Below are 55,237 nucleotides of genomic sequence, written 5' to 3'. Positions count from 1 at the left end.
TTATAAAATTGTAACCTGTGGATAACTGTTTACGATGCGGCTTGACATCCAGCTCCAGCGCCCAGCGACTAGCAAACTTTCAGCTTCTTCCTACGATAAGTCAACATCCATTCGCTTTCCAAGCTCATGATGTTTCCTTTATCTCGTCAGAAGCTTAAAAAGTTTGTACGTCGCTAAACGGGCGCTTGCGCTTTTGTTCTCAATCCAACTTTTCACCATTTAAAACATCTGTCCTTGCTAAATAGTCTCGTAATGATGCATATTCGGGACTTTGCCAAAAGTCATCCTGTTCCAATAATGTAACCGTATCGTTGCGAGCTGCTTCTAAAGCGCGGTAATCATGAACCATATCCGCAATTTTGAACTCAGGTAACCCACTTTGTTTCTTTCCAAAAAAATCGCCTGGACCACGCAACTCTAAATCTCTCTCGCTTAATACAAACCCATCTGTAGTTTCAGTCATGATTCTCATCCGTTCTTTTCCGTTATCTGACTTAGGATCTGCTAATAGGATACAGTATGATTGCTCGCTCCCTCTACCTACTCTGCCGCGAAGCTGATGCAGCTGGGAAAGGCCAAAACGTTCAGCATCATAAATCACCATTAACGACGCATTAGGAACATTGACTCCAACTTCTACTACCGTTGTCGAAACGAGTAATTGGATTTGATTTTCACTAAAGGATCGCATCACGGCATCTTTTTCTTTTGCTGGTAATTTCCCATGCATGAGTCCGACATGGTATTTCCCCTGAAAATACTGCGACAGCACCTCATATACATCAATAGCATTTTGAACATCAAGCTTGTCTGATTCTTCAATAAGAGGGCAAATCATATAAGCTTGCCTTCCCTTCACTAATTCTTTATCAATAAATTCAAAAACACGATCAATACTATTATGTTTCACCCAGTAGGTTTCAACTTGTTTTCTCCCTGATGGCATTTCATTGATAACTGAAACATCCATTTCTCCAAAGACAGTGATGGCTAAGGTTCGAGGAATGGGTGTTGCTGTCATGAATAATACATCAGGTGTTTCGCCTTTTTCACGTAAAATTCTCCGTTGCTCAACCCCAAAACGATGTTGTTCATCTGTAATGACTAAGCCTAATTTCGCGAAAACGACATCCTGCTGAATAAGTGCATGTGTTCCAATCAGAATATCAATCTCGCCGTTAGCCAATTTGCCCAGGATCTCTTCCCGCCTTTTACCTTTTACTGAGCTGGTTAATAATTCGATCGTTACGTCCGTTTGTTCGAATAGTTTTGCTAAGGAGGTAAAATGTTGCTCTGCTAAAATTTCTGTTGGCACCATCAATGCACATTGATAACCAGCTGTTACACTAGCATAAAGTCCTATAGCTGCTACAACAGTTTTACCTGAACCGACATCCCCTTGTAATAAACGATTCATCCGGTATGATGATTTTAAATCCCTGCAAATTTCATTGACTACCTTTTTTTGGGCATTGGTTAATTCAAAAGGAAGAGATTGTATAAATACTTTTAAAAGTTGAAGCTGATAGTGTTGTGAGAGCCCGGTAGACGCTTCCCTTTTTAATTTTCGAAAAGCCTGTAGCCTTAATTGAAAGAAGAAAAATTCTTCATAAATAAGGCGGCGTCTGGCTTCCTTTACTTCAGTAAGGCTTTGTGGAAAATGAATTTTTCTCAGAGCTAGTTTTCGACTTGGTAATTTATATTTTGTTACAAGAATTTCAGGTAAGGTCTCCGTGATATCCTCCCCGTATTCTTTAAAAGCTTGTTCCATAAATCTTTGTAAAGCTTTAATTGTCATTGATCCCTTTAATGGATAGATCGGTGCAAAGTCGTTTGTATGGTCTGCGGGATTGATCTGAATCTCCTGTCCAGTTATCGTCATGCGATGTTTATCCCACTTTCCAGACACAATTACTGTATCTCCAATCGATATCTTTCTTTTTAAAAATGCTCGATTAAAAAAGACTGTCTTTACTAGATATTGATCGATAAGTAAATGAATCACTAGTCGATTTTTCTTCCTGCCATAATACACAATCGCTGGCTCACTATGCACCTTTCCCTCGATGGTTATTTTTTCATCATGAGCCACTTCATTTAAATCACGTAACCTGACATCTTCATAGCGATAGGGGAGGTAATTGAATAAATCATTAATGGTGTCAATTCCCATTTCAGAGAGAGTTTCAGCCGTTTCCTCCCCGATGCCGTTTAATAATGTTGTTGATCCTTCAAGCAAACTATTCACCTTTTTTACACTCCCAATGTTGCTGACAAGACGTCAGCGTTTTTAACCGACTTTGGCCTTTTTATCCTCCTTTTTGAACACTCACTTCTATCTATTCTATATTTTTTCCTTGATAGAAAAAAGAAGGGTTTCCCCTTCCATTCTATAACAATTATGATTTTGGGTGATTATTCCACAGAAATGATATAAGGATAAAGTGGTTGTTTCCCATCATGTACTTCTATTTCAAGATCTGGATATTGATCATTGAGATCCTCTACTAGCTGGTCCACATCGCTCGCATCCGTATCTTCTCCATAAAGGATCGTCAGGATTTCGGAATCTTCATCAAGCATGTGCTGAAGAAGATTTTTTACTGTTCTCTTTAAGTCTTGATTGGCTTCGACAATGTCTCCATCATTGATTCCCATAAAATCATCTTTTTGAATTGACAACCCATCGATGACTGTATCACGAACCGCATACGTAATTTGCCCAGTTTTAACCTCTTTTGCAGCTTCACTCATTCCTTCTCCATTTTGCTCGAGCGCAAGTGTAGGATTAAAGGCCAGTACAGCTGCTAAGCCTTGAGGAACAGTTTTTGTAGGAACAACATAGACGGATTCTTCCACTACTTCTGCAGCTTGCTCAGCCGCCATAATAATATTCTTATTATTTGGAAGTAGTAGAACTTTTTCCGCATGGGTAGATTGGATCGCTTTAACAATATCCTCTGTACTAGGATTCATCGTTTGGCCGCCTTCAATGACCTTTTCAACACCTAGACTGTTAAATAGTTCAGCAATGCCTTCTCCCATTGAAACAGCGATCATAGCGTACGGCAGCTTCTCCTTTTGAGCTGAATTGCTTCCCTTTTGATGCTGTTGATCTTGTTCTAAAATTGAACTATGCTGCTCACGCATATTTTCAATTTTCATATTGATTAAACTGCCATACTTTTGTCCATAGCTAAGGACATCTCCTGGTTTCTCAGAGTGTATATGGACCTTTACTACATCATCATCTGAGATGACAAGGAGAGAATCACCGAAGTGGCTAAGATCTTCTTGAAAAGCTTGTTCTGAGAATTTCCTTTTCTGCTCATCAAACTTCACCATAAACTCAGTACAATACCCATAAACAATTTCGTCTGTATGTAGAAAACCTTGTACACTTTGATGATGTTGTGCATTCACAAGCTCATCCATACTTGGCTCAAGGACAGGTCTATCTGGTAAGGCTTCCCCCTTTAAAGCGGCTAAAAACCCTTCATATACACAAACTAATCCTTGCCCACCACTATCAACAACGCCAACTTCTTTCAAAACTGGTAATAAGTCGGGCGTTCTTTCTAATGAAGCTCTTGCCTCATTGAGTACTGATTCCATAATGACAATAATGTCATCTTCTGATTTAGCGGATTCGATTGCCTTTTGAGCAGAATCCTTCGCAACAGTCAATATAGTCCCCTCTACTGGTTTCATCACAGCTTTATAAGCAGTTTTGACTCCAGCCTCAAAAGCGTTCGCAAATTCACTTGCATGTAAAACAGATTTTTGTTCAATATCTTTAGCGAACCCGCGAAAAAGCTGAGATAAAATCACTCCTGAATTCCCACGAGCTCCCATTAATAGACCTTTCGATAAGGCCATGGCGACTTTTCCAATATGAGCCTGTTTATTTTTTTGGACTTCTTTTGAACCAGAAGTCATAGAAAGATTCATGTTTGTTCCCGTATCGCCATCAGGTACTGGAAAAACATTTAATGCATCGACCATTTGAGCATTGGCTCCTAAATGGTTGGCTCCTTTTATGATCATTTCAGCAAATTGATTTCCATCCAATGATTGTATAGACACTAATTTTTTCCTCCTCCATTACGGGTTCACTACACGGACGCCTTGAACATAAATATTAACCGTGTCAGCGGCAACTCCTATTGTCTGTTCAAGTGTATATTTGACTTTGGATTGTACGTTATGAGCGACTTCAGATATTTTCGTTCCATAACTCACAATAATATACATATCTATGTGTAGAGCATCTTCCTCCTGGCGGACAATGATTCCACGAGTGAAATTTTCTTTTCGTAAAATATCAGTCAGACCGTCTTTGATTTGATTCTTGGAAGCCATTCCGACAATCCCATAACAATCAATCGCAGCTCCACCCGCAGTAATTGCGATTACTTCATTGGATATATCAATATGACCGTAGTTATTTTTCAATTCTATGGACATGCATATTCCTCCTTAATTGGTCGAAATCCTCCACAGCTTACAATTACACTCTAATTATAACGCACTCATAACATAGATAAGAATATTTTACTATACTGTCAGCTTTTTTTAAAGTATTGCTTGTTTTGAATACCTAGATTTAAAAAATTAAAGCTTCGCCACTTTACAACATTGCAATCAACATATATATATGGTAAATTATTTAAGTGTCTGAGGAATTTTGAAGGAATGAACGAAGCAATAGTTTGACTTCAGTGACAGGAGGGAATACAAAATGGCAAAACAATGTGTCGTAACAGGTCGTAAAACAAAATCTGGAAATAGACGTTCACACGCAATGAATGCGAATAAACGTACTTGGAAAGCGAATCTTCAAAAAGTAAGAATCCTTGTAGATGGTAAACCTAAGCGTGTTTGGGTTTCTACACGAGCACTTAAAGCCGGTAAAGTTGAACGTGTATAATAGACCTTGGTCAGCCCCGACAAGCAAATGTTCCTGAACCTAGGAAGGGGCTTTTTCCCTTCATAGGTTCAGGGTTATTTAGTGGAACATCGGCTAAGTTCGCGCCGTCCTGGCGCAACGCCGATGGACTCGCATCCTGCGAGCCTCTCGGGCTAGGCGCTGGAGCTGGACGCCAAATCGCAACATAAGCTACTTATCTTCAAGCTAGAATTTTATAAATTCCTAAGCAACAAAAAAGGCGCCCTTAGTGGACGCTTTTTTGTTTATCGTTTTCTTTTTGAACATCCTCTTTTAGCAGATTATCCCATCTATAAGGGTCAGCGGCTTACCCCTTTTTAAAGGCACCTAGCATGGCCCTTACAATTCCACCCAAAAATTTTGGAAGCTTAATCGTATAAAATCTCACTTCATTCCCTCCTAACCTAGAAAATACCCACATTTACCTTAATCATTATATACAATGTTTATAGATAAGTACTTGCCTTAAAATACGTGTTCAAAAAAGAAGATAAAAAGGACCAAGTCGGTTAAAAACGCTGACGTCCTGTCAGCAACACCGACACTAGTACATCCTGTACGTCGAAAGTTCAAGGCAGCGAAGTCTTCGAGCAGCAGAATGTATGATTTAGATACATGAGCAGCGCAGAAGCAAGTCAACGAAGAAATTCGCAGTGTCATTTTTACCGGACTTTTTGAACATCCTCTTAAAATAAGGCTATCTCTTAATCATTACTTCTTATCATCATTAATATGCCTTTTTCAAATGAAAAAGTACCAGTTTTTTGTATAAGTTCATTGCTTATACATAAGGACGAAGCAAAATGAATATTTTGATCAACAAGTGGATATTTAAAACCGGTCAAAGATAGGCTATTGACTTCCTTAGTCAATGGAATGAAGGAAATATATTTTTTATTTTTATTACTATTGATTTGATACTGTCCCGAATAAAAAACAGTTAATTCATTTTGCAGGTCTATGATTTCAATCGGTTTTGAATGAGGCTGCTGATATTTCACTAACATAAACGCATTGGCTAAAAAATGATCCAATCTTCCCCCAGTTGCTCCGAAAATTTTAATACTCGCAGGATTCTGATTTGTTGCCCATATTAAGGCTAATTCCATATCGGTTTCATCTTTTTCAGGCTGATGCATGTCCAATTCATTCACACTTTGTTGAATGGTCTTCCATTCCTCAGCAGAGACAGAGTCAAAATCACCAATTGCGATGGTTGGATTGAGCTTATGTTTTAATAAATAATAGACGCCACGATCCACCCCAACCCAAACTGTATGTTCATCATTATATAAGGTTAGGTCCGGTATGAGTTGCGGAGGACCCCCAGCCACAATATTTATGCTTTTTTTATTCATTTCCAATACTGGAGCGGATTTCTTGAATGGCGATTTTTCGATCCGTAACCCCGAAAATGGCTGAACCTGCTACAAATACATTTGCTCCTGCATCCTTACACATTTTTACCGTTTTCGTGTCAATCCCACCATCTACTTCAATATCAATATCTAAATTTTTAGCTTGGATCATGTTTTTTACTTCCCTGATCTTGGGCAATACTGCTTCAATAAAGGCCTGCCCCCCAAAGCCAGGGTTCACTGTCATTAATAAAACCATATCGATTTCTTCCAAGATATTTTCAATCATAGAAACAGGCGTGGCAGGATTTAGTACAACACCAGATTTCACACCTAATTGTCTAATTGCTTGCAGAGTTCGGTGAATATGTTTGTCAGCTTCAACATGAACGGTAATGAAATCCGCTCCCGCTTGAGCAAACTCATGGATATATTGCCCCGGATGTTCAATCATCAGATGAACATCCAATGGTAAATTCGTTATTGTCTTAACGGCATCTACAATGAAAGGTCCCATCGTGATATTGGGTACAAAATGACCGTCCATGATATCTATATGAATATAGTCAGCCCCTGCTGCTTCTACTTCTCTAATTTCTTCTCCTAATTTCGTAAAATCCGCCGATAAGATGGAGGGTGCAATTTTCATAATATTAATACCTCGGCTTTCTCTCTTTAATTTCCCCTAAAAATTGCAGATAATGTTGATAGCGACTACCATCGATAATGCCTAGTTCTACTGCAGATTTCACCGCACATTTCGGTTCCTTTTCATGGGAACAGCCACGGAATTTACAGGCTTGCCCTTCTGCTCTTATTTCCGGAAATGTCCAGGATAAATCTTCAGTTGCTAGCTCATTAAACTCCAATGAGCTAAATCCAGGTGTATCAGCAATGAAACCATGATCGATTGGAATGAGCTCCACATGCCTTGTTGTATGCTTACCTCTCCCCAGATGCGTCGAGATCTCATTTGTTTCCAATGCCAACTCAGGGTCCAAAGCATTTAACAACGAGGTTTTCCCAACTCCTGATTGCCCGGCAAAAACACTCGTATGACTCCCAATCATAGAACGAAATTGTTCAACACCTTCTGTCGTATGCGAGGATAAAAAAACCACTTTATATCCGACTCGTTCATAAACAGCAAGGCGCTCTTGCAATATTCTTAATTCTGCCTCTAGCAAAAGATCCGTCTTCGTTACGCAAATAACAGGAATAATCTGATGAAACTCAATCAAGACAAGGAAGCGATCAAGTAGAACCGGATTAAACTCCGGTTCTTTCGCAGAAAAAACGAGGAAGGCTTGATCAATATTCGCTACCTGTGGCCGAATCAATTCATTCTTCCTTGGTTTGACTTCCATTATATATCCTTCTTTATCATTTTCAGCTTGATACACAACATGATCTCCAACAAGCGGGGTAATTTTATTTTTTCTAAAAACCCCTCTCCCCCGGCATTGAATTACTTCCCCATTGTCTTCAACATAATAAAATCCACTTAAAGCTTTTATAATGATTCCTTCCGTCATGTCACCTGTCCTTTCATTTTAAGATCTTCAAGAAGTCGAGCAAAATCACGAATTTTAGTCTCCTGGATAAGGAACATCATCTTCTTTAATAACCGTATTTCCCCGCATTACCTTATAACTAGCTGTGGTATCTTTTTGTATTCTAAATGTTACTTCTTTTACCACTGATTCTTTAATAGTAAAGGTATCAGCTGGAACTGACATATTGTTATCCATATCTTGAATTAATATTTTTATTTCCTGCTCAGGATTCTCATCTTCTGGCTTTTCTTCTTGCCCCTCTTGATCCTCTTGCCCTTCCTCCTCCTCCTGCCCTTCATCATTGTTATCCTCATTCGCTTCAGGATCATAAGGAATTGAAATTTCTACTGTGACTTCCTTAAACGGTATTTCCTCTTGGCCTTTTGAAATAACGACCTTTACCTTATCCCCTTTAGAAAGTTCTGCTCCCTCTTCAGGATCTTGTGATATAACAAGCCCTTCCGGCACAGAATCATTATAATCCTCAGCAGACATATCAATATCTAATCCACTTGAATCTTCGTAATCCTCTAAGATCTTGCGGTTATAACCAGATAAATCTTTCAGCGTAATTTTCTCTTGACCTTTACTGACAACAAAGCTAATAGTCTCTTCATCTGGTATCACTTCTGTGTTTGGACTAGGCTTTTGCTCTAAGATTGTTCCAGATTCTGACTCATCATATTCTTCTTCTACTTGAATATCTTTCACATTAAACCCTAGCTCTTCCAATACCTCTTTTACATCTTCAAAGGATTGACCTGTATAATCAGAAAAAGGTATTTTCTCTTTCCCTTTACTTACATAAATGTCCACAGTATAGCCTTTTTTTACAGGCTTGCCTGCTTTCGGGTTCGTTTTAATGACTGCTCCTTCAGGTATTTCTTCATCGACAAGCTCCTCCGTATCGCCAATTTGTAACCCTTGCTCTTTAAGCATGGAGACAGCATTATCGTATTCTTCCCCCTTTACATCAGGAACATTAACCGTCTGTGCGGCACGAATCGCTGGTAAAATAAACATCAAAAATACAAGGAGTAATATCAATAAAGCTGTAATACTCCCTACAATCCATGGCCATTTTTTGCGTTTTTTCTTTTTTGGACTCTTTTTTGTATCAGGATTTGCAGCAATCGTTGTTTGTCCATTTTTTTGATGTGGGATCGTTTTGTTATTCATATTCGTAAGATCATCTTCCGAGATAATAGGAATCGCCTTTGTGGCTTCATGATCTTCAGGGATTGTAAATTTAGGCTCATTTTCCCGAGCAGGATCCAGAGCAGTATCTATATTACTACCCATTTCCTCTGCGCTGTCATAACGCTGGAAAGGATCTTTGGCTGTTGCTTTTAAAACAATGTTTTCAACACTTTGTGGAATCGCTGGGTCCCAACGTCTTGGAGATGGGGTATCAGATTGCAAATGCTTTAATGCTATCGAGATGGCAGATTCCCCAAAAAATGGCAAACGCCCTGTTAAAAGTTCGAACATGACAATCCCTAAGGAATAAATATCAGATTTTTTTGTCGCCATTCCGCCTCTTGCTTGTTCTGGTGATAAGTAATGAACAGATCCTAACACGGCATTAGTTTGTGTAATTGACGTCGCACTTAAGGCCATCGCGATGCCAAAATCCGTAATCATCACATGACCATTATGATCAATTAATATATTTTGCGGTTTTATATCTCTGTGTACAATATGATTCTGATGGGCATGGGCAACAGCCGAAGTTAATTGTTTCATGATATCAATTGTTTTTTCGATGTCAATCGGATGATAGCTCTGAATATATTCTTTTAACGTCATTCCATCGACAAATTCCATGACAATATAATAGATATCATCTTCTTCTCCCACATCATAGATACTAACGATATTTTCGTGGGTTAAGCTTGTCGCTGATTGTGCTTCTCTCTGAAAGCGACGAATAAATTCATCTTCATTCGCAAAATCTAAACGTAATATTTTAATTGCCACATCACGATCAAGAATCATATCATGAGCCAAATAAACATTGGCCATACCGCCTCCGCCGATTAATCGGATCACCTTATAACGGCCGCTGACTCTTCTTCCTATTAACATTAATCCTTGCACCTGCTTTCAGCTTGTGCTTCTATAATGGCAACGGAAATATTATCTTCTCCACCGTAATGATTGGCTAAATCAATTAGTTTATTTGCCTTCAGGTCAAGCTCCATTTCATTGTCGAGTATTTTCTCCATCTCAGCTATTGAAAGCTTGTTGGATAGTCCATCCGAACAAAGTAACAGTTTATCATTTTCTTCAAGTGTAATAGTTAAAATATCCATATCTGTCTCTAATTCCGTTCCCATTGCTTTTAGCAACATATTTTTTCTAGGATGAAATTCTGCATCTTCTTCCGAAATTTCTCCTGCTTTCACAAGTTCATTTACAAGTGAATGATCTTCCGTTAATTGTTTAAAGCCATTTTCATTGTGTAAATAGCAGCGACTATCTCCGATATTGACGATTGTCGCAAAGCCATCTCCACACAATGCCGCTACCAAAGTGGTTCCCATTCCCTCGCATTCAGGATGTAATTGCGCATGTTCAAAGATTTTTTTATTCACATTTTCTACTTGTACACGAACCCACTGCGCAGTCTCTTCAGGTGAAGGAAAGCTTTCCGTGTTTTTCCAAAGTTCCCCTAAGCTTGACACAGCTATTTCACTAGCTACTTCTCCAGCATTATGTCCACCCATTCCATCTGCGACAACAGCAAGATAATGATTATCGGAATTCAAAAAAATTCCGCCACTATCTTCATTATGCTTTCGTATTTTTCCCTGATCTGTTTTAAAAATTGCATCCATATTCTCTTCTCCTCTTTAAGCTTCTCGCTTATCCTTAAGGGTTCGAATCATCTGTTCCTGATCCTTCTTTTTTAAAAGCGGCGATAAAAAAGCCATCTCCACCGAAATCCTGTGGGAAAATTTGCAGTGTATTCGCTTTTGGATCAACTAGATGAGCTAAATTATTAGGTAAATGAATGTCATGTGGTGTGAAGTGTTCATGCTGCCGTAAAAATTCATTCACAGTCTCTAGATTTTCTTCAAGATCAACTGTACAAGTACTATAGATCAGTAGGCCATTCTCTTTTAGCAATCTTGCGGATTCATTTAAAATTTCTAGTTGAACTTGACTCAATGCGGCGATATCTTGGATTGTTTTTGAATATTTTATATCAGGTTTACGTCGTAAAACCCCTAAACCGGAACAAGGAGCATCGACCAAAACACGATCGAAGGATTCAGCTTGTAATGCTTGACTTGTTGTCCTACTATCCATCACTTTAGCCTCTATATTCTGAAGACCCAGTCGTTTCGCATTTTCATTTATTAGTTTTACTTTATGAGCATGGAGATCAAGTGCCACAACCTTTCCAGTCCCTTTTAGTTTTTCGGCAATATGGCCTGTTTTTCCTCCTGGTGCTGCACAAGCGTCAAGAACTGCGAAATCTGGGGATAATTCCAAAGCATAGGCAACAGCCATAGAACTCTCATCTTGGATACTAATCAAACCTGCTTTATATACTTTCGAATGAGCAATATTTCCTCTTAGGACCCTAAGGCCTTCAGGGATAATCGGACTTGGTTGAACTTCAAACCCTTCTTCCTTTAATAGAGGAATTACCTCTTGCACTGTCGTCCTTACTGTATTAACCCTAGCTGTTTGAACAGATGGTAAAAGATTATATTCACACATTGCTTTTGTTTTTTCCCAACCAAACTGCTTATTCCATCTTTGCACTAACCATAAAGGATGGCTCGTCTCAACTGAAAGCCGTTCGATAGGATCAACGATGTCAGCGAGGGACGGTACACCTTGTCTTTGCACCTGTCTAAGAATCCCATTTACAAAACTAGAAATCCCTTTATGTCCACGTTTTTTTGCGATTTCAACAGCTTCAAATAAAATCGCTCGATCAGGAATTTTATCTAGATACACCATTTGATATATCGATAGACGCAGTAAATTTAACACCCAGCTGTCAGGTTGTTTACGTAAAAAAGGTTGCAAATAATAATCTAAAGTTTGTTTACGTTGAATGGTTCCATAAACCAACTCAGTAAGCAATCCGACATCAGGACCTGTTATGTTTTCTTTTTGAATGACTTGATTTAATAATAAATTACTGTAAGATTGCTGTTTATCAATCAATTCCAGTATATGAAGCGCGGCTTCGCGGACCGATTTTTTCTTTTTATTCATTATCTTGCCCCAATCGGTCTCCGAGTTTGATTGTCGAGCCTGTTCCATGCAAAAACTGTTCACTTGTCATTTTCTTTTTACCTGCAGGTTGTACCTCGAGTATTTTTATTCCCATTCTATTATTGGTTGCAACAGTGAAACTATTTTTTTCTAATTGTACAATCGTTCCAGGAGAAGATTGCTTAGAAATTTTTACTTTTTCTGCCCGCCATATTTTTAATGTCTTCCCTGACCAAATCGTATAAGCTACAGGCCATGGACTAAGCCCTCTAATTTGATTATAAATCGTCTCGCCTGGTTCATTCCAATTAATTTTTTCTTGTTCTCTTTTAATGTTTGAAGCAAAAGTAGCAAATTGATGATCTTGTGGGACTGGATTTATTTTCCCCGCTAATAAATCAGGAATCGTCTCGGAAAGCAATTGCGCTCCAGCTATGCTTAATTTATTATGTAAACTTCCAACATCATCATTTTCTGCAATTGGCACCTCAACCTGTGTAAGAATATCTCCGGCATCTAATTGTTTCACCATATACATAATCGTAATACCTGTTTTTTCTTTTCCTTGTAATAATGCATAATGGATGGGCGCCCCACCTCTTAATTCAGGTAATAAAGAGGCATGTACATTAATACAACCAAATTTGGGACCTTCTAATAATGATTCAGGAAGTATTTGTCCGTAAGCAGCGGTTACTAATAGATCAGGTTTTAAATCTAAAATTTTCTTAACTTCAGAGGCATCACGAACCTTCTCTGGTTGTAAAACAGGAATGCCGTAACGTTCCGCCTCTAGTTTAACGGGCGTAGCTGTTAACTTTTTCTTCCGTCCAACTGGACGATCGGGTTGTGTCACAACCCCTACGACATCATATTGATCATCTACTAATTTTTTTAAAACCGGGACCGAAAAATCAGGTGTTCCCATGAAAACAATTCTTGTCATCTTTCTCACTACTTTCTGACACTTATCTTTTTTAGAATCACTGGATGTGTAGGACAAAGCGCACTTAGTTCAAGCTTTTCTTTGTCTAGCTCCGGGCGGTAGGGGTGAGAGGCTCGCAGGAGGCGAGTCCATCGGCGTGCGACAGGATGTCGCGCTTTTAGCCGATGTTCCTCTTAATAACCTGTAACCGATGAAGGGGAAACCCACCCTTCTTCGGTTACAGAACATTTGCTTGTCGCCCCTGACCAACCGCCCTGCGCTTTTCTTTGTCACATTACATTATAAGGGTTAACATCGATTGAAATTGTCAAACCTTCTTTGTTGTATTGTTGCTGATAATGTTCCAATAGTTTTTTTAAGGTTGGTATTAATTTTGGTTCATGTTTGTATTTTATCAAACATTGGTAACGATATCTATCATTGATTCGTGGAATGGGAGAGGATGCAGGCCCTAATATGACCGCTTGCTCAGAGAGATTAGCGCGAATAAAATTCGCCATCTTTTCTGTTACAGCAATCACCTTCATTAAATCCTCGTGACTGACTGTCACTAATGATAAATAAAAAAATGGCGGATAGGAACCCATTTTTCGAAGAATCATTTCCTGCTGATAGAAATGATCATAGTTTTGCTGTCCTGCTAGCTCCACACTATAATGATCAGGTGTATACGTTTGGATAACAACCTCTCCTGTTAATTCATGTCTCCCTGCCCTACCACTTACTTGTGTAAGTAATTGAAACGTCTTTTCTGCAGCTCTGAAATCAGGCAAATGCAACATTGTATCTGCACTTAATACACCAACAAGGGTAATATTAGGAAAATCTAATCCTTTTGCAATCATTTGTGTCCCCAATAAAATATCTGCTTTCCCTGATTTAAATTGGTCAAGTAACTTTTCATGTGCACCTTTTCTTGAGGTTGTATCAACATCCATGCGAATAATGCGCGCCTCAGGCAACACTTTATTCAATTCTTCCTCCACCTTCTGAGTCCCTGTTCCGAAATAACGAATATGCTCACTTTCACACTCAGGACATTTTTGTGGAACGCCTGTTAAAAAGCCACAATAATGACATTTCATCTCATTCGAAAAACGATGGAAGGTCAAGGAAATATCACAATGCGGACACTGCATCACATAACCACAATCGCGACAAAGCAAAAAGGATGAATGTCCTCTGCGATTTAAAAATAGAATCGTTTGTTCTCGTTTCTCTAAACGATCCTTTAATTTTTCAAATAGCTCTACAGAAAACATCGATCGATTACCATTTCTCATTTCCTCGCGCATATCGACAATCGAAACAGCTGGTAGTGCCTTCTCATTCATCCGTTTCGACAATGTTACTAAATGATACACGCCTTTTTGTGCTCTAGCGAAAGATTCCAGTGAAGGTGTTGCACTCCCCAAAATAACCGGGCATTGATAATGTTTTGCCCTTTTAATCGCCACATCACGAGCATGATAACGAGGTTGCTCCTCTTGCTTATAACTTGTTTCATGTTCTTCATCAATGATAATAATCCCGATATTTTCCAAGGGAGCAAAAATGGCAGAACGCGCGCCAACCACCACCTTGGCTTCTTTTCTTTCGATCTTGCGCCATTCATCATATTTTTCACCTAGTGACAAGCCACTATGAAGAACAGCAACATCATCTCCAAATCTGCCCTTGAAGCGATCAACCATTTGCGGGGTTAAAGATATTTCTGGTACTAAAACAATCGCTTCTTTTCCTTTTTCAAGTACCTTTTGGATTGATTGTAAATAAATTTCTGTCTTTCCACTGCCTGTTACACCATATAATAAGAATGTTTGATACTCATTTGCTTCAATTCGGGATAAAACAGGAGTAATCGCCTTTTTTTGTTCCTCTGTCAAGGGCAATGGTAAGGTACGCTCGAATTCTTTACCGGCAAATGGATCTCGATATACTTCATCCTGACTTTTTTGCAGTATACCTTTTTTTACAAAGGCTTGAATCGCCGTAGAAGAAGTACCACTTAATTCCATTAATTGTTGTCCAGTAAAGTTCTCTTTCGGGTGCTTTAAGAGAAACAAGATGAGTTTCCTCTGTGCTGTTGCATTCGCTCTTATTTCATTTTGCTGAGCAATCAAATCATTTTCACTGTAATTTGTAGTATAGACATGCACCGTCTTTTTTTTAGCACGGTCTTTGATATCATAAATCACCTCTGCATTGCCCTGATTAACTTGCTCACGTAATATGTGGAGGATGTCCCTGCGCTCGGCTTCTTTCCAGCTGATTTCTTCTTGGTCCAAAAAAAGCGATTCTAATTCGGGATCAGCTTCTAAGTCAGTTCGCCGGATATACTTTTCATATTTTGCTTTCATCGCTGCAGGCAACATCGCGTGAAAGGCAGATATTTTAAACGAAAGTGTTTCATTTGCCATCCACTGTCCCAATTCTAGCAACTCTTTATTTAGAGCAGGAGTTAGATCCAATAACTCTTTCACTTCTTTAAGCTTCTTAAAGTTACTTTCCGTTTTCACAGCCATTACAAACCCTTGGATCAGTCGAGGTCCAAATGGAACAGCCACTCTCATCCCAGGTTCTACTACACTCAGCCACTTTTCAGGTATTAAATAATCAAAGACCTTATCTGTTCCAAGTGATGGAACATCAACAATGACTTCTGCAATCATTTTTGATCTTCCTTTGCTAGATTGTTAACAATTTCATCTAAGATTTGTCTTGCCGTTTCATTTTTACTTAATAAAGGTAACTTCTTAGGTCTTTGATTTTTTTGCACAATCGTGACAATATTCGTATCTGCTGAAAAACCTGCTCCTTTTGTCGTAATATCATTGGCGATGATCATATCCGCATTCTTTCTTTCCAGTTTGCCTAAAGCATGTTCTTCGAGCTTTTCCGTTTCAGCCGCAAAGCCAACAAGATATTGATGCTCTTTCTGTTTACCTAATTCCATTAATATATCGATTGTTCTTTCAAATTCTACGATGAGATTATCGTCTTTTTTCTTTATTTTTTGCTGAGAGGTTTGTGTTGGACGATAATCTGCTACAGCCGCACTTTTGATCACAATATCAACCGTAGGGAAATAGTTTAACACATGATCATACATTTCCTTCGCCGTCTCAATCGAGATAAATTTAACACCGTTTGGTACAGATAAAGTGCTTGGACCAGAAATTAAGATCACTTCTGCTCCCATTTTCTCTGCCTCTTCCGCTAACGCATAGCCCATTTTCCCTGAAGAGTGATTCGTTAAATAACGAACTGGATCAATTTTTTCCTTTGTGGGTCCTGCAGTAATCAGGACTTTTTTTCCCTTAAGAGGCTGATATGGCTTTGTAAAATGCTGATCAATATGCGCCACAATCGTTTCAGGTTCTTCCAATCTTCCCTTTCCAACATAACCACAAGCTAGATATCCATCACCAGGTTCAATAAAGCGATGTCCAAATTCATTTAAGACCTGAATATTTTTTTTCACAGCTGGATGCTGATACATATGCACATTCATCGCTGGTGCAATCCAGACAGGAGCAGTCGTGGCGAGTAATGTTGTAGAAACCATATCATCTGCTAGTCCATGCGCTAATTTTGCAAGCATATTTGCTGTGGCAGGTGCCACTAAACATAAATCTGCCCAATCTGCTAGATCAATGTGTGCAATCACCTCTGGATTATTTTCAATAAAGGTATCTGTGTAAACTTCATTTCGAGATAAGGCTTGAAACGTTAGGGGTGATACAAAATTTGTAGCCGATTTTGTCATCATTACTTTAACAGAGTACCCCGATTGAACAAGCTTGCTTGTTAATGCGGCTGCCTTATAGCAAGCAATACCACCTGTGACACCTAATAAAATATTTTTATTCTTCATTTCATACATCCCCATTTACATTTTTACGATTTGAATTATCTCTATTATGTCGATCCAAAACAGAAAAGACAACCCATATTCATATAGGTTGTCTGTACTAAGAAGGCCACATAAAGTGAAACTTTAATCAGTGAGGGGTTCCTTCATCTCCTACTGATTAAAGGAAATCAAAGGCTAAATTCGCGACATCCTGCCGGCCTGAACAAATCTGGCTTTTACTGGCTGTTGACCCTCCACATACAATTCTAAGTTTTCTCTACGAATGCTTGAAGCGGGGGTCTTACAGCCAGTTAATACGGGATAAAATTTAATTTGCGCCTTTTACTTCTAATTCCCCCGCATAAAGTTCCTCTAGAGCTTTTCCAACAAATTTATGTGATTTGTAATTCTCCATGAGTGGGTTCGAGTTCTCTTGTAAACGACGGGCCCTGCTGGCAGAAACCGTTACAAGAGAATATTTAGAATCAATCACATTTAATAACTTATCAATAGATGGATATAACATTATTTTCCAACCTCCAACATTTTTATATACTTTCCGGCAATTCGCTCACTTCTATAGTGTTCAGCTTGCACAATTGCATTAATACGATCAACCGCTTTTTCAACATCATCGTTTTCAACAATATAATCATATAAACTCATCAATTCAATTTCATGGCGAGCTGCTTCCATACGATTATGAATTAAGTCCACTGATTCAGTGCCTCTCCCGACAATCCTACTTTGAAGTTCATTTAAGCTTGGAGGCATTAAAAATATAAATAAACCATCTGGAATTTTCTCGCGTACTTGCTTCGCTCCTTGAACTTCTATCTCTAGAAAAACATCTTTTCCAGAGTTTAATGTTTCATTTACATAATCCAAAGGCGTACCATAATAATTCCCTACATATTCAGCATATTCCAAGAGTTTTCCATTTTGAATCATCTGTTTAAATTCTTCCTTGCTCTTAAAGAAGTAATCTACACCATCTATTTCGCCTTCACGAGGAGATCTAGTCGTGGCCGAAATCGAATACTCGAATTGAGCATCAGGACGCGAAAATACTGCTTTTCTTACTGTGCCTTTTCCAACTCCTGACGGACCGGAAAGAACAATCAATAACCCCTTTTCTTTCATTTTGTTCCTACCCTTCTTCATTCTCATCCTTACCACCAAACAACCGTTGAGCTACGGTTTCAGGCTGAACAGCCGAAAGAATCACATGTTCACTGTCCATAATAATTACTGCCCTGGTTCTTCTCCCATAAGTAGCATCAATCAAGGTGGCTCGATCTCGTGCATCCTGAATGATACGCTTTATAGGAGCTGACTCTGGCCTAACAATCGAAATAATTCGATTGGCTGAGACAATATTCCCAAAGCCAATATTTAAAAGCTTCGTTTGCATAATGCTCCTCCAGTCAACTATCGGTTTTTTTATACATTTATATACATTTATGTATAGGTACTGTCTTGAATATAGTGAAAATTCAAGAGTGGGGGCTTTCATCCCCCACTTGCTAATCTTGCTTCTCCTCTATTTCTTGAAGTGGGACCTTACAGCCAATTGATTCGGGATAAAAAAAGTAATAGAGCTTTGTCTATTACTTTTAAAAGTATATCACAATTTATTTCTTTTTTCTTATAATAAAACTTCCCGCGAGTAAAAAAGTTGGTAAAGCACTCATTTTAGCTGTTTTCGTAGCGTTCATATGCTGCATTTGTAATTTCTAAGTATCGTTCTATGTCCATATTTTCAACTTGTTTTACATGCTTATCCCATTCATCGAAGGAAATTTCTCCTGTAATAAACTTGGCTTCCATTTCATCCAGATAGGTATGAATATCCGAACCGATTGACTGCATAAAGTTTATTTCATCCTCTGTATAGTTGAATGCGTTCCAAATTTCCTCAGGTGCATTTCCTTTCACCTTTTCGCCCACTGCTACTGCACTTGGTAATGATTCAGATCCCTTGAAATATTTATACTGTACATAGCCTGGATAACTTCCTCCCATCCAAGTAACATAAGGAGTTAAAGCTTGGTCAAAAGTCAAACCATCTGGGTTATTTGTGATTTCTTCTACAAACTCATATTCTCCTTTGCCATTTACAGTATATGTTTCACCCTCAATGCCCATGAACTGGAATGTGGCACCTTCTTCGCCGAAGAAATAATCGATCCAACGAATCGTTGCTTCCGGATGTTGATTCTTATTCGTAATAGCAAATGCGCCTACATGTACTAACGGGGCTTTTACATGACTATATAATTGGTCGCCATGTGGTCCTTTTAAAGCACCCATACCAATATAATCAGACTGATTCATGACTGTTTCCGGGTTAGGAGCGATTGTAGCACCGTATATGCCTTCTGCACCTTTTGCATTAAAATTTGCTGGATCTGTTGTGTAGATATCCTGATCGATTAAACCTTCTGAATACAATTTATTGACATACTGAAGCATTTCCTTATATTTTGGATCGATACGGAAAAAGCGTAAATCACCTGTGGCTGGATCTACATCTACATATTTATTGGCCAATCCTCTTGAACCAAGTCCCCATGCACCTTTTATATGATCGACAATCTCATTCATACTTTGAGAACTAAATGGGATCTCGTCATTTTCCCCATTTTCATTTAAATCTGTTTCTTTTATTTCTTTTAAAAATTCGTAAAATTCATCCGTTGTTTTCGGTTCTTCTATCCCTAATTTTTCTAACCAAGGTTTTTTGATCCAGATTGGCTTACCTATTAACATAGAAAGGAAATCGGGACTATAATAGGATGGAATAGAGTAGATATTTCCATCTGGCATTGTAAGACCTTTTTTAATATCGGGGTGTTTTTCCATCGCCGCTTTAATATTTGGCGCATATTTATCAATTAAATCGTTTAGTGGCATAAAAATACCTTGTTGTCCATATTTAAATAAATCAGCCGCCGGTATTCGAGATGAATAAAACACATCTGGATAATCTTGGCTAGTTAATGCCAAATTACGCTTTTCCGTCAAAGTTCCAAATGCCACTTCTTCAAAATTTACATTGACACCGGTTTTTTCTGCATAAGTTTTAAAAACTAATGTCTCCTCATACTGATCTAAATTCTGTTCATACCTACCTGTAAAAAATGTTAGATCAATAGGTTCTTTTACGATTGGAAAACCTTCTTTATTCAGATTATCTGTGTTAGATGTTGAATCGTCGGTATTCTTGGGATCCTTACTGGATGATGTCTTCGAGTCATTACATGCAACAAGCACAACCATAACCACTGCCCAAACAATAAAACCAAACCACTTTTTTCTGTTCATTGATGAAACCTCCCTTAATTAACCTTTTAATGAACCAATCATTACACCTTTAATAAAGTACTTTTGTAAAAAAGGATATAAAATTAACATTGGTAAACTTGCGATCACTACTACTGCATATTTCAAACCCTCCACTTTTAAAATACTTTCCGATAATGCTTCTCCCCCCATATCAGCCATTCCGGATAAATCCTCTTGTATTAACATTTGTCTTAAGAAGAGCTGCAAAGGAAATTTGTCAGTGTTTGTCAAATAAATCAAGGCATCAAAATAAGCATTCCAATGACCAACACTGTAAAACAATCCCATCACCGCTAGAATAGGCAAGGATAAGGGTACTACGATTTTCACTAAAAATTTTATATTACTGCATCCATCCATAAAAGCGGCTTCTCGTAATTCATCAGGTATACCTTGAAAAAAGGTCCTCATGATGATTACGTTGTAAACGGAAACAGCTCCTGGAATGATCATAGCCCAAATTGTATCTAACATCCCCAAGTCTCTAATTAATAGGTAAGTAGGAATCATTCCCCCACTAAAAAACATTGTAAAAAGAATGATTGTCGTTATGACTCCTCTTCCATAAAAATCTTTTCGAGATAAAGGATAAGCAATCATGACAGATGCAATAATATTGATCACGGTTCCGAGTACCGTATAAAGGACCGTATTGCGATATCCGATTAATATGTTTTTATTTTCAAAAACCGTCTTATACGAATCGAATGTAAAATCGATTGGTAACAGCCAAATGTTGCCTTGTGCAATATGGATTGGAGCGCTTAAAGATGCACTTAACACATAGATTAATGGGTAGATCATAAGAAAAGTGATCAACAGTAAAATGGTAGAATTAATCATCGTAAAGATTCTGTCGCCCACGCTCATTTTTTTCAACATTGAAGATGGCCCTCCCAACTAACACTCACCATAAGCTCACCTTATTAACTTTCCTGGCAATATAATTGACAGACAATAAAACAATTAGGTTAACTACGGATTCAAATAAACCAATGGCTGCCGAATAACTATACTGGGAACCAATGATCCCTTTTCTATAAACATGAGTGGAAATAACATCAGATGCATTCATATTCAAATCGTTTTGCATTAAAAAGACTTTTTCAAAACCGACACCAAGGATGCTTCCGCATTGAAGAATTAGCATAATGATGATCGTCGGTTTGATACTTGGCAAATTGATGTGCCATATCCGTCGAAGCTTCGAAGCTCCGTCCATTTGAGCAGCTTCATGCAATTGCGGATCGACACCTGCCAATGCCGCCAAGTAAATAATGGAGCTCCATCCCATGTGTTGCCAAACACCCGAAAAAACATATAGGGTTTTAAACCACTCTGGTTTTGTCATAAAAGCAACTGGGTCGCCACCAAAAAATGCAATTATATGATTAATGATTCCAGTGGAGGGAGATAAGAATAAAAAGAGCATTCCAACGACTACCACTGTTGATAAAAAGTGTGGTGCATAGGTGACTGTTTGAACAAAAGACTTGTAATATCTCATTCTCACTTCATTAATCATAATGGCCAGTATGATCGGAATGGGAAATCCAACCACCAGCTCATATACACCAATTAGAAGTGTGTTAGAGATAAGTCTCTCAAAATAAAAACTTTCAAAAAATCTCTTTAAATGTTCCAAGCCCACCCATGGACTTCCAGTTATCCCTTCTACCACAATAAAATCCTTAAAAGCAATCTGCACACCGTACATTGGGATGTATTTAAAAACGATAAAATAAATCAATATTGGTAAAACCAATAAATATAAATCCCAATTTCTCTTAATTTTTTTTGCCACATTTTTCTTCGGCCGCATCTCTCCTTTTGGAGTTTTGGTAACAACATTTCCAGCCACTGTACGATTCAACACATTCACCTACCTTCTCAATCCAATATTGTGTTATTGTAAATTTAATAAAGCTACTTATTTAACTATGCTTATATTCAAACCTCCTTCGAACATGCCCATCTTATCAAACTTCTATTAAAATCCTGTAAATTCATTGCAAATATTCAATTAACTTATCATTTATTAAAATCACCCCCTCAAAATAAGGAGCCTCTCCTAAGGTTCCCTCTACTTTTAAACATCGTTCAGTCGATAGGGATTACAAGTAGATCTCATTATAAAGGACTATTTGCACCCCAATATGTAACCGTTACCAACGAGAGGTTTTAAGAGACTTGCCACTGAGATAATTGTTGACCTTACACCTCATATGGCATGTCCTCCCGTAGTCTAATTCCACTAATAATACTGTTGGATCTACCTTTTCTAACTAATGAATATTCATACAACTGTTGCGAACAATTAATTTTGTCGGCAAGAAACTAGTTAGAGGTAATGTGATACTCCCTTCCATTTTTTGAATTAGTAATTTCACAGCAATCCTTCCCATTTCTTCCTTGAAAACACGAACAGTCGTTAAAGGAGGTGTTATAAATTCGGACATCTCAATATCGTCAAATGAAATAATTGAAATATCTTCCGGAATAGATAATCCATATTCCTGAATTGCTTTATATGCTCCAAACGCCATTCTATCACTCGCTGAAAATAGCGCAGTGGGAATTCTACCTGTATTTAAAATTCTCTTCATAGCTTCATAACCTCTTGTTAAATCGAAGCCACCATCCTGAACCCATTCTTGATTGATGGATAGATTATTGGATTGAAGGGCTTTTTTAAAGCCTAAAAAACGATCTTCTTGATCATGGGGCAATCCTTCTAATGGACTGCCACCAATATAAGCTATATCTGTATGACCTTTGTGAATTAAATAATTTGTGGCGTTCATTGCAGCTTGATGAAAATCCACTGTAACATGATCTATCTCTAAGTTTGTTGTTCCGCCCACGAAAAGGACTGCAGGAATTTGTTGGGTAAGTTTCCTAAGGATCTCTTCTTTAAACGGGCCGACACATACTATTCCAAGATCATTCTTATTAATTTGGGATAATAAGTTGGATTGAACAATCTCCTGCATATCGTACGTAAATTCTAAAACACAACCTTGTTCAATCAATTCTCTTTCAATACCGTATATAATTTCAGAAAAAAACGGATCCCTGTATTTACTTTCTGCTTTACTTAATACAACACCGACTCTTTTTTCCTGATTGTTTTTATTTTGTAATGAATTGTTTATTTTAAAGTATCCTAATTCTTTAGCAGCTTGAATAATCCGTAGGCGAGTTCCATCATGGATTGAAACGGGTGTATCACTCAATACTCTTGATACAGTAGATATTGACACCTCCGCACGATTCGCTATGTCTTTTAACGTTACTTTCATTCTAAGCACCTAATTTACATCATATTTTATTTACAGTCACCTTTACGCTACTAAGATAAGTAGCAGAATTAATGTATTTATACATAACTTTTAATCCTTACTAATATAGGCATCTGCCCAATTAGCGTGATCGTATGACCTTCCATCGTTGGCATCTGTTACATAAAGCCTTAACTGATTTACTCCCGAAATATCAACTTGCACTTTTTTTGCCGAATCAGCCCCTGTTACTTTGCCACTGTCATAAACTTTTTCACCATCTGTCCAAACCTGAAATACTACTGCCCCTTTATCCCCGACTTCGTCATCAATACCTACATCTGCTGTAAATGTTGAGAATTTACCACCAATATAGTAAGTCACTTCCGCAAGTGCATGCACACCAAGACCCTTATCATATGTGATACCATCAATTGTTAGCGGATTGCCATCGTTCAAATCCTTGTCTCCAACGCTTTGATCCCTTTCCACGGGTCCCCAGTGGTTGGTAGCATCCGTCCATTCTATGTCGCTTAAATAGCTGTTTGCGGTTGGTGATGACGGCACGACTCTCACTAATGAATCGGTACTTAATTCATGCTGCTTTCCCTCAAATTTATAGGAGGCATTAGCTTCTAAATTTACGAACCCTGGGTCAACATCACTTGGAATTGTTAACTCCCACTCAATATCAAATGTTTCCCCCCGAGCAAGCTTTGATACATACGGGTCGGAAACCGCCTTGGCTATCCATCCTTCCGGAACTTGTAATTTAATATCTAAGTTTTTAATGAGCTTTTTTCCATAGTTTTCAAAAGTAGATGTGACGATGTTTGTTTCACCAGGAAACAGGTATTGTTGATCGAATGATAAAGTGGATGATGAAGAGAGATCAATCGTATAGTCTGTTTCCGGTATCCATTGCTTTCTGTGAAAGTCACGCCCCTTGATTTTTACCTTATTATCGTAAACTTCTACATATAAACCTTGGCTTTCATCCCAATTTTGATCAGGCCAGAAAGTCGTAAAATAGGTCGATGCTGTATTGACAACCGGAAAACCCCTTTTTGCATTCATATTGGTATTGGGTTTCCTCATGTCTCGATGGGTATGCCCCGAAAATAAAATGACTTGCGGATATTTTGAAAGTATTTTTTCCAATTCTTTATATTGAATCACCATTGATTCCTCTAGGGGCTGATGAAGATAGACAAAAATCGGCTTTTTCTTTTTGCTTCGTTTGTTTAGCGTGTCTTTTAACCAATTAAGTTGCTTATCGCTAAGAACCGCAGCATCCTTTGTGGGAGCATCTACAGGACCCCAACTCTCTGAACCTAAGAAAATAAAAGAATAGTCATTTAGAGTTCTTTCAAAATACACCTCTTTCTGATTAACAAACTCTTTAAAGCGTTCCATGTTTATTTCATTTCCTTCTCCATTATGAAACTCATGGTTTCCTATGGAGAAATGAATATTTTCCGGCGTAGGGGTTTGTTCTAATAGATTACGTACCTTTTCATACTCTTCTGAATAACCCGTGTTTGTGAGATCACCATTAATAATTAGCGCGTCCGATGATGGATTCATTTCATGAATATCTTGAAGTGCTGCTAAAAATTTGTTCGATGAAAAGGAAGACTCCCTAATATGTATGTCACTCAATACATTAAACGTTAAATTCGGTTTCTTTTCCTTACTAATTATTTCACCATGTGCTCTTTCAATTGGGAAAGGACCTGAAAAAAAGGCAATTAAAGTAACTAAGCAAAGGGATACAATATTTTTCACCATCAAACAACCCTCCTGTAATTTTTGCAATACCTGAATAATCCCTCCCTCCTAAAATGTAACATCCCATACGATGATATAGAATCGAGATAGTAATTTCCCTACAGGAAAGTTTGCGCAAACTCTGAAACTAATATTTCTATGCGCTTTCATAATAGTGATATGAGAAAGGGCACTTTCGTTATTCATATTTGCTTGTTAGTATATAGCACTGGAATTTATTAGTCAATAGGAATTTGCGCAAACTTTTCATATATTTGGATTGAGTTGTTGCAAGATATATTCATAATCTTGCAACAATCATATACAAGAAAACTATAATCTGTTTGATTTTTATGATGAAGTGCTTATGGATATCACGAAAGAATTGGAGGCGAATTTGGGGGAAATGTATGTCATGTCATTAAAAGAGATTTAAAAATTTTAGGTGCGACGAGACTGATTTACACTACAACTTTTTGACAAATTAAGACAGCCGTAAACCCAGTTTACATACGGGCTCACGGCTGTTTTTTCTAACTGAAAAAGTCAGGATATAACACAATTTATTTCTTTTTTCTTATAATAAAACTTCCCGCGAGTAAAAAAGTTGGTAAAGCACTCATGACTGTGATGAGAAGCCAGTCTATTCCTGCAATCGGAACAGTATGGAAAATCGGCTGTAAAGCAGGAATATAAATGACACAGACAGTCAGAACAAAGGAAGAAAGCACAGATAATACTAAATATTTATTTTCAAAAGGATTTCTTGAAAAAACTGATACCTCACTTCGACAATCAAATACATGGATAAGTTGTGCCATAATTAAAGTGGCGAATGCAACAGTTTGTGCATAAGCAAGATTTGCTGGGTCGCGCTGATAAATGATCAAAAATGCAATAAGAGTCGAGATTCCGATCAAAAATCCTCGTGAAACAATTTTCCAGCCTAATTTTCTTGCAAATACCCCTTCATTAACGGGCCGTGGCTTCCTTTTCATGACGTTCTCTTCTGGCTGGTCTAAACCTAATGCCATCGCCGGTAACCCGTCTGTCACTAAATTTACCCATAATATTTGAATAGGCAGAAGAGGGAGAGGCATGGACATCAACATCGCAAAAAGCATAACAAGGATTTCTCCCACATTCGATGCTAACAAGTAGCGAATAAACTTCCGAATATTTTCGTAAATATTTCTTCCTTCATGAATGGCTGACTTGATTGTTGTGAAATTATCGTCCATTAATATTAACGAAGAGGCTTCTTTCGCCACATCTGTTCCGGTAATGCCCATCGCGATGCCTATGTCAGCTGACTTAATCGCAGGCGCATCGTTGATCCCATCACCGGTCATTGCCACAATATGTCCATTACTCTGGAAAGCTTTGACAATTTTCAATTTATGTTCTGGTGTGACACGTGCAAAAACGGCCACATTTTCCACCACTTTTTCTAATTCCTCAACCTCTAATTGATTTAGCTGTTGCCCGTCCATGACTAAATCATTCTTTCCAAGAATCCCTAATTGTTCCGCTATTGCACAAGCTGTTGCTCGATGATCTCCTGTGATCATGACCGTCTTAATTCCCGCTTGCTTACATTCCGCTACTGCTGCTTTCACTTCAGGTCGCGGAGGATCAATCATGCCTTGTAAGCCAATAAAGGTTAAATCTTTTTCAATTTCCTTTTCATCTTGAGGAAAAACATTCCCATGAAATGGTTTAAAAGCAATTGCGATTGTGCGTAAAGCTTGCTCAGAAAGGTGCTGTACGCTGGCATGAATCCCTTCTTCTAGCTCTCTACTAAGCAATTTCTTTTTTTGTTCCCATAAAATAGATTCACATTTTCCAGCTAAAACATCCGGAGCTCCTTTTGTGATCACAAATTGCTTTCCGTTTTCATCCTTGACAATTACGCTCATCATTTTTCTTGCGGAATCGAATGGATATTCTTTTTGAATCGTAAATTGCTTTAATAACGTTTCACGATGGATATCTGCTTTTAAGGCAGACATTAGCAGCGCTCCCTCTGTTGGATCGCCATCGACAATGATCTCTTTATCCTTCATCATCACTTCCGCATGGTTACATAAAACGCCAAATGTTAATAATTGTTTAAGCGACTTTTCATTCCTTAAATTAACCTTTTCGTCATCATAGTAAAATTGATCATGCTCATCTCCAGCTAGTTGGTACGTTTTCCCCCCACTCCAAATACGTGTTACGGTCATTTTGTTTTGTGTCATTGTTCCTGTTTTATCAGAACAAATCACGGAAGCGCAACCTAATGTCTCAACAGCGGGTAGTTTACGTACAATGGCTTTCTTTCGAATCATCCTCTGGACACCCAATGATAAGGCTACTGTCACAATAGCAGGCAATCCTTCTGGAATAGCGGCTACAGCAAGCGAGACTCCAGCTAGGAACATGGTAAATACATCATGTCCATGTATAATTCCAACAACAACTACAAGCAAGGTTAAAGCTAAAGCAACCATAATTAAAAATTTTCCTAATTGCTGTAAACGTCTTTGCAACGGAGTGGTCATCACAGTAGCAGTTTGAATCATATCGGCAATTTCCCCCATTGCCGTTTTCATACCTGTTGCTGTCACCATCCCCATCCCGTTCCCACTTGTAACCAATGTACCTTTAAAGGCCATATTATTGAGATCACCAAGATTGGGATTCGTATCTTGAACGATCCCCGTGTGTTTGGTGGAAGGGATCGATTCTCCTGTTAAAGCTGATTCCTCAATTTGTAAATTATTCGCTTGCAGAAGCCGCAAATCGGCGCCTATTCGATCACCACTCGAAAATCGGATTATATCTCCAGGTACTACTTCTCTAGAGTTAATTTTCTCCCATTGTCCCTCTCGCAATACAGAAACTTGTGGAGCAGAAAGATTCTTTAAAGCTTCTAACGATTTCTCTGCCTTTCTTTCTTGAACAAACCCTAAAATACCGTTTAAAAAAACAATCGCCATAATGGTAATCGCATCGATATACTCACCGAGAATCCCGGAAATAAGGGTCGCCCCAAGTAAAACAAGTACCATAAAATCTTTGAACTGACTAAAAAATAATAAAATCGCTGATTGTTTTTCCCCTTCAGATAATTCATTCCATCCGAACTTTTTTCTTTTTGTTTCAACCGCTTTATTCGTTAGTCCCTGTTCAATACTTGTGTTTAGAGCTTCTTCTACTTCTTTTTCCTGCATCCCATAAAACTGCATGCCCTTCACCTCATCACTCTCTTTCTCATAACATACAGAAGTTGTCCATGTACTAGCATGCTTATTCAGTAGAAGTGAATTTCATGATATAATTTTGTACAAGCACAAAAGTTTCGAATATAAAATGGAAGAGGTTGTTATGCAATGCCTTTTGATGGTTTTTTTACACGTGCAATAGTATCCGAATTAACGTCCCTACTTGTTGGTGGTAGGATAAGTAAAATACACCAACCTTTTAAAAATGAAATTGTCATGATTGTGAGAGCAGCAAGAAAAAATCATAAGTTGCTTATTTCCTCCCATCCTAGCTATGCTAGGATTCAAGTAACCGCTGATACCTTTGAAAATCCGCAAGAACCACCAATGTTTTGTATGATTTTGCGAAAACATTTAGAAGGGGCGATTATTGAGGAGATAAGCCAGGTTGAAATGGATCGAATCATTATGTTAAAGATCAAAGGACGTGACGAACTAGGAGATGTTCGTTATAAAAAGTTGATCATCGAAATTATGGGTAGGCATAGTAATATAATTTTAGTCGATGAAGAGACAGAAATGATTCTGGATAGTGTCAAACATATTCCTGCCGCTTTAAATAGCTATCGGACGATTTTACCTGGAGCTCAGTATATTTTCCCACCTGCACAAAACAAACAAAATCCATTAGAAGTTGCGCAGGAAGATCTATTGAGAACGATTGATTTTAATGCAGGTAAATTAGACAAACAGATGGTTGGAGCTTTCTCTGGTGTTTCTCCTATACTCGCAAAAGAAATCATTCATCAAGCTGGACTAGCGAATAGGGAAACAGTACCGAAAGCTTTCTTAACGATGATGAGTAAGCTTAACGCTCATCAATACGAGCCTAGTATTACAATATCAAATAAAAAAGAAGAGTTTTATTTATTTCCTCTCACAGTGCTGGATGGAGAAGCCAAACAATTCTTCACTCTGAGTGAAATGCTAGATCGTTATTATTTCGGGAAAGCGGATCGTGATCGCGTAAAGCAGCAGGCTCATGACTTAGAGAGATTGATGAAAAATGAAAGGGAAAAAAACGAAGGAAAGTTAGGTAAATTAGCTAAAACATTAGCAGATGCAGAAAATGCGGATCAACATCAATTGCTTGGAGAGTTATTAACAGCCAATCTTCATCAGGTACAAAAAGGAATGAAGAAGATTTCTGTCCCGAACTATTATGATGAAGATTATCAAGAGGTCACAATTCCGTTAGATCCGCGAAAAACACCTTCGGAAAATGCGCAAATGTATTTTACGAAATATCAAAAAGCGAAAAACGCAGTCCGAGTTGTAAAAGAGCAAATTGAAAAAACAAAACGAGAAATGGCGTATTTTGATGGCTTAATCCAGCAGCTTGACTCTGCTTCTCCTCATGATTTGGAAGAGATTCGAGAAGAACTGGGAGAAGAAGGCTATATACGTTCGCAAAAGAAAAATAAAAAAAAGGCGAATGCCAAACCTGTCATTGAGCGTTATCAAGCCAGTGATGGAACAGATATCTTTGTAGGAAAAAATAATAAACAAAATGACTATTTAACGAGTAAGATGGCAGCTAGAGATGAGATTTGGTTACACACGAAGGATATTCCTGGGTCCCATGTCGTGATTCGACATAAAAATCCTAAGGAAACGATCATTTTGGAAGCGGCTATGCTTGCTGCCTATTTTAGTAAAGCAAAAAACTCAGCCTCCGTCCCCGTCGACTTTACAAAAGTCAGACACGTCAAAAAGCCGAATGGTGCCAAGCCCGGATTTGTCATTTACGACAACCAACAAACCGTCTACGTAACACCCAATGAAGATCAAGTCAGAAAGATGCATAAGTAGGTGATTGGCATCACCCGAATTATGTCGAATGGTATTAAAAAATCCTTTATAGGAGTTGCTGCAGAGATGAGCATTCCTATAAAGGATTTTTATTATTTTTCCTGCCATTGTTCAGGATGTTTACGCCAATTTTCAAGGGTTACTTGATCATTTTCTTCAATCACACCTTGGTGTAGGGCGACTTGTATTAAGGTGGAATAGCCTGTTAATGAGTAAGCTTTTAACTGAGCCTCTTCCAGTCTTTTTTGCCCTTTTTCTAATTCATATGTAAAGATTGAAACAATCCCTAGTACCTCGACACCTTCTGCCTGAAGAGCCTGGGCTGCAGATATCGCGCTGCCCCCTGTAGAAATTAAATCTTCCACAACGACTACCTTCTGTCCTTTTGTAATTTGTCCTTCAATTTGATTGGTTTTTCCATGGCTTTTAGCAGAAGAACGGACATAACACATTGGCAAATTGAGTTGCTCACTTACCCAGGCTGCATGAGGAATGCCGGCCGTAGCTGTACCGGCAATCAGTTCTGCTTCGGGAAAATGCTGCTGAATTAATTGCGATAGCCCTCCTGCAATTTCTCTTCGTAATGAAGGATAAGAGAGGGTTAAACGGTTATCACAGTATATAGGTGATTTCAGTCCAGAGGACCATGTAAAAGGATCTTGCGGCTTCAATGATACCGCCTGAATCTCTAATAATTGTTTCGCAATATTTTCTGCTATTGTCATTTTTCATTCATCTCCCAATCTGATTTCACTTGCACATAGGCGCTATATGGATCTTTTGCTTTCGTAATCGAGCGGCCGACAACAATATGGGTCGAGCCAATTTCAGCAGCTTGTAGAGGGGTTACGATTCTAGTTTGATCATCTGCAGCATCACCTATTAATCGAATGCCTGGCGTTACACGCAAAAATTGCTCATCCGTTTTATCCTTTATCCCTCTTGCTTCTAGTGCAGAACAAACAACGCCATCTGCGCCAGCTTGCTGTGCTAATCCTGCATAATGAAGAACAGACTCTTCCAAGGGATGGGGAATCAATTGTTCTTGCTGCATTTGTTTCTCGCTCGTACTCGTCAATTGTGTTACAGCAATCATTTTAGGTCTCTTTTGCTTACCAATCAATCCATCATTTAATCCCCGGACAGCTGCCTGCATCATCTCTAATCCTCCTGCAGCATGAACATTAACCATATCGACTTCAAATTGAGCGAGCACCTTCATTGCGCTATAAACAGTATTCGGGATATCATGTAATTTCAGATCTAGAAAAATTTCGTGCCCATGCTCTTTTAGCAAAGCTAATAAACTAGGACCTTCTTTATAAAATAATTCCATCCCAACTTTTACATATAAGGATTCACCTTCAAAATGCTGTAAAAATTGTATTGCATCTTTCTTCTCTGAAAAATCAAGCGCGATAATAGGTTTAGCCCGCATATGTTTTCCAGCTCCTTCCAACCAATTCAGATATATGGGATACATTTAATTCAGCCAATTTTTGCGGAAGTTCCTCTATCAAGCGCGGGCAAATAAAAGGATCAGAAAAATTGATCGTTCCAACCGCTACTGCACTCGCTCCAGCATAATAATATTCAATAATATCATCAACAGATTCGATGCCGCCCATACCAATTATGGGAATGGATACTCTTTGACTGACTTCATATATCATTCGAATTGCCACTGGTTTGATTGCAGGTCCCGATAATCCTCCACTCTGATTGGCCAAGATTGGTTTACCAGTTTTTAAATCCAATCTCATACCAAGCAAGGTGTTAATCATTGTTAATCCATCTGCACCAGCTTCTTCTACAGCTTGTGCCATTCCAACAATATCGGCGACATTTGGAGAGAGTTTGACATAAACAGGAACGGCTGAAGCATCCTTCACTCTTTTCGTTAATTCAGCTGCAACATCAGGGATGGTCCCAAAAGCGATCCCACCTTTTTTCACATTTGGACAAGAAATATTTAATTCAAGGGCATGGACATTCGGTGCCTTCGAAATTTCTTTGGCCACCTCCACATAGTCCTCCATTTCGGAGCCAGCTACGTTTGCGATAATTGGCACATCAAATTGTTCTAACCATGGCAATTCATTCGCTAGAACTCCCTTTAGGCCAGGATTTTGCAAACCAATCGCATTCAACATTCCAGCTGCTGTTTCTGCCACTCGAGGGGTAGAATTTCCAAATCGTGGCTCAAGTGTCGTTGCTTTGATCATAATGGCGCCTAATGTACTCAAATCATATAATTGGCTAAATTCTCGACCAAATCCAAAACAGCCAGATGCAGGCATCACTGGATTTCTCAAAGATAATCCTGGTAATTCTACATGTAAGTGATTCATGTTAATACCACCCTTCCGATTGGAAAAACAGGACCATCACTACAAACTTTTACATAGTCTTTTCCATCTATTGGTTCATTGACATGGCATACACACGCAAAACAAGCGCCAATCCCGCATCCCATTCTTTGTTCCATTGATAAAAATCCTCTTCGCTCTTTATATTGTTGCTGCAAAGCATTCAACATAGGCGACGGGCCACAGGCAAAAAGCACATCAAAATCGATTTGCCTTTCTGTTATGGCATTTGTGACAAACCCTTGCGTTCCCCTTGAACCATCCACAGTTGCAATATACGTCTCACCATATTGTGCAAATTCTTGCTCATAAAAAACGACATCTTCTGATTGAAAACCAAGTATATGTTTCGTTTTTACCCCTTGTTTTGAAAGTTGCTTGGCCAGCTCATATAACGGAGGAACCCCAATCCCGCCTCCAACAAGCAGAGCCGTTTCTCCTGGATCAGTCGCATTCAAAGGAAAACCATTTCCTAAAGGCCCTAAAACATCAAGTTGATTATTCTCAGTTTGAAGGGAAAGTAAACTCGTTCCCTTCCCTTCCGCTCGATAAATAACCGTAAATTGCTGATTAGGTTTATCAATATGAGCAATACTGATAGGTCTTCTAAGGAGAGGATCCAGCCCCGGATTTGTCCGAATATGGACAAATTGACCGGGCTGACTCATTTGTTTTACCATGGCGCCTTCCAACGATAATTCAAATATATTGCTGGCAATCTCCTGTTGCGAAACAACACGCATCATTTCTTGTTGAATCAAAGTTGCATCGCCTCTTTTCTTTTAGCCACTCCTCCTACCATTGGCTCAGAGGAGAAAACCATCGATTCCAATACCCCCAAAATCGCTTCAGCCGTATCAAGTGATGTTAAGCAAGCAATCTCATTTTCTACAGACTCTCTTCTAATTCTAAATCCATCTCGTTCAGGTTGCTTTCCTTTTGTTAACGTATTGATAACAATTTGTGCCTTCCCTTGGCGGATCACATCAATCAAAGTAAGTCCCTCGGAGCCAATTTTCCCAACTACTTCAACAGGAATGCCTTCGTTGGCAATTACCTTTGCTGTCCCACTTGTAGCAAGAATACGATAGCCAATGGCTGAGAATCTTTGTGCCAATCGACGAGCTTCTTCTTTATCTTTATCAGCCACTGTAATTAAGACTGTCCCATACGTTTTAATTTCCATTCCAGATGCAACTAGTCCTTTGTACAAGGCTTTTTCCATCGTTCTATCTTTCCCCATTACTTCCCCAGTTGATTTCATTTCAGGTCCTAATGTAATGTCCACTCTTCTTAGTTTTGCAAACGAGAAGACAGGCACTTTCACATATACCCCTTCTTGTTCTGGAATGATACCAGTGGCATAGCCTAATTCAGGTAACGATTTTCCTAAGATCACCTTCGTTGCTACATTAGCCATTGGTACGCCGGTGATTTTGCTCAGGAAAGGAACGGTCCGGCTTGAACGCGGATTAACTTCGATCACATACAATTCATTTTGCGAAATAACATATTGGATGTTTAACAGACCGACAATTTCAAGGCCTTGTGCTAAACGCTTAGTATAATCGACAATTTTCTCCTTCATTTCAGCGCTAATGTTTTGCGGTGGATAAACAGCAATCGAATCACCAGAGTGAACACCCGCTCGCTCAATATGCTCCATGATACCTGGGATTAGGACATTCTCTCCATCGGAAATCGCATCGACTTCAATTTCCTTTCCTATTAAATAACGATCCACTAAAACAGGATGCTCTGGATTAATCTTCACCGCATTTTCCATATAGTGCAACAATTCTTTTTCTTCATAGACAATCTCCATCGCTCTTCCACCTAAAACATAGGATGGACGAACAAGAACTGGATAGCCAATTTCCGTGGCAATCTTCACCGCTTCTTCCACAGAGAATGCAGTTTTCCCTTTTGGTTGTGGAATTCGTAAATTTTCTAATGCTTGCTCAAATTTATCACGATTTTCAGCCCGATCTAGACTTTCTAGAGAAGTCCCCAAAATTTGCACGCCCCGACTTTCTAACTCATCAGCCAAATTAATCGCTGTTTGTCCTCCAAATTGGACCACAACTCCCTCTGGCTGCTCAAGGTCAATGACATGCATCACATCTTCGATTGTCAATGGTTCAAAATAAAGCTTATCCGAAATACTGAAATCTGTTGAGACCGTTTCAGGGTTATTATTAATGATAATCGCTTCGTAGCCTGCTTCCTGAATCGCCCAAACACTATGGACGGTTGCATAATCAAACTCAACCCCTTGGCCAATCCTAATTGGTCCTGATCCTAGTACGACAACGCTCTTCTTATCGCTCTGAGTTGATTCATTCTCTAGCTCGTAAGTTCCGTAAAAATAAGGTGTTTCGGCTTCAAATTCACCTGCACAAGTATCGACCTTTTTATAAACAGGCATAATGCCTTCTTCTTTTCTCCATGCATATATATCCTTCTCTGTGATGTTCCACAGCTTGGCGATCGTCTGATCACTAAAACCCAATTCCTTTGCTTTTCTTCCCCATTCGGTATCCTTGGGATAATCTCGTAATTGTTGTTCAAGCTTGATGATTTTTTCTAGCTTATACAAAAAGTAAAGGTCGATTTGACTCCATTCATGAATTTTCTCAATCGAGATCCCCTGTCTTAAAGCCTCTCCAATGAAGAATAATCGTTCATCTGTTGCTCTTTCAATCTGTTTTTGGAGCACCGCATATTCAATCTGTGAACTTCCGGGAAGTTCAAGATGGGAAATCCCGCTTTCCAATGAACGTACCGCTTTTAAGAGGGATTCCTCAAAGGTTCTGCCAATAGCCATCACTTCACCTGTTGCTTTCATCTGTGTTCCCAGACGTCTATTCGCAGATTCAAACTTATCAAATGGCCATCTCGGTATTTTTGTGACAATATAATCGATTGTTGGTTCAAAGCAAGCATATGTTTTACCAGTAACAGGATTCATGATTTCATCCAATGTGTAGCCTGCCGCAATCTTGGCAGCTAGTTTAGCGATTGGGAAGCCAGTCGCTTTGGATGCAAGCGCAGATGAGCGACTCACCCTTGGATTGACCTCAATACAGTAGTACTGAAAACTCTCCGGATCAAGAGCAAGTTGGACATTACATCCGCCTTCAATGCCTAGAGCACGTATCAGTTTTAGTGAGGCATTGCGCATGATTTGCAGTTCACGATCACTCAGTGTTTGACATGGTGCGACGACAATGGAGTCACCTGTATGGATTCCAACAGGATCGAAATTTTCCATATGACAGATCACGATCGCATTATCATTCGCATCTCTCATTACTTCAAATTCAATTTCTTTGAATCCGGCAATACTTTTTTCCACAAGACACTGATGAACTGGACTATGTTTCAATCCACTTGCTACAATTTCCTTTAATTGCTCTAGATTCTCACAAATTCCTCCACCTGTTCCTCCTAATGTATAAGCAGGTCTTACGATAATTGGATAGCCAATATTTTCAGCAAAAGAAATGGCTTCATCAATTGTATGAATAATATCACTATCTGGTACAGGCTCATTCAGCTGATTCATCAAAGTACGAAATTGGTCACGATCTTCTGCCTGCTCAATCGCTGATAGCTTTGTTCCGAGAATTTCAACCTTGCATTCTTCTAAAATCCCGGCTTGTGACAGCTGCATGGCCATATTCAAACCAGTTTGACCACCCAAAGTTGGTAAAATCGCATCAGGTCTTTCTTTGCGAATGATTCTTGCTACAAATTCTAATGTCAATGGTTCAATATAGACAGCATCCGCGATTTCTGTATCTGTCATAATCGTAGCAGGATTAGAGTTAATTAATATTACTCGATACCCCTCTTCTTTTAAAGCTAGACAGGCTTGGGTACCCGCATAATCAAATTCTGCTGCTTGGCCAATGACGATAGGACCAGATCCAATTACAAGTATACTTTTAATATCCGTTCTTTTAGGCATGTTGTGTCGCTCCTTTTTCTTGATGATCCTTTACATTCATCAGCTTCGTAAATTGATCCAATACTACTTTTCCATCTTCGGAACCTGGGGCTGCTTCCGGCTGGAATTGAATAGAAAAGGCTGGCCATTTTGTATGTTTCAATCCTTCGATTGAATGCCCATTGAGAGCTTGATGGGTTACGCTAAGCTTACTTGAATCAACGGATGCTCCTACTACTTCGTATCCATGATTCTGAGAGGTAAAAATTACCTTTCCAGTAGTGAGGTCTTTTACTGGATAACTTGATCCTCTATGGCCAAATGTCATTTTCTCGATTTGACAGCCATTGGCTAGTGCAAATAATTGATGGCCTAACCCAATTCCGAATAGAGGAATCTGTTTTTGCACAATCTGGATCATTTCACAAACTTGGAGGATATTCTCCGGATTGCCTGGTCCATTTGAAAGGAGAATTCCATCTGGTCTGTAAGCAAGGATCTCTTCGGCTGATGTGTCATAAGGAACGACGGTAATATCACATCCACGTTCTGTTAATTCTCGTAAAATACTATGCTTTAATCCAAAATCCACTACAACGACATTTTTCCCGCGACCTGGACTTGGAAAAGGTTTCGTTCTAGAAACATGCTTCACTTCATTTGAAGGATAGGTTGTGGCCCGTATTCGAATCAGTACATCTTCTGTTTTTTCATCGATATGACAAAAAATGCCTTTCATCGTTCCTTTTTCTCTAATTAATCGTGTTAGCTTTCTTGTGTCTACACCCGTAATACCTGGAATTTCCTTGAGCTTTAGAAATTCTCCAATTGACATGTTGGAACGCCAATTCGATGGGAAATCACATGCCTCTTTCACAACCATTCCTTTGATCATTGGTTGAATACTTTCAAAATCGTCACGGTTAATTCCATAGTTTCCAATGAGTGGATAGCTAAAGGTCAAGATTTGACCGTAATTAGAAGGATCAGAAATGATTTCCTGATAGCCGCTCATACTACTATTAAACACAACTTCCCCAGTGACTTCTTTTTCACTTCCAATGGCGTCTCCTACAAATACAGTACCATCTTCTAATACAAGTTTCCTTTTCATTAAGCTTCCTCTCCTTCAGACCATTTCAATTCTCCATTAACAAAGGTAGCGACAGGCCATCCTTGACATTTCCATCCCGCGAATGGTGTATTTTTCCCTTTAGAAACAAACTCATGAGGGTCGATTGTTTTTTCTTGATCTAAGTCAATCAATGTAAAATCTGCGGATACTCCAAGATTGATGTTTCCCTTATCAAGGTGAAACGTTTGAGCTGGCTTAATCGTTAACCAATCCAAAAGTTGTTCCAATTGGAAAATCCCTTTTTTGACAAAATGTGTGTAAAGAAGCGGGAAAGCTGTTTCTAAGCCCACGATTCCAAATGGGGATTGGCGCATCCCTTTCGCCTTATCCTCAGCTGTATGTGGGGCGTGGTCGGTCGCAATAAAATCAATCGTCCCATCCAGTAAACCTTCAATCAGTGCCTCTCGATCTTCTTTACTTCTTAAAGGTGGATTCATTTTGAAATTTGTATCTTCTCCAGGAATATCCTCTTCACAAAGCAATAAATGATGTGGCGACACTTCTGCTGTTACATGAATGCCCGCTCGTTTAGCATCTCTGACAGTCCTAACCGATTCTTTTGTACTGATATGACAAACATGATAATGGCAATTCGCTGCTTCCGCTAACAATACATCTCTAGCAATTTGTACAGATTCACAAATCGATGGGATACCTGGGATACCTGCTTGCTGGGAAAATTTCCCTTCATGAACAGCTCCACCATAAATAAGTGAGTTGTCTTCACAATGAGCCACGATAGCCATATCAAGCTGTGCGGCCTGTTTCATCGCTTCATACATCATAGCTGCCTCTTGCACGCCGACACCGTCATCAGTGAAAGCAAACGCACCAGCTTGCTTTAGTGCTTCAAAGTCTACAAGCTCTTCTCCCTTTTGTCCCACCGTGATCGCAGCATATGGTAAAACTTGAACATGCCCGCGTTCTTTACACTCGTTTACAAGCCAATTCATTTGTTCAGCCGAGTCAGGGACCGGATTCGTATTTGGCATAGCGGCAACAGTTGTAAAACCACCCTTTGCTGCAGCAAGTGTACCCGTTTCTATTGTCTCTTTCGCCTCACCACCTGGTTCGCGTAAATGAATATGTACATCAACCAATCCAGGGCTAAGCAACAATCCGTTTGCATTCCATTCCTTTTCACCATGATTCGAAAGATCTTTTCCAATTTCTTTTATTTTTCCATCAGTGACTCTTACATCTACTTTTTCTAGAGTATTAGTTGGTAAACTCGTGTTCTTAATTAACCAATTCATAAAAAATCTCCTCCTAGGATTCTAGTAATTTTCTTAAAACAGCCATTCTGACATAAACACCATTTTCCATTTGTTTGAAAATTCTTGAACGCTCACACTCTACTAAAGCATCAGCTATCTCTACCTGACGATTCACTGGTGCAGGGTGCATAATAATGCTCCCATTTTTCATTCTTTTTTCACGTTCCACTGTCAAGCCATGTTGCGTGTGATATTGTTCAGCTGTGATCGCTGATAAGCTTAAATGGCGCTCATGTTGAATTCGAAGGAGCATGACCACATCAACTGATTCAATAATTTCGTCTATATTGTAGTTAGGTGTTCCCTTATCCAAAAACCATTCATCAGGCCCAGAGAAAACAACTTCTGCTCCCAGTTCAGATAAGGCTTTTACATTTGATTTGGCTACACGACTATGGTTTAAATCCCCAATGATTGCCACCTTTAAACCTTGAAAGGAACCAAATTCTTGTTGAATGGTTAGCAGATCTAGTAAACATTGTGTAGGATGCTGTCCACAACCATCTCCTCCATTCACAAGATGAAGACCCACTCTGTCTTTTAAATCATTATAATAGGCTTCTTGTTCATGGCGGATCACAGCAATGGAGATCCCTATCGATTCTATAGTGCGAACTGTGTCATATAAACTCTCGCCTTTCGTTGTACTGCAGTATCCTCCATCAAAAGGGATCACATCGAGCCCAATCTTTCGTTCTGCCATTTCAAAGCTTGTTTTCGTTCTCGTACTTGGTTCAAAAAATAAATTGGCCGCATATGTCTTTTGTGCTGGAGACCAACTGTCGCCCTTTGCAAATGAATCGGCAATATGTAAAATTTCCAATATCTCGCTCGTCGTTAAATCATTCATAGTAAGCAAATGCTTCATTCCCGTTGCCTCCTCATTTTCCCCATAAAAAATCTCTCTGTCCAAATCCAGACAAAGAGGGTACAAAAAGAAGCAGGCAGAAATCGCTCCTGTTTTAACCTCCCTTTGTCAGTCTCTCTGGACTGTCTTTTAAAAGGGATTCCTATTTATTTATGAATGTTTACTTGATCCACCCCATCAGACTCTAAAAGTTCAACAACAACTTTCTCTTGACTTGATGTAGGGATGTTTTTTCCAATGAAATCGGCCCGGATAGGTAATTCTCGATGTCCGCGATCCACCAAAACGGCCAACTGAATGGATGAAGGGCGTCCAAAATCAACCAATGCATCCATTGCCGCTCTCACGGTTCGGCCAGTATATAAAACATCATCAACTAAAATGACTTTTCTATTTCTTGTTTCGACTGGTAGTTCAGACCCTCTTACTTCAGGCTCAGCATCAACTGTTTTATAAGTCAAGTCATCTCGGTAAAGGGTTATATCTAATTCTCCAACAGGGATTTTCTGCCCTTCAATTTGTTCGATGCGCTTCGCTAACCGTTCAGCTAGATGAATTCCTCTTGTTTTAATGCCAATCAAAATGCATTCTTCAATTCCTTTATTTCTTTCTAGAATTTCATGAGCAATTCTTGTTAAAGCCCTCTGAATCGATTTATCATCCAAAACCAATGTTTTTCCCATTATGACTCACCCCTCTTTGAAGAAATGAAAAACCCTCACACCTTAAGGTATGAGGGTATACGAATCCCAAAATGAATGACTTATGTCATGTTGACACAAGCAGTGGTTTGTATCCTTCATAGCCTCACAGGACTACATTAAAGGTTTATATGTAACTATCCATACTATATACATTCCATTGACGATTGTCAATGATTTTTCATTAAGAAAATTCTCGTAATACATCGGAAATAAGCTTGAGAGTCCCATCTATTTCTTTTATCATGGATGAATGAATCCCAATACATCAGGTGTAACACTCCAATTATTTATTTTCTCCTCGAAGCAAAACTGTGATGATGACAATTATCATCAATTGAATCACTTTCATAATTCCTTTTTGTAAAAAACATACCGTCAAAATAAATGTAATACAGTCTATAAAACACAATGCAAGAGCCTATAACCGTTCAGGCGGACGCATTCCGGGGGGCAGCTCATACGCTCCTAGGAGATCTCACTTGTCACGCTAATCCCCCAGGAGTCGTCGCCTTCCACTATCATCAACTAGTTTATCTTTTGACAATTCAATTTGAAAATAAATTCATAAGCTCTAGTTTTGATGATACAGCTTATTATAAAGCCTTTTTAAATCAAGCAGACTCTCATGTTTTCCATCTTCAACAATTTTTCCGTTGTCTACCACCAGTATTCGGTCTGCTTGCTGTGCTAACGACAAATTATGTGTAACAAATAGAACGGTGGTCCCACTTTCTATCAATTCCGCAATCGATTTGGAAACAAGTCTTTCAGATTCCTGATCCAAAGCTGAAGTGACCTCATCCAAAATAACAAGCGGAGCATGGCGGATAAAAGCCCTTGCTAAAGCAATTCTTTGCCTTTGTCCACCAGACAGGGAAGACCCTCTTTCCTTTATAGCAGTCTCATATTGTTGATGAAATCCTTCAATAAATTGGTGAGCGTTGGCAAGTTGAGCTGCCTCCATTACTTCCTCCATCGTTACTTGATCTTTATTTCCTAATTCAATATTTTCTCGAATCGTTCCTGAGAAGAGATATGATGATTGAGAAACATAGGCAATTTTTTCTTTTATCTTTTCACTGTTTTCATCGAATGATTGGCCAAAAATGTTTATAGAACCACTGTCCAACTCATATAGACCAGAGCATAATTTGGCCAAAGTCGATTTCCCGGATCCACTAGGTCCCACAACGGCTACTGAGCTGCCCGCATCGATCGTCAGGTTCAACTGCTGAAAAAGTGGTTTATTTTCCTGATAGGAGAATATCCCATTGGCAATTTGCAAAGCTTGTGCGGAAGCAGCGGGTGTCTGTCTCATAGGCTGCGATTCCGTATCCTTCTCCTCATGCCGATGAAGTAAATGACCAATCTTAAAAACTCGATCCCCCGCTCCTAACGACTTTTGAAGCTCTCCCCACATCTGTGAAATTCCGAGAAAGGGACCCATTAATCGCATCGTTAAAAACAAGAAGGCCAATACTTCTCCAGGGGTAAGCTCTCCCCGAATAGCTGTTGCAGCAATTAAAAATGCAGAGGCATAGGCTATGGTATGAAAGGACAACTCACTACTTTGCTCCCTGCCTGCAGTAAGCAGCGCTCGCTTTAAAAATAATTTATTTTGTTGTTCTCTTTGCAAATGATATTTATCTTCCATTGATTTCTCAACACGTAAGGATTTCACAACTTTTAGTTCCTGAACAATTTCTTGTAGTAGATTGCGAACATCAGCGTCCTTTCTTTGAACATCAACTGTAATCGCTCTTATTTTCTTATCAAAAAATTTGCCAATAAAAAATGAGATAGGCCCTCCTATTAAGGCTAGCAACGCTACGAGCCAATCAATTCTTACCAAATAAATAAATACGACAGCAGTTGTTAGTATATGAAACACGATATTAAAGATAAGATAATGGATGATATCACTTGCCGCAGGGGCATCCTTATTAATCCGATTCACTAAATCACCTGATGAAAATCGATTTGCTTTTAACAGTGGAATCTTATTACACTCTTCAAAAAAGTCTAAAGAAAAGTCTCGAGAAATGTACGCAATTGACATGTTTTTTAAAATAAATTGAATAACCATCATCAACAAACAACCGATTCCGACTGCTAAACCGAATCGGACAAAAAATAATAGTTTTTCAAGAGAACCTTGATCAATGGTATCAATAAAAATTTCCTGAATCCAAGTACTCCCAACACTAAATAGAATATCAATCCCCATTAATAAAATCGCTAGCACAAATATAAAAAGATACGATTTAGTATATGTCATCATATGTCTCGTTAGTGTCCATAGACTTAATTTTTGAATCATAATACAATCTCCCCTTGACTACTATCATACATTTCAGAGAATTTCCCTTTCCTTTGAATCAATTCTATCCGGCTACCTGACTCGACAATCTCTCCCTTTTCTATTAGGATGATTTGATCAACATTTTGAATGGTTGCCAAGCGATGTGTAATAATGAGAACTGTTCTTCCATAAAACAAATTTTCAAATGCTTTTACGATCAATGATTCATTTTCCGTATCCAATGCAGAGGTTGGTTCATCAAGAATGACTATTTCCGGAGTGGCTAGAAATGCTCGAGCTATAGCAATTCTCTGCTTTTCTCCACCTGAAAGTTGCACACCATTCTCGCCGATCACACTATTATATTGTTGCTCATTGTTTTGAATAAAATCATGAATCTGTGCTGATTTAGCGGCAGCAACTACCTCATCAAGCGTCGCTTTCTCTTTCCCCATTGCTATATTCTCGAAAATAGTTCCTGTAAACAATACAGGGTCCTGCGGAATATAAGCAATTTTGCTTCTCCACTCAGAAACATGGATTTTATGAAGGGGCCTACCTCCGATCAAAATTTTGCCACTGCTCGGTTCATATAAGCCTAACAATAAATTGGCAACGGTACTTTTTCCACTTCCACTTGGACCAATCAGTGCAGTAGTTGTCCCCTTTTGTAAAGTTAGCGTTACCTGTTTAAGTGCATTCTTATGTGTGCGATAAGAAAAAGAAACCGTCTTAAAGGTTATATCCCCTATAGTTATTGGTTCATAGTCTTTTTCTTCTTTATCCTCTTCCGAGAGATCTAATAACTCAAAAATGCGGCTACCATGCGCCAAGGCATGTTGGAATTGTGCCCATATACCTGATAAGCCTGAAAGTGGAAAAGCAAACCTTTCAAAAGAAACAGCAAAAGCTACGACTGCCCCCACTTCCAATTGATTTTGTGTGACTAAATAACCACCAAAACCAAAAACAAATAAAACTCCGAACAACCAGATGAAGGTGTGACTGCGAAATAAAATGACTTCATAACGTTGGACTTTAAAATGATCGTGTAAATAGCGATTGTATTTCTGTTCTAAAATATGTTTCATTTTTCCCACAAGCGAATAGCTCCTCACAACTTCCCCACCCTGAATCACCTCTTGAACGAAGGACTCTTTTTCCGCTTGAGCAATTTGCCTTGTTTTATAAAGTTTTCTCAATGGCTTGGATGTGAAATTAATAATGATCGGCAGGATAATAGCGATCAGCAAGGCGCCTAGGGTTAAGGATAAGTTAATAAAAGAAAGATAAGTTAATAGAAAAACAATCTGCAAGACGTTTTCAATCACTTGCTGCGCTTTCTCATTTACACCGTTTTGCGCATGCCGGATTGAATCATCGATTCTGTTCAGCACATCACCAGAATGATATTCATCCAGTTCAACCGTTTTTGCCCTTAAAACTTTTTTTAACACAATTGACTGCATATCAAGAGTAGAGCGATACGTTAACCTTTCGGACAATATTTTCTTTGACAATCCACCCATGAACTGAACAATTAATATGCCGACCGCCATTATTAGTGTATTCATTAGTAATGCCATATTTTGATCGACAGCCGCATTTGCTAATCTCCTTAGCATTTCTGCTGTCGCCACACCGATAAGAGACAGTAAAAAGGTTAGTAGACAAAGAAAGGTGTACCACAGCCAATAACGTTTTCCCATTTTTAGTAATCTAATAAATGTGTCAAAGGTGGATAGCCTTTTCACAAACTATCACTTCCTTTCTTAACTAAGATAGAAATTCCATGGAGAAACATTAATTATATCTTGAAACCCATCCGCACTAATTTTCAAGCATAATACTGCGCCTGCGCATTCCATAATTGATAATATTTTCCGCCTGTATCCTGTAGTAACATTTCGTGACTCCCAGTTTGAATGATTTTACCGCTATCAAACACATTAATCGTGTCACAGAATTTACATGAAGAAAGTCTGTGAGAAATGTAGATCGCTGCCTTTTTACCAATTAGCTCATTAAATCGAGTATAAATATCAAACTCAGCAACCGGATCCAAGGATGCCGTCGGTTCATCAAGTATAATAAATGGAGAATCTTTATAATGCGCACGAGCTATGGCCAATTTTTGTTCCTCTCCGCCTGAAAGATCGACACCATCCCCATCGACATATTTATAAATATATTGTTTTAATTTTAATGGTAGCTTTCGTACAGACGCATCAATCCCGGCAACTTTTATCGATTGCCAAGCTTTTTCATCATCATACTCTTGAGAGGTTGCAATATTTTCTCCGATTGGTAAGGAAAGTAGTTTGAAATCTTGAAACACTAAAGAGAATAATTTCAAATATTCCTCATGGTCATACTCTCTAATATCCTTTCCATTTAAAGTGATATAGCCTTCATCTGGTTGATACAACCCACAAAGTAACTTGATCATGGTGGTTTTCCCTGAACCATTCATTCCGACAACTGCAATACGACTATTCGAAGATAATTTCATCGAGACATTCTTAACGGCGTATTCCCCACTATTTGGATACCGAAAGCTGACATTGTGAAAGGCTACCACCCAATTTTCATTATTGTTTTCAGGTAATTGTTTCCCTGTATGTTGCTTGGAAGGGGCATCAATAAATTCAAAAAACGATCTTAAATAGTTGTTGTTACTTTTGACCTGAGAGAGTGCAATAAATAATTTATTGATAGTAGATATAATGATTGTGATAGAAGCATAACTTTTTGTTACATCACCTAAGGTAATATACCCAGCAAGAGCCCGGAGACCAACATAGATATAAGCGTATCCCCCAACAAGTGTTGAAATGAGTACATTAATCCCAAAATACTTTTGGTAAAGGCTGTATCTTCCATTTAAAACGTTCATCCATGGTAAGCGCCCCTTTGAAAGCACTTCGCCAATGATTAATTTTCTCTGATTAAATATGTGGATGTCTTTCCCCGCCTGATCATCCTCCATATAATGATAATGATAGTAATCCAGATATTTATTTGTTGAGCTGTTTTGTGCCAAGTTATATTCTTTCTCACTTACTTTTTTTGAATTTATGGCAGAAAAAACCACACTGCTTACGATCACCGCTAATGTCAATACGAGAAATAAAATAGAAGTTCCACTAAAACCAGCATTCATCGTATCTAGAGATGAGACAAATAATATTACTAAAGCAATGATGAGAGAGAGAAGATTTTTTACAATGTCACATACTAATCTTATAACTGCAGCCATGCCCCCGTTTGTTAAAAACATAATTTCAACGATCTTTGCATGCAATTCCGTGTATTTTGGATTTTCTTGCATCGCATAATCCATTGAATATCTTTTGTTATTTAGATAGTTTTTAACGTTTGGTACAAACATTGTATTGAGCACGTTTATTTTTTTCGTTAAAAGTAAATTGATCACAGTAAAAAGAGCGGTCCCGCCCACAGAGATTAATACATATAAAAGCAATACATTAAGATCTTTCTCTCCAACCAATTCATCGATAATAAGAGCGGACATATAAATGGCAATGAAAGGAACTGTAGCCTCCAGGACAGATTTTATCACACTGAATTCTAAATTCTTTGGAGATAATTCCTTCACGATACGGCAGGCTCGGTTCATGACACGGAATTCATCAACAACCTTTTTGATATGGGTTTTTATGGTCATATTAAGCTTCCCCCACTGTTTTCTTTATAGTAATAGCTTTGAACATCAAAAATCTCTTTATATTTTCCTTCACGTGCCATGAGTTCATCGTGTGATCCTGTTTCACATATGTTTCCATTTTCGATATAAATGATTCTGTCACAAAAACGTGTGGATGAAAGCCGATGCGAAATAAATATTGATGTTTTGTTTTGTGTCAGTTCATTATATTTTTGATACATCAAGTCCTCGGCAATCGGATCCAGAGCGGCGGTTGGCTCATCCAGAATAATGAGCGATGCGTCTTTATAAAGGGCTCGCGCCAGCATTAATTTTTGTATTTCGCCCCCAGACAAATGAACGCCATTTTCGGTTATATTCGGAAGAAGGTTGGTATGATAGTCATTAGGTAATTGCTCGATTTTTTCACTTAATCCCGCCTGACGAATTACGTTGCTCAACTTCTCTTCGTCAAACTCTGGTTCCTGGCAAAATGTAATATTTTGTGCAATGCTCATTGGTAACAAACTCACATTTTGAAACACGGCCGTAATCAGCGAATAATATTCATCTCGGTTATACTCCGTAATATCTGTTCCATTCATAAGAATACGACCACTTACTGGTTGCAAAAGGCCGCACATAAGTTTAATCAGGGTTGTCTTCCCTGCCCCGTTCGCCCCAACAATAGCAAGCTTTTCCCCTGCATGAATCTTTAGATTCATTTTATCGATAATGACTTGATCGCTTCCCTCATAACTAAAACTGACATTTTCAAGAACAAGTTCAACTGGCTGGTCATATGCAGGTAAGCTTGCCCCGTTCTCTCTATTGAATTTATCTTTTGTGTCGAGCAAATAACGATAATCATCAACCGAAAAATTTGCATTAGTTAGATTTTTAAAGCGCTCAACAATTTCCTCCAACCATTGCGCAAATCCAGTAATAGCACCAAAGAAGAGAATAAAATCACCGATTGTCATATCAGTCGTGAGCATTTTCCAAATTAAGAAGATATACCCTCCACCATTTCTAATCAAAAACAGAAGCACTTCAAATAATCCTTGCATCAAGTGCTTTGTTTGTACCTGGTTTTCTAAATGTTCCTTCTCGCCCATATACGAATGAACTGTCCGATTAATCCAATTTTTCATATGATAAACACGAATATCTTTGGCGAAAGCAAGACTATTTATTTCTTGAAGCATATAGTAAATTTTATTATCAATGGTCGCTCGCTTATCTTTAATTCGATGTTCCATTCTCTGGATAAGAAAAGAAATATAAGCATCTGCCAGATAACTAATGAGCAAGATCACGATTACAATTGGATGTAAGAGCAGGATAATAGCGCTGAAAGAAATCAAGCCAAAGAGACTTTTTACTAAATACGTACTATTTGGATAAAAAGAGGCCATGTTCACCAAAATATTTCTACTTGTTGCATCATGTCCCTTTTCAATTTTTATTTTGCCTTCTGGTGAAGACGAGAGAGCATAGTCCATATCAAGAATTTTCCAATCCTTTTCAATGTAAAAGTGCATGTTTAATATTTTTACAGTACTTTTCAAAACTCCTTGTTCTGAATAGTGACTAAAATACCTTAAAACCATGAGTCCAATGGTTATTGTGCCAATAGTAGCTATAAAAACAGGTGGTGAAACAGAGCGATTGATCGAATCCAGTACAACCTTTGGCAACCATATTGCGATTAATGAAACAATCAAATCGAAAATAATATAAACAATCGGAAATAATAACGCTTTCTTTTCGAAACTCCATTGTTCCCGAAACATAAATTTCATATTATCAAAAAATCCATGTGAGATCTTATCTTTCGTATTTTTCATTCTGTATACTCCTTTTACAAGAATTACGGCCAAAACGGTATCTGTATTTCTACATGTATGTTTTAATTTCTTCCCTCCCGAATAATCTCACTAAATAAATCATGACCATAACTTGTTGGAAGAGGTTCTCCTAAAGTAAGCTTAAAAGATCGCTTTCCAAAAGGAAGCCGCTCAGCCATTAAAAAGAGAGCGTCTTCGAGACTTCTCTCGTACAATCCTCTTGATAATTCATAAAAGTGAGTAACAATAAAAACCTTAAGTTTTAGTTCATAAAAAACAGCAAGCATGTCCCTAGCTATGACAGATCCCTCTCTTTCTGCAGTAGAGGCAAAGGGTTCATTCATTAGAAGGAGAGAGCTAGGAGTAAGTTCGTCCACGATGTGATCTAGTTTTGATAGCTCCTCATCCAACTTACCGCTATTTAGATTGTCATCCTCTTCCCGAGTAAAATAAGTAAATATTCGATCACATAAGTTAGCTTGAAAAAAGGTGGCAGGGACAAATAGACCGCATTGCATCATTAGCTGTGCTAAGCCAATGCTTCGTAAAAAAGTCGATTTTCCACCTTGATTCGCTCCTGTAATCATAAATAAAGTCATCTCGTCTGCCTGTAGGTCATTGGTAATCGGTTGTTGTCCCAAACTAATGGCCAAGCTAGGGTCATATAATCCCCTAAAAGTTAAGGATCTCACGTTAGTGTTAAGTGGTACTGGAAAAGATAGTTGGCATCCCTTCTTAGTAAGTTCCTCGTGTAAATATACGCAGCTCACATAGAAACTGCTCTCAAAACGTAATACATCAATGAATTTTAAAGTGTGATCAAGAAAACGTTTGATAATAACTAAGATATTATTAAAGATTTTTTCTTTCATTTCATTTAAGTTATATGCAAAACTAGGCAAATTGGATGATCTTATCTTTTTTTTGGTTATAAAAGTTGGAGTTCTCGCATCCAACTCTCTAAGCAAATAATCCGTTCCCTTAAGTCCCTCTCCAATTCTTGCACCAATTCTGAGTTGGCTCGTTTTAAGAGTCTTTTGAAGCAGAATAAGATGTGTGTTAGCCTCTGTTAGAAACGAATCAGGATATGCTTTATCCATTTGCTTAAATAAAGTAATAAGTGCTTTTGAGTGATATTCATGTTTAGTGCTTTTATTCAAATTCCGCAGTTCTCGCAATTTAGGTAAAATAAACGCTAATAAAGTCACTACTGTTGTCATCTTTTCCCAAAAAGCTATACCAGGGGAAATATTTGGTTTCATAACATAACGATAATCCTTGGATTCTTCTACAATTTCTGAAGCTATGCTATATATCTTTTTGATGAGCACAGGATTGTTTATACTATCCTTTAAGATATGCTGCCTATATAGGAGAACATCACGATTGGTTTCACTATGTAAGATAATTTTCTTTGTCGTTTGATAAAGAAATGGATCGCCCTGGGACATGGTTTGTAAAAGTGGATCTATGTGCAAATCTTGCATTAATTCTTGGTCATCCAATTCAAGGCTTGGAATAAATTCTTGAGATTCATAGAGCAACATCGGTCTCATCTTAGGATTCTCTCCTTTATTCTTGATGGTGTAAGGTCATATTTCTCGACAATACTTGCGGCATACACCAAACCATCCGTAGGTCTTCTCCTGATTCTATAAGTTCTTTTTGAGGAATCTTTTGGGTCAACCGTTGATACTAAGCTCACCGTATTATCAAGTGCATTAGCTAATTCAAAAAGATGGGTAACATATAAACATAGAGTTCCTTGGTGCATTAATTTTCGTAATACCTTCTTTCCCATATCATACCCATCGCGAGTAGCTGTTGTGGAAAAAATCTCGTTAAATAGTATGACACTCTCACCAGTAGCCTGCTTTAATATTGTTTTCAGCCTAAGAAGTTCATCCTGTAATTGCCCCGTATTCGTACCAAATTGTTCTTCTGAACTAAAATGAGTAAACAGCTGGTCGAAAAAATAAAGGTTTGCATCTTTACATGGTACTGGGCAACCAATTGCACTCAAGTAAAAAATTTGTCCAAGTGATCTGGCAAAGGTCGTTTTCCCTCCTTGGTTTGGCCCGGTTAATACACAAATTTTCTCATTTTCATTAACAGAAAAATCATTGCAAATAATGCTTGTTCCTAAAGGTAAATGAGAGGTAGCCAGAGAAAGATCGTATCCCGAAACAATTTGCACGTCTTTACGCTTAGAGATTACGGGGTAACAATAGTCTAGTCCTAAATCTTTGAAGGTCTGAAAGTACTCCAAACAAGCAATGTAAAATTGAATTTCGTGCTCAAATGTCATAATAGAACTATTGATAAATGTTAGATAGTTTTCATAGTATGCTTTAAGCTTAAGGAAAGAGGTTGGATGTTGCTTTCTAATAATTGTTAAAATATCTCTTTCTATCTCTGAAAATTGTAGTCCAGCAAACAGGCGAATACTATAATTCTCCGTTTCATCGTGCTCTTGCTGAAAGGTCTTACTTAATGATTGACAGTAATCCATTTCATCATCCTGTGGGTAAATTGCAATATTATCTTCAGATAGGATTATACTATAATGGATAGCAGCAAAGGCCTTTTGTAGCTCAGAAGTTTCTTTCCACAAGGTAATAAAGTAGGGACTATTAACAAAATAGCTGATCCACTTTAAAAAATTCTGCATGCCTATTGATTTTAAATCAGCAGCATTCAGGATACGATGTAAGTTGATAATTCCATTACAATAGGAAAATGCAGCATCAAGCACCCATTTTTGCGACTGATGCTGGTCCTTGGAAAGTTCACTATTGCTTACGTATTTCCGCACCTTTTTCATAGCTCGAGAAAACTCGGAAAAATGTTCGAGTAAATCACAACCATCGATGTCTTTCATGATATCGAGTCGATACTTGATTGCAGCAATATTCGGCAGCTTATAATAAAATAACCATTCAAGGTCGTATTCTTCTTTTCCAGCTAAAATACTTTTGATAATTGTATCCATATGAACATCATGAAAAAACTTAGCGTTTCCACATCTTGATCGAATTTTCGCCTCAACGCTATGGTCAAATAAAATACTTTGATATTTCATCGTTCTTCAAACCCTTCATAAGTGGCTCCAACCTTTAGGGGCCGGGAAAAACCGAACTACTTGGGTGCATATACCTCCGCTCCGGAAATATACTTCGCTAAGGTAATGCATTGTTCGTCTTGAGAGCTTAACATTTTAGTTTTGTCCCCAGCCTCTTTATTCCGTTTCTTTCTTGGGTTGATAAGCTCCTAGTTCATTTCCGAATGGATCAATAAATTTGATAACCCATCCAAAACCATGATCTTCATACTGTCTTATCCTTACTTCATGAGTTTGCAGTGTGGAATGTAGCAAATCAATGTGTTTTGTCAAAAACATAAATGACGGCATTGGAAAATTGTCTTCCGATAACCATTGTGTTTTATCATTTTTTGTACTGTAGTGCAGCATTAATACTGGCCCCAAGTTAAATTTAAGCCATGCAGCATGAGGATAGACTGTAAGCGATTTCAATCCTAGTACTTCTTTGCACCAACTAACTGCCCCATCCATATCAGTGACAGGTAATTGAACATGATCCACATTCTCTATTAATTTACTCAAAAGATTTCATCTCCATGTTTTAATCATACAATGTTCCGCATTCATGACCTGGGCTGGTCATAGATAGTTCTTATCTTAAGCTTTTCTTCTTGATTTGTTCTTTTCGGCAACCAAGGATCGAAGCGAAGTTGGTCAGCGCCTTCTTCGAAATATTTACATACGAACGTTGTCTTTATTAGATCGCTTTCTATCATCTATCCGAAACTAGGGATTTGTTTACAATTCCTCCACCGAATGATATTTGATACCCATTTATATCCCGGATAGTAACCTCGCTCCAAAAATTATCATAATTAGGTCCTCTAACGATCAATACCTTTTTATCTGTGAATTCACGAGTTAACAAATCTACCGCATTCGTATAACAATACACATCAAAGTATTGCTCCTCGTAACTGGAACTGATTGTCTTCACCTCGTTTTCTTGTCTAGCTTCAACAAGAATAAGGGTCAGTGACCCCCTTGAAACATGATGATGTGGCACTTTCTCTCCAATCACTTCATGTTTGAAACCTAACTCAGAATAAAACTGAACCGTTTGTTCCAAGTTTTTAACTAGCATAACGAAGGCGGAACCTTTGATATTAACTTTTGTCATTCGTTAGCCTCCAAATAGATTATTTCCGATCTACATCAAGTTCCATTTTTTTCATTTTTATTTGTCAAACCAGCCATCCTCCCTTTTTAAAAAACGGATATGCATTTCAGCCCACTTTACCTGCAACAATCATTCGCCAGCAATTCTTCCTCCATCAATTACCATGGAATGGCCGGTTACATAAGACGATTTATCCGAACATAACCAGATGATCGCCTCTGCAATCTCTTCCGTTTCGCCGATCCTGTCCAACGGATGCAAGTTACTCAGCTTTTTCGTTACCCGGTGTACCCAAGAAGTATGAACTGTTCCAGGGCAAACGGCATTCACCCGAATCCCATATTCTCCGTATTCTACTGCTGCGCTCTTCGTCAAGCCAATGATCCCATGCTTGCTAGGCACATATGCCCCATGATGCTTTAATCCTATTTTTCCGGCTATAGATGCTGTGTTTACAATTGATCCGTATTGCTTTTTTTTCATCAATTGTATTTCATGCTTCATACACAACCATGTTCCCTTCAAATTAACATTGATGACCTTATCCCAATCTTCTTCGTTAAGATCAGCCAACATTGCCCCAATTACAATACCTGCATTATTTACAGCAAAGTCAATTTTGTCATACATTTGATTACACAAAGAAATAGAATCAATAACATTCTGTTCAATGGTGATATCGGTTCGTTGAAAATGGCTCTCCCCACCATTTTCCTCAATCATTGCAACAGTTTCCCGTCCGCCCTCCTCGTTGATATCCGCTATAAAAACGCGGGCGCCTCGCTTTGCTAGTTCAATAGCAGCCGTTCTTCCAATTCCCCCACTTCCACCAGTAATAAACGCGCTTTTCCCTTGAAATTCCATATGCTTCACCTCGTATTATTTACTATCACGGTACTCTAAAAACACCGCTACGTTTCAGTATCTTAACCCTTAAATATGTATGCGCTTTCGCAAAAAGATAATTATTCTCTTTCTCCTTTCAAAGCTTCGTAGTTCAAGCGTAACATAAATGGTAACCTATTAAAATGTTAAAAATGAAACGCTTAAAAAATTTGAATTTCGGAAAAGCAGCTAGGTTCTTCATGCGCTTGGTAAAGTGAACTCGTTAGAAATCTGGCAAATAGTACGTTGGGGGATTCTATGAACTCAAAAGCACTTGAATCCTAGTAAAAAATGCGCATAGAGACTCCTACGTACACAAAATCTTTTAAATCCTGATAAAAAGTGTCCGTAGACGGACCCTACGTACCTAAATTCACTTGAAATCTGGTAAAAATGGTGCGTAGAATCCTACTACGAATACGAACTCATGAAGAATCCGGTAAAATGGATTTTAAAGTTTAAGAATTCGAGGTAGACAAGAAGGATAAACAGGGATCAACTGAAAGTTAAATCCCCGATTTGTTCAGCTTTTCTGCAAAGGAGTTGTGACGTACAGAAAGTGCAAGGAAAGAGCTACAGGACATCGCGATTTGCCCTGGCCAACAGAATGACTTTGATCCTCTTCATTCAAAGGGTAAAAAACACACTTATCTTAAGCTCGCTAATAAATCCTGGAAATACTCAGGCAAGGGGCTTGAGTATTCCATATATTCCTTTTTTCTTGGGTGTATGAATCCTAGTACGCCCGCATGTAAAACTTGTCCATCCATTTCTAATGTTTTTTTGGTGCCATATTTAGGGTCTCCAACAAGTGGGTAACCAATATATTTCATATGGACACGAATTTGATGGGTCCTTCCTGTTTCTAAAACACATTCTACTAATGTGTATGGATCCAAGCGCTCGATCACTTGGAAATGCGTAACCGCATGTTTTCCCTTATCCACGATGGTCATTTTTTGGCGATCGTCTTGATCACGGCCAATTGGCGCATCGATGGTTCCATGATCATGAGGGATGACGCCATGTACAAGAGCGTAATATTTTCTCGTAACTGATTTTTCAACTAATTGATTGACTAATTGTTCATGGGCATAATCATTTTTCGCCACCATCAACAAACCTGAAGTATCTTTATCTATCCGGTGGACGATACCTGGACGCAATATGCCATTGATTCCCGATAAATCTTGGCAATGGTTCAGCAAAGCATTTACGAGAGTCCCTGAGTAATGTCCTGGAGCAGGATGCACGACCATCCCTTTCGGTTTATTTACGACAATGACATCTTCATCCTCAAAATAAACGTCAAGCTCCAGCGGTTCCGGTTGGACATCTAGTGGTTCCGGTTCTGGTATAGAAATCTCAATATTATCACCAATCCGACATTTATAATTTGCCTTTTCTATTTTACCATTTACTTGAACACGTCCATCACGAATCCATTGTTGTACTTGTGTACGGGACCATTCTGTATGGAAGCCTGCAACCACTTTATCAATGCGTTCACCATTCCCGTCTTCAACTGTAAAGTGTTCAATGTTGTTCATTTTTTTTCTCCTTCTCTTCCCGCGCTTCTTTGATGAGCTGGATAAACATGAGAACGACCCCTATCGTGAGGG

44 protein-coding genes (1 of these 44 running past the window's edge) are annotated in these 55,237 nt (G+C 38.5%); 2 read left to right on the top strand and 42 right to left on the bottom strand.

The features are described from left to right. Positions 1 to 199: 199 nt before the first annotated feature. From recG to IPU53_RS15130, 3 genes are all read right to left on the bottom strand, one after another. Positions 200 to 2,248, bottom strand: a complete 2,049-nt coding sequence (gene recG / locus IPU53_RS15140; RefSeq protein WP_207451853.1) for an ATP-dependent DNA helicase RecG — start codon at positions 2,246 to 2,248, stop codon at positions 200 to 202. Positions 2,249 to 2,415: 167 nt separating this feature from the next. Continuing rightward, positions 2,416 to 4,086 (bottom strand): DAK2 domain-containing protein, encoded by a 1,671-nt coding sequence (locus tag IPU53_RS15135; RefSeq protein WP_207451852.1) that lies wholly within the window; start codon positions 4,084 to 4,086, stop codon positions 2,416 to 2,418. An 18-nt stretch (positions 4,087 to 4,104) separates the two neighbouring features. Beyond that, complete coding sequence (locus tag IPU53_RS15130) at positions 4,105 to 4,467, bottom strand: Asp23/Gls24 family envelope stress response protein (protein WP_207451851.1); 363 nt, start codon at positions 4,465 to 4,467, stop codon at positions 4,105 to 4,107. A 274-nt stretch (positions 4,468 to 4,741) separates the two neighbouring features. On the opposite strand from IPU53_RS15130, the gene rpmB reads away from it, so the two are divergent. Further along, positions 4,742 to 4,930 (top strand): 50S ribosomal protein L28, encoded by a 189-nt coding sequence (gene rpmB / locus IPU53_RS15125; RefSeq protein WP_207451850.1) that lies wholly within the window; start codon positions 4,742 to 4,744, stop codon positions 4,928 to 4,930. Between the two features lie 325 nt (positions 4,931 to 5,255). Here rpmB and spoVM read toward each other — a convergent pair whose 3' ends face one another. The 19 genes from spoVM to IPU53_RS15030 form a co-directional block, all read right to left on the bottom strand. Next, positions 5,256 to 5,336: a stage V sporulation protein SpoVM gene (gene spoVM, locus IPU53_RS15120; protein ID WP_057986724.1), complete on the bottom strand. Its 81-nt coding sequence runs from the start codon at positions 5,334 to 5,336 to the stop codon at positions 5,256 to 5,258. A 316-nt stretch (positions 5,337 to 5,652) separates the two neighbouring features. Beyond that, positions 5,653 to 6,306 carry a thiamine diphosphokinase gene (locus IPU53_RS15115; protein WP_207451849.1) on the bottom strand — a complete coding sequence of 218 codons (654 nt, stop codon included), beginning with the start codon at positions 6,304 to 6,306 and terminating at the stop codon, positions 5,653 to 5,655. Continuing rightward, positions 6,299 to 6,958, bottom strand: a complete 660-nt coding sequence (rpe, locus tag IPU53_RS15110; RefSeq protein ID WP_207451864.1) for a ribulose-phosphate 3-epimerase — start codon at positions 6,956 to 6,958, stop codon at positions 6,299 to 6,301. Before rpe ends, IPU53_RS15115 begins: the two co-directional genes overlap by 8 nt. Position 6,959: 1 nt before the next feature. Beyond that, positions 6,960 to 7,841 (bottom strand): ribosome small subunit-dependent GTPase A, encoded by an 882-nt coding sequence (gene rsgA / locus IPU53_RS15105; RefSeq protein ID WP_207451848.1) that lies wholly within the window; start codon positions 7,839 to 7,841, stop codon positions 6,960 to 6,962. Between the two features lie 54 nt (positions 7,842 to 7,895). Beyond that, complete coding sequence (gene pknB, locus IPU53_RS15100; protein ID WP_207451847.1) at positions 7,896 to 9,950, bottom strand: Stk1 family PASTA domain-containing Ser/Thr kinase; 2,055 nt, start codon at positions 9,948 to 9,950, stop codon at positions 7,896 to 7,898. Beyond that, on the bottom strand, positions 9,950 to 10,702 hold the full coding sequence (locus IPU53_RS15095) for a Stp1/IreP family PP2C-type Ser/Thr phosphatase (protein ID WP_207451846.1): 753 nt from the start codon (positions 10,700 to 10,702) through the stop codon (positions 9,950 to 9,952). Before IPU53_RS15095 ends, pknB begins: the two co-directional genes overlap by 1 nt. Before the next feature lie 34 nt (positions 10,703 to 10,736). Next, positions 10,737 to 12,101, bottom strand: coding sequence for a 16S rRNA (cytosine(967)-C(5))-methyltransferase RsmB (gene rsmB, locus IPU53_RS15090; RefSeq protein ID WP_207451845.1), 1,365 nt, complete (start codon positions 12,099 to 12,101; stop codon positions 10,737 to 10,739). Continuing rightward, entirely contained in the window at positions 12,094 to 13,047 is a 954-nt protein-coding gene (fmt, locus tag IPU53_RS15085) for a methionyl-tRNA formyltransferase (protein ID WP_207451844.1), read from the bottom strand. The genes rsmB and fmt overlap by 8 nt, the downstream gene beginning before the upstream one ends. A 269-nt stretch (positions 13,048 to 13,316) precedes the next feature. Then, positions 13,317 to 15,719 carry a primosomal protein N' gene (priA, locus tag IPU53_RS15080; protein WP_207451843.1) on the bottom strand — a complete coding sequence of 801 codons (2,403 nt, stop codon included), beginning with the start codon at positions 15,717 to 15,719 and terminating at the stop codon, positions 13,317 to 13,319. Continuing rightward, on the bottom strand, positions 15,716 to 16,924 hold the full coding sequence (coaBC, locus tag IPU53_RS15075; RefSeq protein WP_207451842.1) for a bifunctional phosphopantothenoylcysteine decarboxylase/phosphopantothenate--cysteine ligase CoaBC: 1,209 nt from the start codon (positions 16,922 to 16,924) through the stop codon (positions 15,716 to 15,718). The genes priA and coaBC overlap by 4 nt, the downstream gene beginning before the upstream one ends. 307 nt (positions 16,925 to 17,231) lie before the next feature. Continuing rightward, entirely contained in the window at positions 17,232 to 17,429 is a 198-nt protein-coding gene (rpoZ, locus tag IPU53_RS15070; RefSeq protein WP_207451841.1) for a DNA-directed RNA polymerase subunit omega, read from the bottom strand. After that, positions 17,429 to 18,046 carry a guanylate kinase gene (gmk, locus tag IPU53_RS15065; protein ID WP_207451863.1) on the bottom strand — a complete coding sequence of 206 codons (618 nt, stop codon included), beginning with the start codon at positions 18,044 to 18,046 and terminating at the stop codon, positions 17,429 to 17,431. Before gmk ends, rpoZ begins: the two co-directional genes overlap by 1 nt. 7 nt (positions 18,047 to 18,053) lie before the next feature. Then, the gene (remA, locus tag IPU53_RS15060; protein WP_207451840.1) at positions 18,054 to 18,317 is read right to left on the bottom strand and encodes an extracellular matrix/biofilm regulator RemA; all 264 of its coding nucleotides are present in this window, start codon (positions 18,315 to 18,317) and stop codon (positions 18,054 to 18,056) included. Positions 18,318 to 18,598: 281 nt separating this feature from the next. Next, positions 18,599 to 20,230 carry an extracellular solute-binding protein gene (locus IPU53_RS15055; protein ID WP_242698323.1) on the bottom strand — a complete coding sequence of 544 codons (1,632 nt, stop codon included), beginning with the start codon at positions 20,228 to 20,230 and terminating at the stop codon, positions 18,599 to 18,601. Positions 20,231 to 20,248: 18 nt separating this feature from the next. Next, positions 20,249 to 21,133, bottom strand: a complete 885-nt coding sequence (locus tag IPU53_RS15050) for a carbohydrate ABC transporter permease (RefSeq protein WP_396019952.1) — start codon at positions 21,131 to 21,133, stop codon at positions 20,249 to 20,251. A 25-nt stretch (positions 21,134 to 21,158) separates the two neighbouring features. After that, complete coding sequence (locus IPU53_RS15045; protein WP_207451860.1) at positions 21,159 to 22,073, bottom strand: ABC transporter permease; 915 nt, start codon at positions 22,071 to 22,073, stop codon at positions 21,159 to 21,161. A gap of 463 nt (positions 22,074 to 22,536) precedes the next feature. Continuing rightward, entirely contained in the window at positions 22,537 to 23,553 is a 1,017-nt protein-coding gene (locus tag IPU53_RS15040; RefSeq protein WP_207451839.1) for a LacI family DNA-binding transcriptional regulator, read from the bottom strand. A gap of 90 nt (positions 23,554 to 23,643) precedes the next feature. Next, entirely contained in the window at positions 23,644 to 25,323 is a 1,680-nt protein-coding gene (locus tag IPU53_RS15035; RefSeq protein WP_207451838.1) for an NPCBM/NEW2 domain-containing protein, read from the bottom strand. Between the two features lie 542 nt (positions 25,324 to 25,865). Further along, positions 25,866 to 28,535: a cation-translocating P-type ATPase gene (locus IPU53_RS15030; protein WP_207451837.1), complete on the bottom strand. Its 2,670-nt coding sequence runs from the start codon at positions 28,533 to 28,535 to the stop codon at positions 25,866 to 25,868. 144 nt (positions 28,536 to 28,679) lie between these two features. Here IPU53_RS15030 and IPU53_RS15025 point away from each other — a divergent pair, with 144 nt between their 5' ends. Next, the gene (locus tag IPU53_RS15025) at positions 28,680 to 30,383 is read left to right on the top strand and encodes an Rqc2 family fibronectin-binding protein (protein ID WP_207451836.1); all 1,704 of its coding nucleotides are present in this window, start codon (positions 28,680 to 28,682) and stop codon (positions 30,381 to 30,383) included. Between the two features lie 92 nt (positions 30,384 to 30,475). On the opposite strand, the gene pyrE is transcribed toward IPU53_RS15025, so the two are convergent. The 20 genes from pyrE to lspA form a co-directional block, all read right to left on the bottom strand. After that, a complete protein-coding gene (pyrE, locus tag IPU53_RS15020) occupies positions 30,476 to 31,102 on the bottom strand; it encodes an orotate phosphoribosyltransferase (protein WP_207451859.1) in 627 nt (208 codons plus the stop codon). Between the two features lie 2 nt (positions 31,103 to 31,104). Next, positions 31,105 to 31,821, bottom strand: a complete 717-nt coding sequence (pyrF, locus tag IPU53_RS15015) for an orotidine-5'-phosphate decarboxylase (RefSeq protein ID WP_207451835.1) — start codon at positions 31,819 to 31,821, stop codon at positions 31,105 to 31,107. Then, the gene (locus tag IPU53_RS15010; RefSeq protein WP_207451834.1) at positions 31,811 to 32,734 is read right to left on the bottom strand and encodes a dihydroorotate dehydrogenase; all 924 of its coding nucleotides are present in this window, start codon (positions 32,732 to 32,734) and stop codon (positions 31,811 to 31,813) included. The genes pyrF and IPU53_RS15010 overlap by 11 nt, the downstream gene beginning before the upstream one ends. Further along, on the bottom strand, positions 32,731 to 33,513 hold the full coding sequence (locus IPU53_RS15005) for a dihydroorotate dehydrogenase electron transfer subunit (protein ID WP_207451833.1): 783 nt from the start codon (positions 33,511 to 33,513) through the stop codon (positions 32,731 to 32,733). Before IPU53_RS15005 ends, IPU53_RS15010 begins: the two co-directional genes overlap by 4 nt. Further along, the gene (gene carB, locus IPU53_RS15000) at positions 33,510 to 36,725 is read right to left on the bottom strand and encodes a carbamoyl-phosphate synthase large subunit (RefSeq protein ID WP_207451832.1); all 3,216 of its coding nucleotides are present in this window, start codon (positions 36,723 to 36,725) and stop codon (positions 33,510 to 33,512) included. The genes IPU53_RS15005 and carB overlap by 4 nt, the downstream gene beginning before the upstream one ends. Further along, the gene (locus tag IPU53_RS14995; protein WP_207451831.1) at positions 36,718 to 37,818 is read right to left on the bottom strand and encodes a carbamoyl phosphate synthase small subunit; all 1,101 of its coding nucleotides are present in this window, start codon (positions 37,816 to 37,818) and stop codon (positions 36,718 to 36,720) included. Before IPU53_RS14995 ends, carB begins: the two co-directional genes overlap by 8 nt. Further along, positions 37,818 to 39,095: a dihydroorotase gene (locus tag IPU53_RS14990; protein ID WP_207451830.1), complete on the bottom strand. Its 1,278-nt coding sequence runs from the start codon at positions 39,093 to 39,095 to the stop codon at positions 37,818 to 37,820. The genes IPU53_RS14995 and IPU53_RS14990 overlap by 1 nt, the downstream gene beginning before the upstream one ends. Positions 39,096 to 39,108: 13 nt before the next feature. Further along, positions 39,109 to 39,984, bottom strand: a complete 876-nt coding sequence (locus IPU53_RS14985) for an aspartate carbamoyltransferase catalytic subunit (protein ID WP_207451829.1) — start codon at positions 39,982 to 39,984, stop codon at positions 39,109 to 39,111. Between the two features lie 146 nt (positions 39,985 to 40,130). After that, positions 40,131 to 40,667, bottom strand: a complete 537-nt coding sequence (pyrR, locus tag IPU53_RS14980) for a bifunctional pyr operon transcriptional regulator/uracil phosphoribosyltransferase PyrR (protein ID WP_207451828.1) — start codon at positions 40,665 to 40,667, stop codon at positions 40,131 to 40,133. A 592-nt stretch (positions 40,668 to 41,259) separates the two neighbouring features. Next, positions 41,260 to 43,008: an ABC transporter ATP-binding protein gene (locus tag IPU53_RS14975; RefSeq protein WP_207451827.1), complete on the bottom strand. Its 1,749-nt coding sequence runs from the start codon at positions 43,006 to 43,008 to the stop codon at positions 41,260 to 41,262. After that, on the bottom strand, positions 43,005 to 44,744 hold the full coding sequence (locus IPU53_RS14970; RefSeq protein WP_207451826.1) for an ABC transporter ATP-binding protein: 1,740 nt from the start codon (positions 44,742 to 44,744) through the stop codon (positions 43,005 to 43,007). The genes IPU53_RS14975 and IPU53_RS14970 overlap by 4 nt, the downstream gene beginning before the upstream one ends. An 83-nt stretch (positions 44,745 to 44,827) precedes the next feature. After that, the gene (locus IPU53_RS14965) at positions 44,828 to 46,678 is read right to left on the bottom strand and encodes an ABC transporter ATP-binding protein (protein WP_207451825.1); all 1,851 of its coding nucleotides are present in this window, start codon (positions 46,676 to 46,678) and stop codon (positions 44,828 to 44,830) included. After that, positions 46,675 to 48,507, bottom strand: coding sequence for an ABC transporter ATP-binding protein (locus tag IPU53_RS14960; RefSeq protein ID WP_207451824.1), 1,833 nt, complete (start codon positions 48,505 to 48,507; stop codon positions 46,675 to 46,677). Before IPU53_RS14960 ends, IPU53_RS14965 begins: the two co-directional genes overlap by 4 nt. A gap of 62 nt (positions 48,508 to 48,569) precedes the next feature. Then, positions 48,570 to 50,063, bottom strand: a complete 1,494-nt coding sequence (locus IPU53_RS14955; protein ID WP_207451823.1) for a MutS-related protein — start codon at positions 50,061 to 50,063, stop codon at positions 48,570 to 48,572. Next, the gene (locus IPU53_RS14950; protein WP_207451822.1) at positions 50,060 to 51,589 is read right to left on the bottom strand and encodes a MutS-related protein; all 1,530 of its coding nucleotides are present in this window, start codon (positions 51,587 to 51,589) and stop codon (positions 50,060 to 50,062) included. Before IPU53_RS14950 ends, IPU53_RS14955 begins: the two co-directional genes overlap by 4 nt. A gap of 156 nt (positions 51,590 to 51,745) precedes the next feature. Then, on the bottom strand, positions 51,746 to 52,132 hold the full coding sequence (locus IPU53_RS14945) for a VOC family protein (protein ID WP_207451821.1): 387 nt from the start codon (positions 52,130 to 52,132) through the stop codon (positions 51,746 to 51,748). Positions 52,133 to 52,322: 190 nt separating this feature from the next. After that, positions 52,323 to 52,730 (bottom strand): VOC family protein, encoded by a 408-nt coding sequence (locus tag IPU53_RS14940; RefSeq protein ID WP_207451820.1) that lies wholly within the window; start codon positions 52,728 to 52,730, stop codon positions 52,323 to 52,325. 129 nt (positions 52,731 to 52,859) lie between these two features. Next, on the bottom strand, positions 52,860 to 53,594 hold the full coding sequence (locus IPU53_RS14935) for a glucose 1-dehydrogenase (protein WP_207451819.1): 735 nt from the start codon (positions 53,592 to 53,594) through the stop codon (positions 52,860 to 52,862). 668 nt (positions 53,595 to 54,262) lie between these two features. Then, positions 54,263 to 55,165: an RluA family pseudouridine synthase gene (locus IPU53_RS14930; protein WP_207451818.1), complete on the bottom strand. Its 903-nt coding sequence runs from the start codon at positions 55,163 to 55,165 to the stop codon at positions 54,263 to 54,265. Next, on the bottom strand, positions 55,152 to 55,237 hold the final stretch of the coding sequence (gene lspA / locus IPU53_RS14925) for a signal peptidase II (protein WP_207451817.1). 391 nt of this gene lie beyond the right edge of the window; only the last 86 of its 477 coding nucleotides appear in the window; its start codon lies beyond the right edge, outside the window; the stop codon is at positions 55,152 to 55,154. Before lspA ends, IPU53_RS14930 begins: the two co-directional genes overlap by 14 nt.

This window comes from Bacillus sp. SD088 (genome assembly GCF_017355205.1).
Taxonomy (GTDB): Bacteria; Bacillota; Bacilli; order Bacillales; family Bacillaceae_C; genus Lederbergia.
This window is presented reverse-complemented; position numbering and strand designations above follow the sequence as displayed.

What these genes read in the sequence shown, in the direction of transcription:
- carB (WP_207451832.1), bottom strand. Translation starts at nt 36,725, where the DNA reads ATGCCTAAAAGAACGGATATTAAAAGTATACTTGTAATTGGATCTGGT.
- IPU53_RS14935 (WP_207451819.1), bottom strand. Translation starts at nt 53,594, where the DNA reads ATGGAATTTCAAGGGAAAAGCGCGTTTATTACTGGTGGAAGTGGGGGA.
- pknB (WP_207451847.1), bottom strand. Translation starts at nt 9,950, where the DNA reads ATGTTAATAGGAAGAAGAGTCAGCGGCCGTTATAAGGTGATCCGATTA.
- rsgA (WP_207451848.1), bottom strand. Translation starts at nt 7,841, where the DNA reads ATGACGGAAGGAATCATTATAAAAGCTTTAAGTGGATTTTATTATGTT.
- remA (WP_207451840.1), bottom strand. Translation starts at nt 18,317, where the DNA reads ATGCAAACGAAGCTTTTAAATATTGGCTTTGGGAATATTGTCTCAGCC.
- IPU53_RS14975 (WP_207451827.1), bottom strand. Translation starts at nt 43,008, where the DNA reads ATGATTCAAAAATTAAGTCTATGGACACTAACGAGACATATGATGACA.
- coaBC (WP_207451842.1), bottom strand. Translation starts at nt 16,924, where the DNA reads ATGAAGAATAAAAATATTTTATTAGGTGTCACAGGTGGTATTGCTTGC.
- IPU53_RS14930 (WP_207451818.1), bottom strand. Translation starts at nt 55,165, where the DNA reads ATGAACAACATTGAACACTTTACAGTTGAAGACGGGAATGGTGAACGC.
- rsmB (WP_207451845.1), bottom strand. Translation starts at nt 12,101, where the DNA reads ATGAATAAAAAGAAAAAATCGGTCCGCGAAGCCGCGCTTCATATACTG.
- fmt (WP_207451844.1), bottom strand. Translation starts at nt 13,047, where the DNA reads ATGACAAGAATTGTTTTCATGGGAACACCTGATTTTTCGGTCCCGGTT.
- IPU53_RS15055 (WP_242698323.1), bottom strand. Translation starts at nt 20,230, where the DNA reads ATGAACAGAAAAAAGTGGTTTGGTTTTATTGTTTGGGCAGTGGTTATG.
- pyrR (WP_207451828.1), bottom strand. Translation starts at nt 40,667, where the DNA reads ATGGGAAAAACATTGGTTTTGGATGATAAATCGATTCAGAGGGCTTTA.
- IPU53_RS15130 (WP_207451851.1), bottom strand. Translation starts at nt 4,467, where the DNA reads ATGTCCATAGAATTGAAAAATAACTACGGTCATATTGATATATCCAAT.
- IPU53_RS14960 (WP_207451824.1), bottom strand. Translation starts at nt 48,507, where the DNA reads ATGAAAAATACGAAAGATAAGATCTCACATGGATTTTTTGATAATATG.
- IPU53_RS15035 (WP_207451838.1), bottom strand. Translation starts at nt 25,323, where the DNA reads ATGGTGAAAAATATTGTATCCCTTTGCTTAGTTACTTTAATTGCCTTT.
- gmk (WP_207451863.1), bottom strand. Translation starts at nt 18,046, where the DNA reads ATGAAAGAAAAGGGGTTATTGATTGTTCTTTCCGGTCCGTCAGGAGTT.
- IPU53_RS14985 (WP_207451829.1), bottom strand. Translation starts at nt 39,984, where the DNA reads ATGAAGCATTTGCTTACTATGAATGATTTAACGACGAGCGAGATATTG.
- IPU53_RS14950 (WP_207451822.1), bottom strand. Translation starts at nt 51,589, where the DNA reads ATGAAATATCAAAGTATTTTATTTGACCATAGCGTTGAGGCGAAAATT.
- rpoZ (WP_207451841.1), bottom strand. Translation starts at nt 17,429, where the DNA reads ATGTTATATCCATCTATTGATAAGTTATTAAATGTGATTGATTCTAAA.
- IPU53_RS14955 (WP_207451823.1), bottom strand. Translation starts at nt 50,063, where the DNA reads ATGAGACCGATGTTGCTCTATGAATCTCAAGAATTTATTCCAAGCCTT.
- IPU53_RS14940 (WP_207451820.1), bottom strand. Translation starts at nt 52,730, where the DNA reads ATGACAAAAGTTAATATCAAAGGTTCCGCCTTCGTTATGCTAGTTAAA.
- IPU53_RS15050 (WP_396019952.1), bottom strand. Translation starts at nt 21,133, where the DNA reads ATGTTGAAAAAAATGAGCGTGGGCGACAGAATCTTTACGATGATTAAT.
- IPU53_RS15040 (WP_207451839.1), bottom strand. Translation starts at nt 23,553, where the DNA reads ATGAAAGTAACGTTAAAAGACATAGCGAATCGTGCGGAGGTGTCAATA.
- IPU53_RS15010 (WP_207451834.1), bottom strand. Translation starts at nt 32,734, where the DNA reads ATGAATCACTTACATGTAGAATTACCAGGATTATCTTTGAGAAATCCA.
- pyrF (WP_207451835.1), bottom strand. Translation starts at nt 31,821, where the DNA reads ATGCGGGCTAAACCTATTATCGCGCTTGATTTTTCAGAGAAGAAAGAT.
- IPU53_RS14990 (WP_207451830.1), bottom strand. Translation starts at nt 39,095, where the DNA reads ATGAATTGGTTAATTAAGAACACGAGTTTACCAACTAATACTCTAGAA.
- IPU53_RS15030 (WP_207451837.1), bottom strand. Translation starts at nt 28,535, where the DNA reads ATGCAGTTTTATGGGATGCAGGAAAAAGAAGTAGAAGAAGCTCTAAAC.
- IPU53_RS14965 (WP_207451825.1), bottom strand. Translation starts at nt 46,678, where the DNA reads ATGACCATAAAAACCCATATCAAAAAGGTTGTTGATGAATTCCGTGTC.
- rpmB (WP_207451850.1), top strand. Translation starts at nt 4,742, where the DNA reads ATGGCAAAACAATGTGTCGTAACAGGTCGTAAAACAAAATCTGGAAAT.
- IPU53_RS15045 (WP_207451860.1), bottom strand. Translation starts at nt 22,073, where the DNA reads ATGCGGCCGAAGAAAAATGTGGCAAAAAAAATTAAGAGAAATTGGGAT.
- IPU53_RS15025 (WP_207451836.1), top strand. Translation starts at nt 28,680, where the DNA reads ATGCCTTTTGATGGTTTTTTTACACGTGCAATAGTATCCGAATTAACG.
- IPU53_RS15095 (WP_207451846.1), bottom strand. Translation starts at nt 10,702, where the DNA reads ATGGATGCAATTTTTAAAACAGATCAGGGAAAAATACGAAAGCATAAT.
- priA (WP_207451843.1), bottom strand. Translation starts at nt 15,719, where the DNA reads ATGATTGCAGAAGTCATTGTTGATGTTCCATCACTTGGAACAGATAAG.
- IPU53_RS15115 (WP_207451849.1), bottom strand. Translation starts at nt 6,306, where the DNA reads ATGAATAAAAAAAGCATAAATATTGTGGCTGGGGGTCCTCCGCAACTC.
- IPU53_RS14995 (WP_207451831.1), bottom strand. Translation starts at nt 37,818, where the DNA reads ATGAAAAGGAAACTTGTATTAGAAGATGGTACTGTATTTGTAGGAGAC.